The following is a 57,529-nucleotide window of genomic DNA, read 5'->3' on the forward strand; positions in this document are numbered from 1 at the left end:
AAAACTATCGAGATTTCGGTTAAAAAGAAAGAAAGTTCTTGTTTTTTGATTTAGTTCTCGAATTTTAAAATATTGAAATTTAGTTCATTAAAAATTTCTCAATTTTTATTCCTAAAAACCCTTGCAAAATCCAACTTCTGTTGTATTTTTGCACTCACAATAAAGCAGTGGGTTTGGTAGTTCAGTTGGTTAGAATACATGCCTGTCACGCATGGGGTCGCGGGTTCGAGTCCCGTCCAGACCGCTTAAATTTAAAATGCCTTTCTTAACGGAAAGGCATTTTTTGTTTTTAGGGTTTTACCGCAAAGGCGCTAAGATTTACGCAAAGTTCGCAAAGGTTTTTTTGGCCACAGATTACTCAGATTACTCAGATTTTGAAAATCCTTTTAATCCTTTAATCTGTGGCTAAATTTTAAGTTTATAAAGCTTTGCTCCCGATAGCTATCGGGATTGCGCTTTTACCTTGCGTCTTTGCGGTTAAATTTCTTTCTTATCTTTATAATAAGAAATCGCAATAATGGAACAATCAACTTTTAAAGTAGACAAATACTATATCAAGAAAGTAGATGCCGATAAAAAAAGCATTTATTGTCATCATGATATAATGGGAGAATTGTTCGTTCCAAGGCATAAACACGATAAAGCACAGATGTTATATGCAGAAGGCGATGTAGTTTTTGTAACAACCGAAACGAAATCTTATTTTCTCCCTGCAAGACATTTTATTTGGATTCCTGCTGGATTAGAACACAGTATCGAGCCAAAGTCGGAACATGTGATGATGCGAAATCTCTATTTTCCAGTCGAAAAAGATGAAGACGACTTTTATAAAGTAGAAGGAATTTATCCTGTCAATAATTTATTGTTGCAAATGATGCTTTTCACGAATCGATGGAACGGACATCTTAAAAAAGGAACTCCAAACTTTACCATTGCTAAAGCGATAAAAGCGATTTTACCTCAAATATGTACCAATAATTTACCTTTAGAATTACCACAGCCTAAAGATAAGCGACTCGGTAAAATTCTGCGTTATATTGAAAACAATCTCGGAGAAACGATTCTGTTTGCCGATGTTGCTCATGAATTTGGTTACAGCGAACGCTCTTTGTATCGCTTGTTTCAAAAAGATCTCAAAATGTCTTTCATTCAATATTATACCATTCGCAGAATTTTAAAAGCGATTGAACTTTTATTAGAAAGAAAACTTTCTGTAAAAGAGGTAGCTCTGGAAGTTGGTTATAATAGCGTTCCGACCTTTAGTAACACCTTTTTTAAGATTTTAGGTCAAAGACCTTCCGATTACTTAAATGGTGAAGAGATTTTGGAGCGAAAGTAAAATTTTATTTCACGCAGATTTTAATAGATGTAAGCCAATTTTGCTGATTCTCTTTATTTCATACGTAAAAAAATTCTCTCGCAGATTCCGCAGATTTGAGAGATTTTTTAAATGCTTTATAATCTGAACAATCTGCCAAATCTGCGAGAACAAAAAATAAAATCTGCGTACATCTGCTTAAATCATTTATAAATCTGCGTGAAACATCTCAAACTAAATTAATATTCTAATAAATTGTTTTTCAATATTTTAATATAACGTTTTCGGGAAATACAGTTTTAACATTTGTCCGAAATGAATACGTTATTGACTTTTTAGAATTATCAGTCAACGGAAAAATGAAGGAACTTTGCAGCATAAATTATTATCATGTTCCTTAAAACAACAAATTCTACAGACGATTGTTTTTCCAGAATCCTGCTGTTACTCTTAATTGTATTAGCATTCAATGGCTTACAAGCGCAGCAAGTTCATTCGGTTTCATTAAAAGAAGCTTTGAAACTGGCAAAAGAAAACAACAAAAAAATCCTTAGATCTCAATTGGAGATCACGCTCTCGGAGCAAAACATCAAAGAAAGTAAAGAACTCCGCTTGCCGGAAATTGAATTAAACGGCGAATATTCCAGAATTACGAATATAACGGAATTTAAAGGAAGCGGTTTCTTAAATGGAAAAGAAGTTACAAAGGCAATTCCTGAAATTTACCAAGTGAATTCGACTTTTAAAATGCCAATTTATGCGGGCAATAAAATCAATAATGCCATTAAAATTGCCAATCAGGAAAGCGAAATTGCTAAAATAAAAACCGAAAAGACTGAAAATGATATCGAGCTCGAAGTAGTAGCTAACTATCTGTCGATTTATAAAATGATGGAACTTCAGAAGATTTTTGAAGAAAACATCAAAGAAGAAAAAAACCGATTGAAAGAAGTACAATCGCTTCAAAAACACGGAACGGTTACAAAAAATGAAGTTATTAGAGCCGAATTACAGCTTTCGGATCGTGAATTAAATGCGCTTACAAATTCCAAAAACATAAAAATTGCGCTTCACGATCTGAAAACTTTAATTCAGATTCCGGAAAATGAAGAAATCGCGATTGATACAACAGCCGCTTTGGAGGAAATGAACGGTTTAGATCCGTATGATTTTTATATGACTAAAGCTTTGCAAAATGAAGAAATGCGAATGGCAAGTCAGGAATTAAACATCAAAAAAACAGAATTGCAATTGGTAAAAGGAAATTATCTGCCAACGGTAAACTTCTTCGGAAATTATGGATTTTATTACCCAAACTACAAATTTTTTCCGCCAAATCCGTATTTGTACACTTTAGGACAAGTGGGAATCGAAGCACATTTTGATATTTCGGCTTTGTACAAAAACAAAACCAAAGTAGAACAGGCAAACAAAAAAATCGAATGGCAGCAAATGCAGACGGAAATTATAAAAGATGAAATTCAGGATAAGCTTTATAAAGAACATACACAGTATCAGGAAATCCTTGAAAAATTTGTAGTTGTTGATAAAGCTTTGGATTTAGCCAATGAAAATTACCGAATCGTAAAACTGAAATACTTAAACCAACTGGTTTTAATTACCGAAATGGTCGATGCTGATAATGCTTTGCTTCAGGCGAAATACAATAAAATTTCTACCCGATTGGATGCGGTTTTAAAACATTACGAATTGCTTCATACGGCTGGAATTATGCCTAACGAGATTTGATTTTTTAGAAGAAAGAGGCAAGAAGCAAGAGAATAAATAGAAAATATAGGGTTTCAGTTCCGAAGGAACGATCCATATTGTAGCGCAGGATTTTAATCCTGGGAAGAAATAGAAAGAATAGAATAAAGAATATAGATTTTAAGTTCCGATGGAACGATTCATATTGTAGCGCCGGATTTCAATCCGGGGGAAAATAATTAAAGATATAAAGTTTATGGTTAAGATAAAAAATGAAACTAGAAGAAACAGAACGTTTCATATATTAATAACAGTTATTGCATGTGCGCTTGTGGTAAGCGGGGTTATTTTGGGAATTTGGTTTTATGTATTCAACAGAAACCACGAAGAAACCAATGACGCTCAGGTGGAACAATATGTAACTCCAATTATGTCGAGAATTACAGGTTATGTGCAGGAAGTTCGTTTTAATGAAAATCAGTTTGTGCATAAAGGCGATACTTTGGTTGTAATTGACAATCGGGAATATAAATCAAAATTGAATGTGGCTCTTGCCGATGTTCAAAATGCACAGCAAAATAGCGTTGTGGCGCAAAGAAATGCGGTTACAACGGCAAGTGCAACGGCAATTAACGAATCTCAATTAGAGGGTGCAAAATCCAATCTTTGGAAAACAAAACTGGAATACGAAAGGTACAAAGCTTTGGTAAAAGAAGAAGCGGCAACTTCTCAGCAATTGGAAAAAGTTCGCGCCGATTACGAAGCAGCGCAGGCGCATTTTGAGGAAATGAAAAACAGAATTCACTCCGCGACTTTAAGTACTTCTGTTGCAGAAGCAAATGTGCCGACAACGCAAACGAATATTGCATCAAAACAAGCCGTGGCTGATAATGCTGCATTGTTTCTTTCGTACACGATAATTACGGCGCCTTACGACGGTTGGGTTGGAAAACGAACTTTACAGCCGGGACAATTGGTAAAAGAAGGACAATCATTGCTTTCAATCGTAAGCAAAGAAAAATGGATTACAGCCAATTTTAAAGAAACACAATTGCAGTATTTAACCGTTGGTCAGGATGTTGAAATAAAAGCCGATGCCGTGAGCGACAAAACATTTATCGGTACAATTGCATCTTTATCACCTGCGAGCGGGGCAAGATTTTCATTGCTTCCTCCGGATAATGCAACGGGAAATTTCGTAAAAATCGAACAAAGAATTCCAGTTAGAATTCAGTTAAAAGGCAACGACAAACAAACCGATTTTTTAAGAGCGGGAATGAATATCACTGTGATTGCAGCACACTAAAATGGAAGATAAAAGTATTTTTAAATCCTGGGTTCCAAAATGGGCAATCATCATTATTTTGTTTGTCTGCCTTTTGCATTCCATGATTTTATTGGGAGTTTATACTTCAAACGTAACCTATGCGGCAAGTTTTCTGGACATTGAGCCCGAAGATTTGCAGTTTGCGATGTGTGTTACGTACGGAACTTTGCTGGCAACGATTTTGATCGAAAGCCGATTTTCAAGTTTTTTTCCTGCAAAAAATTACCTGATGGCGGTTTATTCTTTAATCGGGATTACGATTGTTTCATCGGCGTATATTACCAATTTTTATCTTTTTTTAATGCTCAGAATTGCCGAGGGAATTTTGATGGCGCTTCCGGTAATTACAATCAGACAATTGTTGATCGAGCAGTTTAATTCTAAAAATGCCATTATAATTGGTTTCTCCTTTTATTACGGTTCGCTGTTGTTGTCAACGCCTTTTATTATGAACATTGCAGTCTGGTTTCTGGATCATTACGATTGGAAATACATGCTGTATGTTTCGGGCGGATTGCAGGTTTTGAATGTCTTTTTAATCTTAGTTACTTTTCGTGGGCACCGAATCACAAAGAAAATTCCGTTGTATCAAATCGACTGGATGAGTTATTTTTTGGTTTTAACTGCCATTCTTTGCGGTGCTTACTTTTTTGTTTATGCCGAGAAAAAATATTGGTTCGATTCTTCTGAAATGGTTTTAATGTTAATGATTGCTTTGATTACGGGCGGATTATTCATCTTTAAAGAACTTTTGGTAAAAAGACCAACTTTTGACTTTGAAGTTTTTAAATACGCCAATCTCCGAATTGGGTTTTTATTGTTTTTCCTTTTCTATATCAGCAGAGCAACGCTGAGCCTTTGTCATTCGGCGATGTTTTCCATTTGGAATTGGGATCCGTCGCGCGTTGCAGGCGTGCAATACATAAACGGATTGGGAAATGTAATCGGGCTTATTTTAGCTGCTTATTTTCTGATGAAATCTGTTTCGACGAAAATCATTTTTATAATTGGTTTTTCGCTAATTGCGTTGTTTCATTTTTGGTTTACGTTTCTTTTCGTGCCCGATGTGGCTTTATCGGATATTATCATTCCGTATGTTTTACAAGGTATTGGCGTCGGGTTTTTATTCGTTCCGTTAATCCTGTTTACCACATCTTCGGTTCCGGCAAAAATGGCGGTTTCTTCTGGAATTGTCGGTGTTTCGGGGCGTTTTTGGGGAAGTACAATTGGCTTTTGTGTGATGCAAAATGCAGCTGTATTTTTAAATAAAAAACATTTTTTAAAACTAAGTCAGTTTGTAACGGGCGAAAATCCCGAAGCACAGCAAACAATTTCTGCAACCGCACAAAGTTTTATGGCAAAAGGATATTCGGCAGATAATGCAAATACTTTAGCCTTGAAGAAAGTTTTCGGAACTGTTGCCAAGCAAGCCACGTTATTAGCCGATATGGAGATTTATACGATTGTAGGTTATGGTTTAGTGGCTTTGATTATTCTGATTGCGTGTAATCAGCATTTAAGACAAACGATGACTTTGGTTAAAAGTAAAATTTGGATCGGCTAAAATGCAAATTCCAATTTTTAAATTCCAAATTCCAAAGTGGAGTGAATTTAATCTCGCAAAGTCGCAGAGGCGCAAAGTTTTTTGTTTCAGGTTTAAAGTTTCAGGTTTTAGGTTTTTTGCACAAAGTTTGTCATTTCGACGAAGGAGAAATCTTCGCAAGTAACTCCGCAACGAAAGTCCAATCTTTGTAGAGCTGCTCGTGGAGATTTCTCCTTTGTCGAAATGACAAACAGTATGATGTAGATTGCTTAAAATAAAAATCTTTGCGCCTCTGCGACTTCGCGAGATTCAAAAAAAACTCTTAGCGAATCTCCGTGAAAAACCTCTGCGAATCTCTGTGAAATAACCCTTTATTACCCTATCTTGCAACCGTTAAAAAAACAAAAAATATAAAATGAAACAGCAATGTGTAATTTTTGATATGGATGGCGTGATTTCGCACACCAATCCGCATCATGTGAAGGCTTTTGAGGCGTTTTTCGATAAATATAAAGTTCCTTATACCAATGAAGAATTTGAAGAACATATGTACGGAAAACATAACAGTTATATCATGACGCATTTCTTCAAACGTCCAATTGCGGGAGAAGAACTTTTAAAACTCGAAGACGAAAAAGAAGGAATGTTTCGTGAAATTTATAAAGATAAAGTCGATACGATTCCGCATTATTTGGATTTTTTAAGCGAATTAAAATCTCGCGGATTTAAAACAGCCGTTGCGACATCGGCGCCGCGTGCGAATCTTGATTTGATTGCAAACGCCTTAAAAATCACAGACAAAATGGATTCGATGATGTCCAGCGAAGACGTTACGTTTCATAAACCAAATCCCGAAGTATATCTAAAATCGGCAGAGCGTGTTGGCGTTTCTCCGTCTGATTGTGTGGTTTTCGAAGATTCTTTTTCGGGCGTTACAGCGGGATTAAATGCCGGAATGAAAGTCGTGGGCGTTTTGAGTACACATACAAAAGAACAACTTCCGGTATGTGATTTTTATATTAATGATTACAGCGAAATTAATGTGGATAAGATAATTGAGTTGTTAAATTCCAATTCTTAGAAAATCTTAATTCCAAAACTATACTGAAGACCTTTGTCAAAGTTTTAAACTTTGACAAAGGTTTTTTGTTAAGAGTAACCTCAATCTTGTCATTTCGAGGAACGAGAAATCTTCGCAAGTAACTCCGTAAAGGGTAACCGCAAAGTATTGTCATTTCGAGGAACGAGAAATCGCACTCGTGAATCTACAAAGAGAATCGCCAATCTTTGCGGAGTTTCTAGTGCGATTTCTCGTTTCTCGAAATGACAAACTAGACGGATAAAAGAAACATTCAATACTTCTCCTCCAAAAAAGCAATCCAGCCTTTTTCAAATTCTTCAGTTGATATATTTAATGTTTTCTCAATATTACCAAAAGAAGCAATCAGTTTTGGCAGTATATCATTTCCCCATTTTTGGGTAAGATATTCGACTATCGTGTATCCAATATTGTAAATCTGATTACTGTGATTAAGTTCTTCTAAAGTTAGGTTTTTGCTTTTGGCATATTTTACGCTTAAGGAATTTACTTCTCCAGCTTCAAAAATACTGATCGATTCCCAAAGCCAGCGCGGATATTCGACTGCAAACTTTTTATCAAATTGCTTATCAAACTCGGTACGGTCTTGTGTGATAATCGTTTGTTTTGCTTTGTCGATTAATATATTTAACTGAACACAATGCGTAAATTCATGCAGAGCCGTTTTTAGCGGATCGTCTGGAAAAATTGAATTGAACCAGTTTGTCCAGACAAAATGAAATTCATTTGGACCGCGACTTGTGCCGTTTGCATTTTCTAAACCAGTAGCGACATTAAACTTGTATTGTGAGCCGTAAACAAAAACCTTTATCAGGCCGTGTTTTACATCTTTTAAATTCGTTCTTATTTCAGTATAATTGCTTTCAAGATGTTCGCTTAGTTTTTCAGCCTCGCTTTTATAAATTCCATCGTAGGAAATAATAAAATGTTCCGATTCCAGAGTTTGAGCCTTGTGTTTAACGGTAAAGGTTCGAGTTGTTCTTGCAACGTAAAAAACGCCAATAATAATCCCTAAAAGAATAATTAATAATTTGTATTTCCTCATGTGTTCTAAATGTTTTTTGAGATTTAAAAACAAGCAAAATATTGAGAATTAGGTTTTTGGTATTTTAAAAATAAGAATATTTAAAGACTAAATACAAAAAGATTTAAAGAAATTTCTGAATTGTTAAGCTTTGGCAGTTTTAATCTTGCAATCCCAATAGCTATCTGGAGCGAAGTTGCAAAGTTTTTTTAGCCACAGATTATTATAATTAAAAGGATTTTTTCTGTGTTTTGACCACAAATGCATTGTCATTTCGAAGAGAATAACAAACGAATCGTATTTACTTTACTGAATAAGAAAGTTAAATAAATTGCCTCCAGTTTAAACTGGAGGTTTTATGTTGGAAAAAAGAAAGGCTTTAGCCGAAAATTATGCAATGTCTAAGGCAATTGCAATTATTAATCCTGTAATTAAAAGAAAAACAGATGCGCTTAATAAAAGCCATAGAATTTTTGGCAGGAGTTTAATTCTTAATTCTTTAATGATTAAAATAGAATTGACTAAAGAAAAAACGACAAGCAAACAGCATAGAAATAAACAACCAGTACTTCCGTACGCATATATCAAAGTGCCTCTAAAATTTTCAAGATAATGTTTTGTCAAACAGCTTAAAAAGAATAAAGAAGGAATTGCAACAGCAAATTTTTGTGTTTCGTCAAGATTCCTAAATTTTTTCAATGTAGATTTTGGTTGATTTTTTGTTTTGAAAAGGAAAGTCTTTCGCCGAAATTTACCTGTTTTTAATCTTCAAAAACACTTCATTTCTAAACCAATTTTCATCTTCTGGAGTTTCAAAAATTCGTTTTGGGAAAAATACACTTTGTCCTTTTGAGAGATATAAAATATAAAGATCATTTAGTTCTAAAACTTTTATGAAATTCGTTACTGCAATTGTACTTTCAGTTGTTTCATCAAAGCGAGAAATAATTTTGTCGTTGAAAATTTCATGTTCTCTTTCTGAAAGAATGATCTTGTTTTCTTTTGAGTTTGCAAATCTCCAATATTGAAAAAATGTAATTAGCGGAAATAGAAAGCCAAATACAATCATAAAAATATCAGAAGAATCTTTGTTATCCTTAAATAGAATTGCAATAGCTAATAACAACATAATAGAATATAGCCACCATCGTTTTTTTAATAGAATTCTAATAATAAATGAAAGGTATTCTTTTTTAGTAAAGTGAAATTTTTTGGTTTTGATCATTGGTAGCTTTTTGGATTTGCTGTAAAAGTAAAAATAGATTTTGTATATGAAAAAAATAATTAGAGTTGAAGGCGCATTTGCCTACATAAGATAAATGTTCTTGATGATTTTTGCAATATTTTAAATTATAAAATTATGAGTACAAATAAACTTTCAGAAGAAGTTGAAAACAGAATAAAAGATTTTTTTGTTAATAGAATTGACCCAAAAGATTTGGCAAAAACTATACGAGAAGTAAATTACGCTCTTTCGCTATGTTCAATGCGAGGTTGTGAAACTCTGGAATCTGAATTAAATAACCTCGATGATAATTTTTATTGGTTGAATAAATTAGCAGAAGTTCTTGATCCTTATTTAGACGTTGAGTGAAGGAAGGTTTTAGGTTTAGTTTGTCATTCCGAGGAACGAGGAATCGCACAAGAAATTCCGCAAAGAAAAGCGTCAATCTTTGTCGATCAACGCGTGCGATTCCTCGTTCCTCGGAATGACAAAAAAACAAAAGGATTTGAAAATTTTAAACAAGAGATTTATGAGTGAAGGTAAATGTGCATTTAGATTTTCCTTCCTTCTCGCATATATTCACTTATATAATTTATAACTTTAGTTGAAAGATCGATGAAATCTTTGATGTGAATTTTAAATTGTAAGCCAAATTCATAAATTTCGTTTTCGTTTAATTTATTTATATGTTGGTTAAGAATTAAAGCATCTTTATTTTTATGGGCGATTGTGTTGTTTCTTATTTCTCGAAGTAACCTTTCATTGGTTGTTTTAAAAGAAGAAAAATTTTTATGCATTGATTTGAATTCGTCAATAAATTCAAGCATGTTATTTCTTTTTAATTCTGCTAAACAATTACTACCAATGAGCACGCCAATATTATCTAAGTAGTCGAGTAATACTATAGAAATTACTCTTGCATATAATTTTTTCTCTTGTAATCTTTCTGCAAATTGAAACTTTTCTAACAATAAAGTTAAGTCAATTAGGACAATGTCAGAAAAAATGCAGAGATTTAAAAAACTATCATGCTTAGAGTAATTATGCTTTTTAAAATCTGTCAAAACCTTACTAATTTGATCAATGCTTTCTTGAGATCCTGAAATATTTTGATCAATTTCAAGTTTTAATTTTTTACGTAAGCTTTTTACTTTCTGTTTAGTTTTCCAAGTTTTAAAAAAATTAAAGAGCTTCATGTATAATTTGTTTTGTACTAATTCTTTATTCTGCATCAAATTCAAAACTATATTGATCTTTAATTGCTCTTAGTTTTGCCATCTTTGCGTTTGTAAATTCTTTTTCAGCTCTGAAATAATCATGAACATCTTTTTCAGTTGGATTAATTAGAAGTTTTCTCTTTAATTCAATCATTCTTGCTTGGGATGTTTTTTGAATATCATGCGCATTCCAATGCTTTTTATAATTTCCAAAAAGTATATTATCTACTGTTTCAAAAAACCAAATTTCAAATTCTACACTTAACCAAGAAGCAAATTTTATCGCAAGCTTTCTGTGCATGTAAGTCACGTCTTCTTTTATATGAAAAATATGGTCAATATTGTAATCTGGAGTTTCTTCTTGAGAATTTAATTGGTTTAAAAGTATCTGAACAAAATTTTCTGTCTCTTTTAATTTTAAAAAAACTTCTGTTTTTTTATTAAAAATCAAAGCCATTTCAGATGCGTTGACAACAATATCTTTATCATGGCTGCTAATGTAAAAATTGATTGGGTTTTCATTGAACAACTCAATTATTGGCTTCATAGTAGAAAAAGTTAAGGTGAAACCAAATATAAGGATCTTGTTTAATGTTTAAAATTGAAGTTATTAACATTAAAATACATAAGATGACTCTTGAAAAAGATATTTGAAAATGAGAATATCTCCAAAACAAAAAAGCTTCTGATTTCTCAGAAGCTTTTTTAGTGCGGATAATAGGACTCGAACCTACACGCCTTGCGGCACCAGATCCTAAGTCTGGCATGTCTACCAATTTCACCATATCCGCGTAATTGTGGGTGCAAAGATAAGCATACTTTCGAATATTCAAAGAAAAATTTCAAAAAAAATATTAATTCTCTTTTTTGTACTTTTGGTTTTCTATAAAAATTATTTAAATGGAAAATATTAAGTCCTACGTTCAACAACATAAAGATCGGTTTATCAATGAATTGATCGAATTATTAAAGATTCCGTCGGTAAGTGCCGACACTGCATATTCACAAGATGTTATTGATACAGCAGAGGCTGTAAAAGAAAGTTTATCAAAAGCAGGCTGCGATTTAGTTGAAGTTTGCGATACTCCGGGTTATCCAATTATTTATGGAGAAAAAATAATCGACCCAAATCTTCCAACAGTTTTAGTTTACGGACACTACGATGTTCAACCGCCAGATCCATTAGAATTATGGACTTCACCACCTTTTGAACCGGTTATAAAAACTACAGATATTCACCCAGAAGGCGCAATTTTCGCACGTGGAGCGTGTGACGATAAAGGCCAAATGTACATGCACGTAAAAGCGCTTGAATATATGGTGCAAACTAATAATTTGCCTTGTAACGTAAAATTCATGATCGAAGGTGAAGAAGAAGTTGGTTCGGCAAGTTTGGCTTGGTTTGTAGAGCGTAATCAGGAAAAACTGAAAAACGACGTTATTTTGATTTCAGATACCGGAATGATTTCTAACCAACAACCATCGATCACGACAGGTTTAAGGGGTTTGAGTTATGTTGAGGTTGAAGTTACAGGTCCAAACCGCGATTTGCATTCTGGTTTATACGGTGGAGCAGTGGCGAACCCAATTAATATTTTGGCAAAAATGATCGCTTCTCTTCACGATGAAGACAATCATATTACGATTCCGGGATTCTATGATAAAGTTCAGGAATTATCTGCAGAAGAAAGAGCTGAAATGGCAAAAGCGCCTTTTAGTTTAGAAAAATATAAAAATGCTTTAAACATCGCAGATGTTTACGGCGAGAAAGGTTATGTAACCAACGAACGCAACTCAATCCGTCCGACATTAGACGTAAACGGAATCTGGGGCGGTTATACTGGCGAAGGTGCTAAAACGGTTATTGCGAGTAAAGCTTTTGCTAAAATCTCGATGCGTTTGGTTCCAAATCAGGATTGGGTTGAAATTACAGAACTTTTTACAAAACATTTCACAAGTATTGCTCCGGCGGGAGTTACGGTAAAAGTAACGCCTCACCACGGTGGTCAAGGTTACGTTACGCCAATTGACAGCATCGGTTATCAGGCGGCAAATAAAGCGTATACAGAAACATTTGGAGTTCCGGCAATTCCGGTTCGTTCTGGTGGAAGTATTCCAATTGTAGCTTTGTTTGAGAAAGAATTAAAAAGCAAAACGATTTTGATGGGATTTGGTTTGGATTCTGATGCAATTCATTCGCCAAATGAGCATTTCGGAATCTTTAATTACTTGAAGGGAATTGAGACTATTCCGTTGTTTTACAAGTATTTTGTGGAATTGAGTAAATAAGGTGTTTTTGCCGCGAAGGCGCTAAGACACTAAGTTTTTTAAGATATAGAATCCGTTCAGAAATGAGCGGATTTTTTTTTGGTGCAAAGAAAGATTTTCAATTGCCTCCAGCTTTAGCTGGAGGTTTTTAAAAGAGATTAGCATTAGCTTTAACCGAACTATTAGGGATTTTGTTTTAATTAAATACAATACAAATTTGGCTAAAGCCTTTTCTCTTGAGTTCCTTCTACACCTCCAGCTAAAGCTAGAGGTAATTAAAAAAAATATCCTTAAAGCTTTGTTTTTGTGTGACTTAAAATAAATTTTTCCTAAATAAATTTGCATATTAAAATTTTGACTCTACATTTGTAGAGCAAAATCTATAAATGTAGAACCATAAAGGATTGTTTAAACCCTAAGAGAAAAAAAAACTTAGAAACTTAGAAACTTAGCAACTCAGAATCTTAGAACCTTAAAAATATGCAGCTATCAAACTCAGAAGAACAATTAATGGAACATCTTTGGAAGCTTGAAAAGGCTTTTATGAAAGATTTACTTGAAGCGTATCCAAAACCAAAACCGGCAACAACAACTGTTGCAACGCTTTTAAAACGAATGATCGACAAAAAATTTGTTGCTTACAATGAATTTGGAAATTCGAGAGAATATTATCCTTTGGTAAAAAAAACGGATTATTTCTCAAAACACGTAAAAGGGCTTATTAGCAATTTCTTTAATAATTCAGCTTCGCAGTTTGCTTCTTTTTTTACGACCGAAACCAATTTGTCGGCTTCAGAATTAGAAGATCTTAGAAAAATAATCGACTCGGAAATTCAAAAAAAGAAAAAATGACAGACTTTCTAATAAAATCCACAATTAGCTTAAGCGTTCTTTTGGCTGTATACCATTTGCTCTTGCAAAATGAAAAAATGTTTCGCTTCAACAGGTATTTTTTATTAGTCAGTTTATTGTTTTCAATATTGGTTCCTTTCATGTCTTTTGAAATTCAACAAGATATTCCTATTGTGTACAATAATGCAATTCCGTTTTCGACTAATACAGGCCATCTTCCAATTCAAACAGAATTGATAGATATAAACAAAGATCAACAAACCAATTACTGGCTTTCTCTATTATGGATAATTTATGGCTTAATTACTTTAATACTAAGTTATCGGTTTGTTCAAAATATTTATAAAATCACATCTAAGGCTAAAGTATCTAAAATCATTGTGTATCAAAACATAAGAATGGTTTTACTCTCAGAGAAAACATTGCCTTATTCTTTTTGGAATTCCATTTACATGAATCAAAATGATTTTGAAAATGGACTAATAGAACAAGAATTGTTTACGCATGAAATTGCCCATGTAAAGCAAAAACATACTCTTGATGTGATTTTTATAGAAGTTTTGAAAACGTTATTTTGGTTCAATCCTATCTTTATTTTTTATAAAAAAGCCATTCAGCTTAATCATGAGTTTTTGGCAGATGAAAATGTAATAGCAGCGCATCATGATGTTTATTTATATCAGAACCTTTTGCTCAACAAATTCAACATTTCCAAACCCATTTATTTGACTAGTAATTTAAATTTTTTATCAACAAAAAAACGACTTATTATGATGACAAAAATCACTTCAAAAACAAAATCCCTAATGATGCAGTCTTTAGCTGTTTTAGGTCTTTTAGTAATCTTTTTGATATTAGCTTTCAAACCATTGCCATTAAGTGGTAAAAAAACTATAGTAATTGATGCCGGACATGGAGGAGAAGATATTGGAGCGCAGATTGGTGCCGGGCAAGAAAAGAAAATTGTAGAAAATATTGCAAATAAAATAAAGCTATTGAATAGTAAAGATGAAATTGAAATTATTTTGCTTAGAAAAGATGACAGCTTTATTGAATTAAGTGAAAGAGTATCGAAAATAAACAAAATAAACCCAAGTTTGGTCATTTCTTTGCATGTAAATAGTTCAGAAAATCTGAATGAAAATGGGGTAAATGCATATGTTTCAAAACAAAATGGTTTTTATGAAGAATCAAAGGAAAAGGCTGAAAATTTAGTTGATAAAATTTCAAATGAAAAGTTTGCCAAAGGTGAGGTTAAAGATGCGAATTACTTTGTGCTCAAAAACTCAAAATGTCCTGCATTATTAGTAGAAATTGGCTATTTGACAAATGAAAATGATAGAAATTATCTAATTAGCGAAAATGGACAAAATGAAATTGCAAATAAAATCATAGAATTCATAAAAATATAAATGTTTGTCAAGAAGCCTATAGCGCTGTCCCTTTAAGTCTAAAAAATAAAAAAATCCGCTTTCAGAAAAATCTGGAAGCGGAAAAATAAACTAAAAAAAATTCTAAAAATAAAAAAGTGAGATCTGGATTAAAATAAATCCGGATTGTATCCAAAATAAGGTACTCCTTGTTCGTTAAAAATAACGCCGTACTCTTCTAATTCCTTTAATATTGGTTCGTAAACTTCTTTTTTTATCGGAAGCTGAACGCCCGGAGTTGTAATTTTTCCGTTTAAAATCAGCAAAGTTGCCATCGCAACCGGAAGTCCGACTGTTTTTGCCATCGCCGTATAAGTTTGATCGTCGCCAATGCAAACCATTTTTGAATCGATTTGTTTTTTATCGCCGTTTAATTCATAACCGAATTTATGATACATCACGATCATATCTTTATCATCTGGTTCAAGCGCCCAGCTGTCGGTTAAGATTTTTTCTAAAATTTGAGCCGGAGTAGCATTTGGCAGGTTTACTTTTTTGTTTGGGTTGAATAAATCCAATTCTAAAAGTTTATCCCACATAATATCGTCCTGATCAATTTTAAGGATAAAACGTGTCTTGATTTCAACAGAATCTGTTGGGTGATAAGGAAGAAACGAATTCATGAATTGACGATAGCTCATGTTTTCAGAATCTTCGATAACATAACTATCATCTGTCATTCCCAGTTGCACGAACATATTCCACGCTTTCGAAAAACCAACTCTTCTAATTGTTCCTCTATATAAGGTCAGTACATCATCAAGTCCGTAAATTGATCTGTATTTAAGCGAATCACGGTTAGAATACGCTTCAAATTTTCCGTAACCTTCGACTTCAAGAAATTCTGTCCGGCGAAATAATGCGCTGTACGGAATATATTTATAAGTGCCTTCCTGAATAAATTTTGCTGCTCCGCCTTGTCCGGCCAAAACCACATTTCGAGGCGCCCAGGTAAATTTATAATTCCATAAATTATTATCAGATTCGGGAGCGACTAAACCGCCGCAAAACGATTCAAACAAAAGCATTTTACCACCTTTTGAAGTGATTTCGTCAATAACTTTCATGGCGCTCATATGGTCTATTCCTGGATCAAGACCAATTTCGTTCATGAAAATCAGGTTGCTCTTCTTGGCTTCTTCATCAAGAGCCTGCATCGCATCACTTATATAAGATGCGGTTACAAGATGTTTTTTAAACTGCAGACAGTCTTTTGCAATTTCGATATGTAAATGTGCCGGAAGCATTGAAATCACAATCGAAGCTTTTTCAATAGCAGCACGTCTTTCTTCTGTATTAAAAATATCTAAAGCAATAGGAGTTGCGTTTGGATGTTTTTGTGTTTTTTTCTCGGCTAAAGCCAAAGACAAATCGGCAACAACAAGATGCAGGTTTTCGGTTTCTGATTTTGCAAGTAAGTAACGAATCAGCGAAGATGCTGATCTGCCTGCTCCAATTATTAAAACGCTTCTCATAACTCTAATATTTAACACAAACATATTAAAATGTTATAAATATAACAAATATAATTTCAAAAATGATAATTATTTAATTCGTAAATCGAACAAAAAAGTCATTTTAAGAGCTGAAATATTTTAAAAACTAAAATGAATATTGAATAGGATGAAGTATTTTTGTTTGAAATTAAAAATCTGGAAAATATGAAAAGAAGAATAGTTTTAACTGGAGCCTTTATAGGAATGTTAGCCATTATTTTTGGTGCTTTTGGAGCGCATTTATTAAAGAAATATCTGGCTGTCGAAGAGTTAAACACTTTTGAAGTTGGGGTTCGTTACCAAATGTACCACGCTCTTTTTTTACTTTTTCTTTCAACCAGAAAAGACATCGCCGAAAAAACATTAAAAACAATCTATAATTTAGTTGTTGCCGGTGTTGTTCTCTTTAGCGGATCTATTTATTTATTAGCTACTAAAAGTCTTACAGTTTTTGATTCTAAAATTATCGTATTCGCAACACCTTTGGGCGGATTTTTATTAATTATTGGCTGGGCGGTATTATTTCTTACTATTTTGAGGAAAAAATCATAAAATCCAGAAAAAAAAATTCTGTGTAAAAATTAATCTTTAATTTTGTCTCATAATTAACATATAACGTTACTTATGTGAATTTTTATTGCTTTTTATCTCCTTTGATAAAAAATATAACAATTTGCAAACTTGGACTTTACGTTTAAGAATAAGTAAAATTATATTTTGTTGCACCAAAAAATAACATACAACACAACATTAAATTTATGGACAATAACACACTTTTCGCGCAATCGATTTCGTTAAAAGAATTAGGAATAGAAAATGCAACGGTTCGTTACCAGTTATCAGCAGATGAACTGCATGCAATAACTGTGCAGTCAGGACAAGGTGTTGAGGCCTCTACAGGTGCTTTGGCAATTAATACAGGTGAATTTACAGGACGTTCTCCACAAGATCGTTTTATTGTAAAAGACAGCATTACAGAAGATAAAGTATGGTGGGGGAATGTAAATATTCCGTTTTCACCAGAAGCTTTTGAGAAATTATATAATAAGGTAACTAAGTTTTTATCAGACAAAGAGGTTTTTGTTCGTGATGCATACGTGTGTTCAGATCCAAATTATAGACTAAACGTTCGCGTTGTAACCGAAACAGCCTGGTCAAATTTGTTCTGTTACAATATGTTCTTAAGACCAGAAGAGTCTGAATTGGCAAACTTTACTCCAGAATGGACTGTAGTTTGTGCTCCAAGTTTCATGGCAGATCCTGCTGTAGATGGAACACGTCAGTCTAACTTTGCTATTTTAGATTTTACTAAAAAAGTAGCCTTAATTGGCGGAACTGGTTATACAGGAGAAATGAAAAAAGGAATTTTCTCTGCCTTAAACTTCATTTTACCGGTTTTCGAAAATACATTACCAATGCATTGCAGTGCCAATGTTGGTAAAGACGGAGATACAGCCATTTTCTTCGGATTATCCGGAACAGGAAAAACTACTTTATCTGCAGATCCGGAACGTAAATTAATCGGAGACGATGAACACGGATGGACTGGCGAAAATACTGTTTTCAACTTCGAAGGCGGATGTTACGCTAAAGTAATCAACTTAACAGAAGAAAATGAACCGGACATTTACAGAGCAATCAAAAAAGGTGCGCTTTTAGAAAATGTGGTTTTCAAAGCGGGAACTAAAGAGGTGGATTATGATGATGTTTCAATCACTCAAAATACTCGTGTAAGTTACCCAATAACACATATTGACAATATTCAGCCGGGTTCTATTGGTCATAACCCAAAAAATATATTTTTCCTTACAGCAGATTCTTTCGGAATTCTGCCTCCAATTTCAAGATTAACTCCGGGACAGGCTGCGTATCATTTTATTTCTGGATATACAGCAAAAGTGGCAGGAACAGAAGCTGGAGTTACAGAACCACAACCTAATTTCTCTGCTTGTTTTGGAGCGCCTTTTATGCCTTTACATCCAACAAAATATGCTGAAATGTTAAGCAAAAAAATGAAAGATGCTGATGTAAAAGTTTGGTTAATCAACACTGGTTGGACTGGCGGTGCATACGGAACAGGAAGCCGTATGAAACTAAAATATACTCGTGCGATGATTACAGCTGCATTAAACGGAGAACTGGATAATGTAGAATACAAAAATCACACAGTATTTGGAATTGCAAAACCACAATCTTGTCCTAACGTTCCAGAGGAAATTTTAAATCCTAGAAATACTTGGGAAGACAAAGATTTATACGATAAAAAAGCGCTGGAATTAGCTCAGAAATTCAAAGCTAATTTTGCCAAATTTGAAGAGTTTGCAAATGCTGAAATCTTAGCAGGCGCACCGATTACAGAATAAGAGGAATTATTTAATTCAAATTAAAAAAGCTGTTCAGTTATGAACAGCTTTTTTTTAGTATGCAGTGTTCAGATTTTTAGTGTTCAGTCATGGTACGGTTGCAATGTCACTCTGAGCGAAGTCGAAGAGCTTTTAAGTTTCGGGGCTTCGACTTCGCTCAGCCTGACAAAATTTATCGTCATTTTAAAAACTGATCACTAAAAAACTGACTACTGACCACTTTATTTCTTCCCTTCATCAATACGTTTCTGGATCAAATCCCATGCATAATAATGAAACGTCATTCCGTTGCTCATGGCTATGAAAAGTCCGTTTTTGTATTTTGGACCTAAGTTTACGCTTGTAACATCGGCACCGTCGCATTCAATTGTTGACGTTGGAACTTCTGCCAATAAAGTATGCTTGTTTGGATTTCCTTTTGCGCCTTCTCTCGGATAAACCATAAAAGAATTTGCCTGCTGATTTGAAACTAAAATATATCCTGTAGAATCTGTTTTTTTGTAAATCGCGATTCCTTCGTGATCTGCTTTAAAGTCTTTTTGACCAAAGAAAGCCAATTCTTTATTATCATTTAAAGCCGGATCAGCTTTGTATTTTCTAATTCCAACTTGTTCGTCGCAATAATAAACAAAACCTAATTCGTTATCAACAGCAATCGCTTCAATTTCTTTTTTACCGCTGTAAGTTCCGAATTTGCGAACCACTTTTGCAGCAGCAAATTTTCCGTTTCCGGAAAGTTCATATTGCCATAAATAACTTCCTGTCGGACCCGTTTTTCTTCCCACAATAGCAAAAATCTTCTGATCGCTTGGACGTGTGTATAAAGAAATTCCCATCGGATCTCTTTCTGCATCACCTTCAAAAACCGGAATTCCGCCATTATCAATTGGTTCTAAATCAGGTAAACTGAAAATTCTAATTTTGTTCGTTTCACGTTCTGTCGTAACGGCAATATCTACTTTTTTTCCGTCTATGATTAGCCCGTAAGCAATATCAACATTATTTGGACGTTGTAAAACAATTGATTTTTTAAGGATTTTTCCATTCAAATCAAAAGCATACAAACCGCCGTCAGTATCTTTATCCGTTCCCACAATAATACTTTTTGTTGCATCTGTTGGGTTAATCCATATTGAAGGATCATCTGTATCGTGAGGTAAAGCTTCGGTAACCGTTGTTGGTTTTACCGCATTTGGTTGAATTGGCGCTAATTTATCGTCTTTACAAGCTGTAAATGAAAGGCTTAAAAATAAAAAAGCAAGTATAGATTTGTTTTTCATTAGGTGTTTTATTTTAAATGAAATTAGACAGAACGGCAAAGTCCTGTCTAATTTAAGAAATTTATAAATGGATTATTACAAGTCTAATTTCAACCCAAAATTGTAACGAGCCTGGTAATATTCTACTTGTTTTGTATGTGTTTCAATTCCTTGATAGTAACGTAATGGCTGATTTGTTAAGTTATTAGCTTCGGCAAAAAGACGAAGTTTTGGCGTAATCTTGAAAGCAGCATTTGCATCTAAGAAAAACTGTTTATCATAATAACTGTCTTTATAAGACTCTGAACCTAATTCATCTAAATAATCAGATGTAAAGTTGGTTGAAATTCTTGCAGAAAAACGTTTGTTTTCCCAAGATAAAGATCCATTCAACATATGCGGAGTAGTTCCCGGAAGGCTGATATCCTTTCTTTCGTTTCCATCCTCATCGGAAATTCCTTTTGCTTTAGATTTTGTGTACGTATAGTTTAAATAAACGGCAAAACCTTTTAAGAATTTTCCAGGAAGGAAATCTAACTGACGTTGAAAAGCAACTTCAAATCCGTAAACATCAACGGTATCGCCATTTCGTGATTGTAAAAATGACCAGTTTTCACCAACCGGAATTGGGTTTGTCTGATTAGGGAAATCATTTGCAAATTTTACACTGTCGTATTCATTATCACTGTAATTGTAAATGAAATCATTTAATCTTTTGTAGAAAACGCCTCCGGAAATTAAACCAACCGATTTGAAATAATTCTCAGCCATGAAATCATAATTGTAGGAGTATGTTGCGTCAAGATCTGGATTTCCGGCTGTAATTTCTTTATCAGAAGCGATATTGTTTACATAAGGGGCTAATGCATAATAGTTTGGTCTTGCTAAAGCCGTAGTTGCAGCGGCTCTTAAAACTAAATCCTTAGTAGCATTATATTGAAATGAAATGCTCGGCATTAAATTAGTGTAAGAGTTTGTCGTGTTGATTTTACTCTCTAATTCTTCTTCATCTAAAACTCTGTTTCCTGTATAATCAATATGAGTATTCTCTAAACGGAAACCTAAAACCATCGAAAGTTTATCGTTAAAATCCTGATCCCATCTTACATAGGCGGCATAAATACTTTCTTTTGCATTATAGTTTACCGCTAAAAATTCTGAAGGATCTGATTCTTTATCAAATAAAGCTGGATTGTTCAGGTCAAGATTTCCTAAGAAATTAGCCGAAGCAAAAGTTCCCGGTATATATTTAGTTCCCGGATTGAAATTTTTACCATCAAAAGTAGTTGTCGAAATTTCAGATAATAAACCCATTCCGTCATTAATTGGTTCGTAAGTAAAGAAAGTATTATTTCTTTCTTTTTCTTTCAAACGAAGTCTAAGACCAGTTCTTAATCTTCCTTTTTGAGCTGGAATAATAGTAAAAGGAAAACGAATATTAACTTTTGCTCCAAATTCGCTCTCGCTTGTTTCGTCTGTATTTTCAGAAACCGAATCAAATTCAAATTGATCTAAAGCTTCTCCAGTTGTTGTAACCAATGGAAATTTTAAATCAGAAAAATTTTCAGTCATTTCTAAACCTGTCTGGCGGTATTCGATATAACGTTCTCCCGGACGATATTCTCTGGCTTTTGCATAATTTGCAGACCAGTCTAAATCTAATTTTGAGTTGATTAAATGCTCTCCGCGAATAGAATAATTTTGTACACGCTGATCTTCTAATCTTCTGCTTTTGTTACGACTGTTGTCAAGTCCGCCTTTAGTTTCACGTTTTACACGACCTTCAAATCCTGTAATTTGTTCACCATTGTAAATTGGTTCGATATCATCATAAGTCGTTCTAAAACGGTTTTCTCTGTCATCTCTCCAGTTGTAAATGGCATTGGCAAAAATGGTGTTGTTTTCGTCAAATTTATAATCTAAAGCAATCGATCCGCTGCGGCGAATACGCTGTACGTTATATTTTCTAATTTCTGAAGCTTGTAAATATTCATTTCCAAAATCATCTTTTACCCATTCGTTTTCTACGTTATCAGATCCGTAATCAACATTATTATAAGAACCGCTAAAAACAGCTCCTAATTTATTATCGAAAAAACGATTTCCGTATACAAAACCTGCCGTGTAACTTGCGTGTTCGCGAATTGGTAAATAACCTCCCGCAAGTGTTGCAGAAATTCTTTCCCCGTTTGGAGTTGCTCTTGTAATTAAGTTTACAGAACCTCCAATAGCGTCGGCATCCATATCTGAAGTCAACGTTTTGTTTACTTCAATTGTAGAAATCATATCAGAAGGAATTAAATCCATTTGCACGTTTCTGTTATCTCCTTCTGCAGAAGGAATTCTGTCTCCATTTAAAGTCACAGAATTTAAAGACGGAGCTAAACCTCTAATAATAATATTACGAGCTTCACCCTGATCATTTTGCATTGTAATACCGGGAACACGTTTTAAAGCGTCTCCAACATTGGCATCTGGAAAACGGCCCATTTGGTCTGACGAAATTACGTTTCCGATGTTTTTATTGTTTTTTTGCTGATTCAGCGCTTTTGCCTGACCTTTTAAGATATCTCCAACAACAACTTCATTCAACTCCGTTCCAGAAGTTTTAAGAGCAAAATCCAAAACATTGTTTTTGCCTTGTTCAACAGTAATTTCATGAGTTATAGAAGTATATCCAATATATTTTACTTCAACTTTATAAGTCCCTGCATTAATATTTAATAATTCAAAACGGCCGTTGTAGTCAGAAATCGTGTATTTGTTTTCTCCAATAATCTGGACCATAGCTCCCGGCAGCGGAAGTTTGTCGTCCGCATCCAGCACTTTTCCGGAAATTATCGCTTTTTGCGCATAACCCGAAACGGCTAAAAATAAGAACATTAGTAATAAATTGATTTTTTTCATTGTGTGTTTAGTTTGATTCTTTGCGAAACTAGACTCTTAGTATTACTAAAACCCTTTAAAAAAATTAACATAGTGTTATGATTAGTCAGTTATTCCTTATTCTTATTAATGTTTAACTAACATTTATGTCTCAAATAATTGATTTGCAGCTAAAAACAAATCGATATTTTGAACGTAATTGAAAATTTGGCGTTAAATTTGCCCTATCAATCACAATCAAAAATCATCAATCATGTTAAAACAATTTTTTATCCTTTGTTCCGGTGCCGACCGAGATTTATTAGAAGGATGTTCAGAAGGCGAACAAACCAAATATGTTGGTATTGGCGCCACCGTATTCTTTACCGCTGTAATGGCGTTTTTAGCCAGTGCCTATGCGCTTTTCACCGTTTTCGACTCTATTTATCCGGCTTTAATTTTTGGGTTTGTATGGAGTTTATTGATTTTTAATTTAGACCGATTTATCGTTTCTACAATTAAAAAGAGAGACCGCTTTATGGATGAATTTCTGCAGGCGACTCCGCGTATTATGCTGGCGATTATTATTGCTATTGTAATTTCGAAACCTTTGGAAATTAAAATCTTCGAAAAAGAAATCAATACCGTTTTATTGAAAGAAAAAAACGAAATGGAATTAGCCAATAAAAAGCAAATTGGAACGTATTTCAAAACAGATTTAGATAAAAATAAAGCTGAGATTGCGGCTTTAAAAGCTGATATTGTAAAGAAAGAAAAAGAAGTAAACGCTCTTTATTCGACTTACATTACAGAAGCTGAAGGAACTGCCGGAACTAAGAAATTAGGAAAAGGCCCGGTTTATAAAGAAAAACGCGAAAAACACGATGCATCTTTAAAAGAATTTGAAACGCTGAAAAAGACAAACGAAGCTAAAATTGCCGAAAAAGAAAAAGCAGGCAAACAACTTCAAACCGATTTAGATAAAAAAGTTTCGCAGACTCAGCCTATCATCGAAGGTTTCGACGGATTAATGGCGCGTATCAATGCGTTAAATAAATTACCGTGGCTTCCGTCATTTTTTATAATGCTGTTGTTTTTGGCAATCGAAACGTCTCCAATTATTGCAAAATTATTAGCGCCAAAAGGAGAATTCGACTTTAAACAAGAAGAAGCCGAAACAGCGATGAAAGCTACTTTGGAACAAAATAAATACCAACGTGAATTATTAATGAAAACAAGTGCAGAAATGCATGACAGAGTATACGCTGATATTGCCGAAGATAAAGGGCTGTACGATTTACAGCGAAAAAACGCAAAAGAGTTATTAGAATTACAATCGCATAACTTTTTAGACAAACAAAAGGCTACGCTTTAGTCTAAAGTTGGAAAGTCGAAAGTCTTAAAGTCATATAAAAAAGTAAAAAGCCAGAAATAGAATTTTCTATTTCTGGCTTTTATTATTTAGAAGGAAAGAGACTTTATGACTTTCGACTTTCCAACTTTAAGACTAATTACATGTAACTTAAAATCTCTTTTTTATAAGCATCATATTCTCCCTGCATGATTAAACCATTGTCAAGAAGTTTTTTGTAGTTCTGTAATTTATCAAAAAGTTCTTCTTTAGATAATTCGCTTAATTTACGATCTCCGGTTGAAGGCTGTGCTGGCTGAATTGGTTCAAAAGTTTCAGTATATACTGGCGCTGCTGGTAAAATTTCAGCAAAGTTTGTTACTTCTTCCGTTTCAACTTCTTCAACTTCGTCAGTTTCCTCTTCAAAAACAGGTTCAGCAACTTCCTGAACTGGCGTTCCTGCAGAAACTGGATTTTTTAATAAATCCAATTGTTCTTTAGCGTAAGTATAAATTTTTCTAGCCTGAATTTTCGGAATATAATCAATAGAAACAGCTAAATCTGTTTTTGTACCAAATGAAAATTCAGAACCTAAGATATTTTCTTTTACAAAAGTACTTGCAATATCATCCCAAGTATAATCTGTAAAATCCATAGAAAGACCTAAATTTTTAGGTTTACAGATAATGATACGTTTGTTTGTTAATACAATACTATCAGGAAAAACAGTAATTGCAGGCTTTTTTTGCACTGCGATGTATCCAACTTCTTCGCCTTTCATTAACAAATCGTTGAGTTTTGAAGTGATTTTTTCAATCGCTTTTGGATCTTGTTCTTCGTTTAGAAATTTTTTAAATTGTTCTTTCATGGTTGTATAAGTTGCTAAGTTATATAGTAACTAAGTTGCTAAGTTTTTTTTCTTACCATGCAAATGTAATGCCTAATTTTCTAATTCGATAATTTCATTCTGAATTTTCTTTGTCAAACTTTTGAAAACCAATTCATACGAATGATCTATCAATTCTTTAACGAATTTATCCTGAAGATTTCCGTTTAATGCAACCGTATTCCAATGCACTTTACTCATATGAAATCCCGGTTTTATCTGATCATATTCAGCTCTGAGTTCCTGCGCGCGGTCTGGATCACATTTTAAATTGACCGAAGCTTCATTTTTTTCCCATTGAGATAAAGAAGATAAAGCAAACATTTTACCGCCTACTTTAAAAACCAAAGTATCTTCATCAAAAGGAAAATGCTCGCTTGCGCCTTTTTTTGAAAGACAATATTCGTAAAACATTTCTAAATTCATATCATTTATTATTTACCAATTTCACCTAAATGTGTGTATTTAAAACCCTTTTCATATTTTAATCCGTAACCAAAAACACGATCCATTGCCGAATGTGAAAATAAAATAATTCCGGCTAATTGAAGGCTTTCAATACTTAAATAATATCCTAAAGCATAAATTAAAAGCGCAATTCCTTTATGGTGAAAAAGGTTATAGAAAAATGCGCCCATTTTATTTCCAAAAACATATCCAATCATAGATAAATCCGGAGCCAATATTAAAACTAAAAACCACCACCAATCGTAATTTAAATGGTTAAAAAGAAATATTCCTAGAATAAATAAAGCCGTTTCTTCGAGTTTAATAATTGTGTTCATCATACTATTTTTTCCATCATTTTTTCAGGATGATTCAGTTTTGTAAATCCAAATTTCTCGTATAAAAAGTGAGCGTCACTTGTCGCCAATCTCCAAATCTTGACATCTTTAAGTTGCGGTTCATTCATCATCGTTTCAATTAAAATCGACGAATATCCTTTTCCGCGATGTTCTTCGGTTATAAAAACATCCATTAAATATGCAAAAACAACATAATCGGTAATCACGCGCGCAAAGCCAATTTGCTTGTCATTTAAATAAATTCCAAAACAAATCGAAGCATCAATTGTTGTCTGCACTTCTTCAATAGTTCGTCCCGCTGCCCAATAAATATCTTTTAAAAAGTTTTGTATAAACGGAACGTCGAGTTTGGTTTTATCTGTTGAAACAGTTATCATTTTAATTTTAGATTTTAGAGTTCAGATTTTAGATTTTTTTTGCCACGACCCGAGCGATAGCGAACAGGCGAAGCAATTTCACGAATTTTCTCTAATTTCTTTTTTTTATCTGCCACAGATTAAAAAGATTTACACAGATTAATCATTTTTAATCCTTTAATCTGTGGCAAAAAAAGCAGGATTAATTCGTGAAAATTTGTGAAATTCGTGGCAACCTTTAAATTTTATATAATATTGGTTTGCTAGGACTTGCATCGTTTTCAAACGAAGCGATTTGCAAGTTTAGTATGTAATTTCCATCTTCAATTTCGTCTGGAACATAAATCATTTCGGTAATTGTCGCATTCAATCTTGCATCATTATTTAGATTATGCGTGTCTTTTACATTCCAAAACGCTTTATGTGCTAATAATTTACCTTCGTCATGCTCTTTATCAACACTTGGTAAATCGATCAATAAATGCTGAATTTCGCTTTCGCGGATGAAAATCGCAGCTTCTTCAGACAAATATGGCGGATTTGTATTCGAATATTTTCTTGATTTTTTATCTTTTTGATTTGGTATTGTCCTAATAATTAAAGCCTCGTTTGTCACGCTGAGCGAAGTCGAAGCGCTCAACGCTTTTTGAACTTGCTCTTTAGTTATTACAAAATCATCACCAATTTTTTCCGGCTCAACCGTAATCAATTTAGCAAAAAAGAAAAACTGTTTAAGCGATTGATTAATGCTGAAAAAATCATTTGTAATATGTCCCAAGCACTCCGTATGTGTTCCATGCCCATGCGGATTGAAGAAGATATTATTGAAATTCGTAGAAGATTTTCCTTCCGAAACTTTCCCAACCCAATCGCCAAAAACTACAGGTTCAATAACCGGTTTTTCGATATACCAGGCAATCGGGTTTTCGTCTGTATTGGTTAATGGAATAGAGATATCAATAGGTTTTGATAAGTCGATTTCGAAGTCGTTGATTTTGGCTAACACAAGTTTAGGTTTTATGCCGCAAAGATGCTAAGTCACAAAGTTTAATTGATTTGCGCCTTTGTGCCTTCGTGGCTAATTTTAGTCTTCCAAATTTAAATAAAACAGATCACTTGCAATTCCATCCGTTAAAAATTTTCCTTTTGGAGTTGGTTTTAAGATGTTATTTTCAATAGAAAGTAAATCGTCGTTTAAAAATTTCTGAGATTGTTTTTTTAGATAATTCAAGTATTCCAAACCAAATTCATTCTCAATTCTTTCTAAAGAAACGCCCCAAATTGTTCGTAATCCTGTCATTATATATTCATTGTAACGATCTGAAATAGTCAGGATTTCAGTTTCAATTGGAAGTTCATTATTCTGAATTGATTTTAAATACAAGGAATTATTAGCAATATTCCAACCTCTTTTTATTCCGTCATAACTATGAGCAGAAGGCCCGATTCCGATGTATTTTTTGCCTAACCAATAAGCCGAATTGTTTTTGGAGAAATAATTCTCTTTTCCAAAATTGGATAATTCGTAATGAATAAAGCCATTTTTTTGAAGTGTTTCAACCAAAATCATAAAATGGTTTGAAGCTGCTTCGTCTTGAGGTTCCGCAATTTTTCCGGTTTGAATTAATTTGCTCAAAGCTGTTTTTGGTTCAACCGTTAAAGCATAACTCGAAATATGCGGAATACCAAAACTCAAAGCCGTTTCGATATTCTGTTTCCACATTTCATCGCTCATTCCCGGAATTCCGTAAATCAAGTCGAGCGAAATATTATCAAAATATTTGGTTGCTTCTTCCAGACATTTTTTGGCTTCCGCCGAGTTGTGGGCGCGATTCATCATCTTCAAATCTTCTTCATAAAAAGACTGAATCCCAATACTTAATCTATTTATCGGACTTTTCGATAATTCCAAAATTCGCTCAGCAGATAAATCATCCGGATTTGCTTCAAGAGTAATTTCCGGATTTTCTGAAACTTTATAGTTTTTATAAACTTCTGAAATTAAAAAGTTGATTTCATCATTTGATAATACAGAAGGCGTTCCGCCGCCAAAATAAATGGTTTCAATTTCGTTGTCACTACGAGCGGAGTCGAGAAGCTCAAACTCGTTTTTGCGCATAGCAATTTCTTTGGCCAAAGCCAAAACCATTTCGTCTTTCTTTTTCATCGAAGTCGAAAAATGAAAGTCGCAATAATGGCAAGCCTGCTTGCAAAAAGGAATATGGATGTAGATACCGCTCATTTTTTAGTGTTCAGTCTCAGCTTACAGTCTCAGTCTCAGTTTGGCTGTAAACTGTGACTGCGACTATAAACTATTTTCGAATTTTATCCTCGTTCTGTTTTACAAAAGCATCCCAGCCAGTATAAGTTTTTCCAGCCACAATTTTCCCAGAATTAAAGAAATGACAAACCGCTGCTGCTAAACCATCTGTCGAATCGAGGTTTTTAGGTAATTCTTTTAAACCTAAAAGTTGTTGCAGCATTTTGGCAACTTGTTCTTTACTGGCATTTCCGTTTCCGGTAATTGCCATTTTTATCTTTTTTGGTTCGTATTCCGTAATCGGGATATCTCTTGAAAGTCCCGCGGCCATGGCAACGCCTTGTGCGCGGCCCAACTTCAACATCGACTGCACGTTTTTACCAAAGAAAGGTGCTTCAATCGCGATTTCATCTGGATGATGCGTTTCAATTAATTCAATGGTTCTTTCAAAAATGATTTTTAGTTTTTGGTAATGATTGTCGTATTTGGACAATTGCAATTCGTTTAACTGCAAAAATTCCATTTTTTTGTTGATGACCCTGATCAATCCAAAACCCATAATTGTGGTTCCGGGGTCAATTCCTAATATGATGCGTTCTTTTGTCATTATTTGTTGGGTTACACAAAGCCTCGCCAAGAATTCGCAGAGACTCACAAAGTTTTTATATCTCTGCGTGTCTTTGTGAATTCTTTGTGAATCTTTGTGAAATAGCATTTTCGCAATACTTTTGCTTACTTTTGCGGCATGATTTCAATTCCTCACAAAGCTAAACAATTCCTAGTTCTTCTGGTCAAACTTTTGATTGTAGGCGGTGCATTTTATTTTATTTACGATCAGCTGGCAAATAACGACAAACTCGACTGGCAGAAGTTCATTACTTTGTTTCGAAAAAATCAATCCGTTTTAGGAATTTCATTCATATTGCTTTTGAGTGTTTTGAATCGCTATTTTGAGATTTTAAAATGGCAGAACCTTGCCAAAGTAATTCATGAAATCTCAGGTTACGAAGCCACGAAACAGGTTTTAGCTGCGTTGACAGCGGGAATTTTTACACCAAACGGAGTAGGAGAGTACGCCGGAAAAGCATTGTATTATCCAAAAAGTGAAGCTAAAAAAGTAGTTTTCCTAAACTTAATCTGCAACGGAATCCAAATGATTCTGACTGTTATTTTCGGAATATTTGGATTAATGTATTTCAATTCACAATACAATGTTATTACATCAAAAACCGTAGCCATTTTGTTTGGCGGATTTATGGTGATTTTGATTGTTTTGTTTTCTCTGAAAAAACTTAAAATCAAAGGATATTCTATTGAAAAACTAATTCATAAAATCAATGAAATTCCAAAATCTGTTCACCAAAAAAATATTCTTTTAGGAGTTTTAAGATATTTAGTTTTCTCACATCAATATTACTTTTTATTTCTGGCTTTTGATGTTGATTTGCCTTATCTAACTTTAATGGCAGCAGTTACATCAGTCTATTTTTTAGCTTCTTCTTTGCCAACCTTTCAGTTTTTAGATTTTGCAGTAAAAGGAAGCGTAGCCATTTATTTCTTCGGAATTCTGGGCGTAAACGAATGGATTGTAGTTTTTATAAGCACCTTAATGTGGTTTTTAAACGTCGTTTTACCAGTTATTTTAGGAAGTTATTTTGTGCTGAATTTTAAAACCAAAAGCGCAGCATGATTTTTGGTTTATTCGAAATATTGACCATATATATAATAAGTATCGGCTCGCTTATTCAGGGATTTTTCAAAGTAAAAAACTATCAAAATAAAGGTTTAAAACCAAAGACGAGTTTTACAATTATAGTTCCGTTTCGAAACGAAGCCGAAAATCTTCCCAACCTTTTAAATAGTTTTTCAAACTTAAATTATCCCACAGATTTATTTGAAGTAATTTTAGTTGATGATAGCTCTAAAGAGAAATTCCAAATTTTAAATTCCAAATTCCAAATTTCGATATTTGATAATATTAGGAATTCAAATTCTCCTAAAAAAGATGCCATTACAACTGCAATGCGACATGTAAAAACCAATTGGGTAATAACGACAGATGCTGATTGTATTGTTCCTAAAAATTGGCTTTTGACTTTTGATAATTATATTCAGGAAAATAAAGTTTCGATGCTTGCCGGTGCGGTTTCCTATGAATGTGAGAATTCATTTCTGCATCATTTTCAACAATTAGATTTAACCAGTTTACAAGGCGCAACAATTGGCAGTTTTGGTTTGGGAAAAGGTTTTATGTGCAACGGAGCAAATTTTGCCTACACAAAATCATTGTTTGAAAGCTTAAATGGTTTTGATGGAAATGATAAATTTGCCAGCGGAGATGATGTTTTTTTGCTACAAAAAGCAATCGAAAAATTCCCAAATGAAGTTCATTATTTAAAAGCCCAAGAAGCAATTGTAATTACAAAACCAACAGAAAACTGGAAATCTTTATTTTACCAAAGAGTTCGCTGGGCAGCAAAAACAAGTTCCTATAAAAGTGCGTTTGGAAAGTTTTTAGGAATAATTGTTTTCTTTGGAAACCTAAGTTTTGTGATCGCGTTTTTCTTATTTCTTTTAAGAATTTGGCATTATCCATTCTTCGTTTTATTTGCTTTTTTAAAGTTCACAACCGACTTTATTCTGCTCTATAAAACCAATCAGTTTTTGACCAAAACCAGAATTAAAAGCCTTTTATTAAGTAGTTTATTGTATCCTTTTTTCAGCTCAACAGTAGCTTTGTATAGTTTATTTGGTTCGTACGAATGGAAAGACCGACGCTTTGTAAAATAGGTTAAAAACCATATAAGTTATATAAGAGATTTAAGTAAAACTTCACATCAAGTTTAAATGACCTTAAATCACTTATATGGTGAAAAAAAACTATTCTTTAGCTTTAATAATTACAGGAAGAGTAAACTGTGTTTTTACAGGAAGACCACGTTTGATAGCCGGGTTTACTTTAGGGAAATCAACTAAACGCGCATGAAGAATACTGTCAATTCTAATAGTGTCATAAGCAACAGAATCTTTTCGGAATTCAGGTTCGAATTTCATTTTTGAATTAGGAAAAACAGTCACTTTTACTTGTATAGTATCAAGATCAGGATATAAAATAGATAAACTGTCAACGTTTAGTTTTTCCTGAATAAGCTGAGACATTACATCAAAAAAGCACTTTTGACGCAGTTTTTTATCATTAATTGTCTCGCATTCAGCAACAGTTGGATATTCATCAACCTCTTTCCAGTTTATAGATCTTAATTCCTTTTGAAGTAATTCTTTTTCAGAAGGAACCTTCTTCTCAAAATATTGACAAGAATTAAAAAATAGTAAAAAAATAAAAAATGAAAACTGCTTCAAGGCTTTGATGTTGAATTGGATAAATTAAACTGAAGTATAAAAATACAATTATTTTTTTTGAGATTCTTTGTATTCTAAATAATCTTCATACCTTTCTGAAAGCCAATGTTCTTTGTTTTGTGCAGCAACTTCCTTTTGATCGGGATATAATTTTGCAAGGCGGTCAGAAAAGGTCGCAATTTGAACCGTATAATTGTAAAATTCGGTTTTTGTTAAAAGAACATCGGGATCATTTTTGCGAGTAAAAAATTCAAAGAAAAGAGTATCAAATTCTTTCATGGAAAAGTTTAATATCTTCTTCTTGTTGCTTTTATAAATACTGTCCTGTAGTAATTGATCGTCGATGGAAAGTTTTTTAGTTTGCGCGCATGTAGTATTGATTGAAAAAATCAATGACAACAAAAGGATGAATTGCAAATAAGGGCGCATTTTAATTTTTATAAGAGTTTGTAAGGGCAAAATTACAAAAATATATGGATTTACTATTGTTTACATTAGGTTTTATATGCATGGTTGTGGGTATTTTAGGTAGTTTTTTACCTGTTTTGCCTGGTCTTACAAGCTGCTGGGTTGGATTATTGCTGTTGTATTTAACAAAAGCAGTCGAAAATAATTACTGGCTTTTAGGAATCACACTTGTACTTACTATAATTATTACAGTTTTAGATTATATAATTCCGGCAAAAGAAACCAAAAAGTTTGGCGGAAGTTCTTACGGCGTGTGGGGAACAAACATTGGATTAATTGTTGGAATCCTGGCTCCAATACCTTTTGGAGTTATAATTGGGCCATTTGTTGGAGCATTAGTTGGCGAATTAATTTACGACTCAACAAATCATAAACGAGCCTTTAAGGCTGCAACAGGATCACTTTTAGGTTTCCTTGCATCAAGTTTTATAAATTTCTTATTCAGCATCATATATTTCGGAATTTTTCTACATACCACATGGGAATATCGAAACATATTGTTTTAATTATGTAACATATAATTAGCTTTTTTCTTATTTTTCGTTTTTTTTAAGAAAAATTGGAATTTTTTTAAGAAGATATTTCAGTTTGTTTTGATTACGAAAGGGTTATATTTACTGGTATACAGCGTTTTTTCTGTTAAAGGCATAACAATCTAACGTGTAAATTCTTCACTTATTTTTTGGATATGTTAAAATATTTTATATTTTTATCCTGATAAACGATAAAAAGCCCCACTTTATCGATTATTTTGAATGAGTATAAATTATTATCTAATAAGTTATGAGTATGACCCCAAACCTACAAATTGAGCTTAGACGTTTTATTTCTTCTAACGTTGTTTCAAAACTAAATAAATTTTATTTTGAAAATGATGCACTCCTGATAAAGGGAATTGATGTTTCGATTGGTACAGTTTTAATGGGTCTCTACAATAAGGCTGAAGAATCAGGATTTTATAAAGAAGTTGTCTCACTAATTGAAGATAATTCCGGATTTTACCAGGAAGTCGATTTTACCTCAGGAAGAATTTTATCAGTTGACGACTGTTATCGTTTAGAAGGAAATTCACTGCTAAAAGAAATCTTCGCCAATAAAAAAGGCAGAATTTCTGAAATGATTTCAAACGAAGTCGGCATCAAAAGCGAAACGGCCCGCGAAATACTTAACTTCTCTGCACTACTAGTAGTCTCTTATCTTAAAAATAATATCCAATTACTAGACAGTTTAAAATTACTGTTAGAAGAACAAAAAAGAGACATTTTAAACAGCATTCAGCCAGGAATCAAAATCATCTTAGGATTTTCATGTTACGAATCTGTTGAAGACAAAAATCAAAACATCGGAAGATCAATCTTTACACTTTTCGGACATAACTTTTTTAGTTTCTGAATAAAAAAAATCCCATTTTACAAAGTAAAACAGGATTCAAATGTATTTGATGTTTAATTTGAAAGTTTAGTTTCTTACGAATTTTTCAAATTAATAACTTCTTGATCTGTCAAAAAGCGCCAGTTTCCTCTAGGAAGATTCTTCTTAGTTAAGCCAGCAAAAGCAACGCGGTCAATACGCAAAACATCATAATCAAAGTGTTCGAAAATAGCACGAACCACTTTTACATTAGATGATTTTAGTTTAAGGCCAACTTCACTTTTTGCTTCTTTTTCAATATAGCTGACTTCTTCAACAAACACACGATGTCCGTCAAGAACTAAGCCTTTACTGATTTTTTCTAAATCCTCAAATTTTAAGTTCTTATCTAAAGAAACCTGATAAATTTTAGACGATTTCTGATTTGGTAACGTAAACTTACGAATCATATCAGTATCGTTAGTAAACAATAACAAACCAGTTGTATTCTTGTCCATTCTTCCTACTGCAGCAATTTTTGCATTGGTAGAACCACGTACAAGTTCCAGAACGTTACGGTATTCCTGACCTTCATCAAGAGCAGTTGTAAAGTTTTTAGGCTTGTTTAGTAAGATATATTCTTTCTTTTCAGGAGTTAAAACAACGCCGTCAAAATTTACAACATCATTTAATTTTACTAAATAACCCATTTCAGTAACTGGAACGCCATTTACTTTCACGTTTCCAGACTGAATATATATATCAGCATCACGACGAGAACAAACCCCAGAATTTGAGATATACTTATTCAAACGAATTTCGTCAGAAGCCTTTTGTCTCTTTGCCGGCTGATTTTGTTTTCTAATTTTTTCAGCTGCTGCTTCCTGCGCTGCCTTAACTTCAGGTTTCACTTTTTTAGGCCCTTGCGCACGCTTAGCCATAGGAGGTTTTGGCTTGCTTGAGTTTGATCTTGAGCTATTTGGTCTCGATCCGCCTCTTTTATTATTGCCTTCCTTATTGTTCATAAATTCTGTAATTTGTGCAAAGATAGTTTTTTCCTGCTAATAAATCTTAAGTTCAATGTTCTTAGATTGATAGCATTCAATTTTAAGATGATTTGAAGCATCACAATTGGCTTTTTTTAGACATTAGTTCCCGCTTTCCGTTTCAATCTTTTATGGCGAACCCCGCCATAAAAGGATTTCCACTTCAATCGGGGCTAGAATTCAAACAATAGGCTTCTTTTAAACATTTGGTTATTGCGCAAAGCAACACAAAGAAAAATCGGCAAGAAATAAAATAACCAGCGAAAACCCTTTCAACCCGTAAAATCAGCGGGCCAATCTAAAATGTAGAAATCAATTGACGTCCGTGCCACAAAACGCTCGGATTAATCAAAACAATGCAGAAAACTCCCGAAACAATCAAAAATTTCAATACGTTATGCAGTAATAAAAATTGCTCTTTAGAATTCGATCTCCATAAATAAAGCAGAAAAAAAAGTAAAACTAGAAAGCATACATAAAAGTAAATATCCATATAACCAACATCATAAATATTCACCAAGATATAAACCGGAATTACCGTTAAAAATGTCAAAACCGTAATAATTTGTTTTGAAACCTTTTCGTTATACGTAATTGGAATAGTGTGATAATCATTGGCCAAATCCCCTTTCAAGTTCTCTAAATCCTTTATCATTTCCCGAATCAAAAGCAATAAAAACAAAAACATGGCGTGTGCCGAAATTACTGCAAAATGACTTCTGTGATTCTCAATTTCTTCAAAAGAAATAGAATTATAGAAATACAATAAAATCGCAAAAAATGGAATTACAGCCATAAATGCAGCAGTCAAATTCCCAACTATTGGATATTTCTTTATTTTATGAGAGTAAAACCAAATCAGGAAAATATAAGCCGAAAAGAATAAAAAAGCGCGCCAGGAAACAATTGAAGCCATTAAAACCGCCAGAAAATTCAGGCTGAAATAAACCGTCAGTTTTGTTTTCTGACTTACTAATCGATCCAGCATAGATTTGTTAGGTCGATTGATTAAATCTTTTTGACTGTCGTAAAAATTATTGATAATATAACCCGAAGCAATCGTAACTGCCGAAGCAAATACAATTAAAAATAAATAAAAGTCCAGCAAGATGTCCAGCGCTCTTTTTTCTGGAGCCAGAATAAAAATTGCTGATAAATATTGTGCTAAAACAATAATAGGAATGTTGTAGCCGCGTACCACAGAAAACAAACTAACAATTTTCATTACTAAAAGTTTGTGCTGTCTGCTTAACATAAATTATTGTGGTGTTGGATTAGATTAAGGGAAGTTAAAGGATATTTTTGAAACCTGAAATTTAGAGTTTGTTTTTTAACAATTCTTTAGAGCCAAAACCTAGTTTTCGAATGCAGGCCAAGGCTTCTTTTTGTGTCATATCAATTTCTTTAATGTCTTTTTTTTCTACAAAACAAACAGAACCGCTCCACGGATTTGGTGCATCCGGAATAAAAACAGTAAAGTTGTTTTCATTTATTTGTTCTATCAAAAAGGCAAATTGCCAGCCGGCATCTGTAGGAACTAAAACAACTTTTAAATCCTGTTTCGATTCAAGTCCCATAATATTTTCATTCATGCTTTTCATAAATGAATATCCGGGAACAAAACTTAAAACGCCATTTTCTAATTTATGAATCAGCTTTTTGGCACCGGCAGTTCTGGCCAGTAAACCCGCTGAAAAACAAATAAGAATTAAGATTATGGTTCCAACAAGTTCCTGAAGTGCAATTCCTAAAACGTGTACTCTTGGCAGAAAATTTACAAGCGGAAGTGTGACTTTTTGAATGATGCCATATCCTTTTTCAAGAATAATGAGCAGTACAACTAAAGGTGCTAAAAACAGAATTCCTCCTAAAAAAGTTGCTTTAATTATTTTTAAAATGCTTTTCATAATAAATAACTTTTTAGGATGAATACTTATGAAAATCGACTCAAATAATTTCGGCTTTTAAGAGTTAAAACTGATAAACTACTTCTAGCTTATAATCTTTTAATGAGGCTTTTGCGCGTTCAAGATCTTCAGTGAAGCCAAGAATATAGCCGCCGCCTCCAGAACCGCAAAGTTTTAGGTAATAATCGTTTGTATCAATTCCATTCTGCCAAATTCCGTGAAATTGTTCCGGAATCATTGGTTTGAAATTGTTTAAAACAACTTTTGAAAGCTTCTTAGTGTTGGTAAACAAAGACTTCATGTCGCCATGTAAAAAGTTTTCTACACAAGCGTCAGTGTATTTTACGAACTGGTTTTTAAGCATAGCACGGAAACCTTTATCTTTTAGGTTTTCCATAAAAATATTAACCATTGGAGCTGTTTCTCCAACAATTCCAGAGTCTAATAAAAATACAGCACCTTTTCCGTCAAAACTTTGAGTCGGAATTCCGGTTGCTTCGATATTATCTTTAGAATTAATTAAAATCGGGATACTCAAATAGCTGTTTAACGGATCTAAACCTGAACTTTTTCCGTGGAAAAAGCTCTCCATTTGAGAAAATATATTTTTTAACTGTAATAGTTTTTCGCGAGTTAAATTCTCTAAAACTGTGATTTTGTTTGTAGCATATTTATCATAAATCGCCGCTACAAGCGCACCGCTGCTTCCAACGCCGTATCCTTGCGGAATACTTGAATCGAAATACATTCCGGTTTCGACATCATTTTTAAGAGTCGCTAAATCGAAAGTAACCAATTCTGGCTGTTGTGTTTGCAAAACTTCAAGATAAGCTGCAAAACTTTGTAAACTTTTATTTGATGCAATTGCTTCTGCTGAAGGTTCTTCAGACTTCTTCAACGCACCGTTGTAAAAATTATAAGGAATAGAAAGTCCTTTAGAGTCGCGGATGATTCCGTATTCTCCAAAGAGTAATATTTTTGAGTAAAATAATGGTCCTTTCATGATTTATTTTATGTCTTTTTTTATTTTATTTGGGTCTTGTCTGGTGTCGAAAAATGTAATTATTTCAACTCTTTTCGTATTGAATTTATAATAGATCGTTGTTTGTTTTGATAAAATACATTTACGATATTTGTTATTTAATTCCGATTTAGGAAAAATCTCAGGTTCTATTTGTATTAGATAAATTACCTTGTCCAGATTTGATATAAATTTATCCTTTACTTTTTTTGACCATTTAATTTCTAGGTACTCAAATAATTCAAATAAACTTTTTTCAGCATTTTTTGAAAAGATTATCGTTCTTTTCATTAACGAAATTTTTTCATCATTTCTTCATATTCAACAAATTCACCACGTTCAATCTGTCTTTCCCCTTCTTTAATTTCTTCTTTTTGTTCATCAGTTAAATCATCCCACCAATCTTTTTTCTTTTTGGTTAACAATTTTTTGACCGCCAAAATGATTGAAAGGTCATTTGTACCTTCCAGAATATTTATCACTTCACGTTTTTCTAATTGAATGCCCATAACCTAAAATTTAACTAAAGATACGCAAAATTATAATGCAATTGATCCGCTCCCAATTTTGTCGCAAATATACTGACGATTCTGACAAAACACAACTAATTTGTCCTGAATAAATTGTAATACTTTTTCGCTAACGTTTTCGGGATAAAGAACATGCACATTTGCACCGGCATCAAGCGTAAAACAAACCGGAATCTGGGTTTCTTGTCTAAATTTCCAGATCGCATTTATGATTTCCAGTGTGTTTGGTTTCATTAAAATAAAATACGGCATCGATGTCATCATCATGGCGTGTAAAGTCAATGCTTCACTTTCTACAACTTTAATAAATTCGTCTAAATTTCCGTTTTCAAAAATGGTAATTAATTTATCCAGATTTTCGTGTGCCTGAGCAAAACGTCTTTCAGCATAAGGATGATTGTGCATTAAATCATGTCCAACGGTGCTAGAAACTTGTTTTTCGCCTTTATCAACCAATAAAATTGTGTCCTGATAATTTTTGAAATTCTCGTGAATTGTATACGGAAATTCAACTCCAAATAAATCAGTACTTCCTTCAATATTTGCCTGATTTCCCCAAACAACAACATTTCCTTTTACACTTCGGCAGGCACTTCCTGAACCTAAACGTGCTAAAAATGAAGCTTTTTGATAAAAGTATTCATCTGTCATTTCCGGATTCAGCAATTTCTCTAAACTCATAAAATTCATTGCCAAAGCAGCCATTCCAGAAGCCGAAGATGCAATTCCTGAACTATGCGGAAATGTATTTTGTGTATCAATTGTAAAATGATAGTCTTTTAAAAATGGCAGATAAACTTCAACTCGTTCTAAAAACTTCTGAATTTTAGGCTTGAAATCTTCTTTCGGTTTTCCTTCAAAAAGTAAATCAAAAGAAAAACCATCTGTCACGCTGAGCGGAGTCGAAGCGTCTCTTTTTTCAAACCCTAATTTCGTAATTGTTTTACAATTATTCAAAGTAAAACTTACCGAAGGATTAGCCGGAATTTGATTGTCTTTTTTTCCCCAATATTTAACTAACGCAATATTGCTGGGAGTGCTCCATTCAAAGTTTCCGTTTTCGATTGTTGAAGTATATGGATTTGGAATAAAATCAGCTGCTGTAAACATGAAATATAAATTTTGGCAAAGATAGTTTTTTACTAATATAAGTAATACTAGTAATACCAGTAATATTGATACCAGTCGTTAAAAGGATCTTACTAAAATGAACTTATATAACTTATATGGTTTCCAAATATCTTTTGATTATTTTTGGATACAAAATTTGATAAAATGAATAAGACCGTAAAAATTATTATAGCTTTAATTATTTGTTTAGCAGTAGGATATTCTGCAAGTATGGTAACAAGACCGAGTGTAGAAAGCTGGTATCCAACAATTGCGAAACCAGTTTTTAATCCGCCAAATTGGATTTTTATGCCGGTTTGGACTACGCTTTATATTTTTATGGCAATTGCCGCGGCACTTGTTTGGGATAAAATAAAAGAGCAAACCGAAAAAGTGAAAACAGCGCTTCTGTTCTTTTTGATTCAATTAACGCTCAATGCGATTTGGTCTTATTTATTCTTCGGATTAAAAAATCCGCTTTTGGCTTTAATTGAAATTGTTCTTTTATGGCTGATGATTTATGAAACGTATTTAAAATTCACCAAAATCAATAAAATCTCAGGTTATTTGTTAATTCCGTATTTAGCGTGGGTTGCATTTGCGACGATTTTGAATGCTAGTATTTGGTGGTTGAATAAGTAAAATTTTGTTTTAGGTTCAAGGTTTCAATTTCTTAAATTCTTCATTTTTGGCATACAAAAAATCCATTGTAGCCAAAACATTAGGATGTTCTAAAAGGGTTTTCGATTTTGGATCGGCATCACAAAACTCAAGAAAAAGTTCTTTTTGATCAGCATCAAGTTTTAAATTTTTAGTAAAGAAATCTGAAGGACAATATGCAGTGGCATGTTTTTTAAAACGATCGTCCAATTCATGTTTTTCTTTTAAATATGAACCTCTTAAAGGTATATTCATTTTTGCAGCATATCTTATTCTGCCATCATTTACACCAGTATAACGAGTAAGATCGTTTGCAGTTTTGTTATTGTTTATCTCATTTACTTTTTCGGCATCAAACTCTACTTTTTGGAATTTTATTGCTGTAATTACAACTTCATTAAGCTCTTCGGCTTTAATAATCATATTAACTACAAGATTATTATTCTTTAAATTTTCCGATGTAAGTTTCAACCGTGTAAAGAAATAATCTTTAGAGAAAAAAAGTAAACTATCTTGTTCTTTTGCCAGAATAGAGAATTCTCCCAGCTCATTTGTTCGTGTACTGGTTTTAGCTGTTTTATTTATAACTTCAACTTTATTAAGAGGAGTTTTATTAGCAAGAACTTTTCCGTGAATTGTCTTAATGAAAACTTGTGAAATCTGTAAATTCTTGTTAATAATATCGTTCGATCTTTTTAGTAAAAACTTCAAATTCGCCGTTATTAAATAAAACGGGACCATGTCCAAAACAAAGTATTTTTGGTTTTAACGAAGCCAGTTTCTGAATAGATTTTCTATTCGTTTCCTGATCTTTTGTAAATAAACCTGGCGGTTCATTAATCCCAACTTTTGTGGTTAATAGATTCATATTTGTCATAACATCCCCAACAATTAAAACGCCGTCTTTTTCCCTAAAAAAAGATAAATGTCCGCTGGAATGACCTGGAGTTTCAATAACAATAAATCCGCCAATTTGATCGCCTTCTTTTAATGTTCCAGAAACAGGATGTCCTTTTCCTGCCCAAAATAGTTTTTGAAATCTCGAAATAATATGATTAGGATTTGGATATTCGAAAATCACATTGCCGTTTTCCGCAGCTGTTTTTTCAGGTTCACTGCACAAAAGTGGAATATTCAAAGTTTCACAGATTATTTTGCTGCTTCCCTGATGATCGGCGTGCGCGTGGGTCAGTGCGTGTTTTGTTATTGATTTGTTCTTTAAAGCTTTTAGAATTGTTCCGCTTGAACTGCGGATTCCGGCATCGATTAAAACATCTTCAATTACATAACAATTAATAGCGTTTCTTGGAAACGAAGGAATTTGATAAACGTCTTTGGCAATAGATTTCATTTTCTTGAATTTTATATTGACAAAGATTTGAATTCAGTTACTCAATTCACTTGATAAATGTTAAGAAATGCTTTGACGAATTCGGCTTAAAGATTCAGGCGTTATCCCAAGAAATGAAGCAATATAAATTAAAGGTGTTCGCTGAATTATTTTGGCTGGAGCCGATTCCAGAAAAGTGAGGTATTTCTCTTTTGCCGGAATCATCTGCAATTTCAAAACACGATCTGCCATACATAGGTAATTTTGTTCAGCAAGAATTCTTCCAATACGTTCCCAATTCGGAATTTCCGAATATAAATACTGCATCTTTTCAAAACTAATAGAAAGGATTTCGCAGTCTTCTATACATTGAATATTTTCAAAAGAAACCGATTGATTTATAAAACTGGAATAAGAAGCAATAAAACCTTCATCATAGCTTAAATAAGTGGTGATTTCTTTTCCATCTTTTAGGTAATAAACACGTGCCAGACCTTTAACAATAAAAAAGATTTTATTGCTGATTTTTCCCATTTCGGAAAGAAATTCTTTGGCATTAAATTTTTCATATTCAAAACAAGAATCGATCTTTTCGATTTCATTTTCAGAAAACGAAGCGATTGATAGTATTTGTTTTTGTAATGAAGAATTCATGATTTACAGAATTTCAATTAATTCCGAAGCATTATTAATAACTAGTTTTGCACCGCTGTTTTTCAATTCTTCTTCGGTTCTGTAACCCCAAGCTACACCAACTGGAAACATATTTGCATTTACAGCCGTCTGCATGTCAATATCAGAATCGCCTACAAAAAGAATTTCTTCTGGTTTTAAATTCCAGTTTTTGCTTATTTCAACAGCTTCAAACGGATTTGGTTTTTTGAGCGCTTCGGTACTTAAACCAACGGCAGTATCAAAATAATCAGGAAATATTTCTGATGCTATTTTTTTAGTCAGTTCATCGGCTTTGTTGGAAAAAACAGCCAGTTTGATATTTTGTGAAGTCAAATTATCTAATAACTCCAGAATTCCTTCATATGGTTTTGTTTTTACAGTACACATTTCACGATATTCGTTAACCATGCATTCAAAACAAATTTCAATCTGTTCGTCTGAATTGTTTGTTGCAGGAAGTGCTTTGCTGACTAGATTTCGCAAACCGCTTCCAATAAAATATTGATACGTATCGTAAGTATGAGTTGGATAATTTAAACTTTTAAGAACAATGTTCATTGCATCTGAAATATCGTGTAATGAATCAACTAATGTTCCGTCTAAATCAAAAATAATTCCTTTAAATTTCATTCTATTTATATATTATTTGCTAAAATAAACCCGCTTGTCCAGGCATTTTGAAAATTAAAACCTCCGGTTATGGCATCGATATTTACAATTTCACCAGCAAAATAAAGGTTTTCATGAATTTTACTTTGCATCGTTTTGAAGTTGATTTCCTTTAAATCAATTCCTCCCGCGGTTACAAATTCTTCTTTAAAAGTACTTTTTCCGTTTACCTGAAATTTTGCTTTTGTTAATTGAGAAGCTAGATTCTGAAGTTGGGTTTTAGATAAATCTGCCCATTTGGTTTCAACTTCAATTTCAGAAGCCAAAACCAGACTTTCCCATAAACGATTCGGGAAGTCAAAAGGAGATTTTTTCGAAACTGCTTTTTTAGCATGTTCTTGTTTTAAGTCTTTCAGGATTTTTTCAGCATCTTCGGTATCAACATCATTTAACCAATTAACAAAAATGGTAAACTGATAATTTTTATCATGTAAAATACGCGCCCCCCAAGCCGAAAGTTTCAATATGGCCGGACCGCTCATTCCCCAATGTGTAATTAACAAAGGTCCTGTCGATTCTAGTTTGGTGTCTTTTACGATTACGGTAACTTGTGCTGCAACGCCGGGTAATTCTTTAATTCTGGAATCTTTGATGTTGAAGGTAAACAGGGAAGGAACGGGGCTCACAATCGCGTGTCCGTGTTCCTGAAGCATTTCCCAGATTTTTGGATTGCTTCCGGTTGCCATTACTAATTTTTCGGTAGCGAAATTGTCGCTTTGAGTATCAATTTTCCAGTGATTTTCTTTTTTAAAGATCGACTGAACGCTTTGCCCTGTAAGTACTTTTATGCCTAATTTTTCGGTTGCTTTTAAAAAACAGTCAATTATAGTTTGGGATGAATTAGAAACGGGAAACATTCTTCCGTCGTCTTCGATTTTTAATTCTACGCCATGTTTTTCGAACCATTCAATTGTGTCTCCAGAACAAAACTGATGAAACGGACCACGAAGTTCTTTTTCGCCTCGTGGATAAAATTTAACCAATTCGTTGGGTTCAAAACAAGCGTGTGTAACGTTACAGCGTCCGCCACCGGAAACGCGGACTTTAGAAAGGACTTCTTTTCCTCTTTCTAAAATGGCGATTTTTAGTTTCGGATTTTTCTCTGCAATATTAATTGCTGTAAAAAAACCTGCAGCGCCTCCACCAACGATGATTATGTCGAAATTTTTGATCATATTTTTTAGTTTGCCACGAATTTCACGAATTGGCACTAATTTTTTTTCTTTGCCACAGATTAAAATGATTTACACAGATTTTTTGCTCGGAATTCACAACTTTAAGCATAAATTAATTCGTGAAAATTCGTGAAATTCGTGGCGAAAGAAAAAATCCTTTTAATCCTAATAATCTGTGGCTAAAAATTTTATACTTTATATTTTGTCTGGATTATCAGAGATAATTCCATCGACTTTATAACTTTTTACTTTTTGAATATCTTCTTTACTATTTACTGTCCATGGTAAAACTAAGAAGCCTTTTTCTTGTATTTTGCTTACGTTTTCTGGATTTAATAAATGAAAATCAGGATTAATTGCTTTTGCTTTGATCTTTTCGGCGAAAGCCAGAGCGGTATCCAGGTTTTCTTCTGTTAAAACTCCAATCGCAATTTTTGAATTTAAAGTTGAAGTTTCCTCTAACATATTCCAATCGAAACTTGAAATTATAAAATGATTGTAATTCCAGTTTTTCTCTGAAATATATTCTTCTATAAGAGATACAACTTTACTGGGAGTTCCTAAGCCTTTTAATTCGATATTGATTAAGCATCTTTTGTCGACCAAATCAAAAACCTCATTTAAAGTTGGAATTTGATACTTTTCATCAATTAAAAATGATTTTAATTCAGCTAAAGAAAAACTGTTTACCAAACCTTTTCCATTAGTGGTTCTGTCTATTGTTTCGTCGTGAATTACTATAATATGTTCGTCAGAGCTAAGATGAACGTCAAGTTCAATTCCGTCTGAATTTAAGTCTAATGCTTTTTGAAAAGCTGGTAAAGTATTTTCAGGTTCGTAGGCTTTGGCGCCTCGATGTGCAATCTTGAGCATGTGTTGTTTGTTTAACAGCAAAGGTCGCAAAGTTTTACGCAAAGGTCGCAAGGATTATAAAAAAAGTTAGCCACAGATTAAAGGATTAAAAGGATTTTTTCTTTCGCCACGAATTGCACGAATTTTCACAAATTTAAATATGATAAATTAATTCGTGGAAATTCGTGGAATTTGTGGCAGACAAATCTGTGTTAATCTTAATAATCTGTGGCTAAAAACTTTGCAGTTAAATCAGTTCCAGTAAAACAATATCAAATTCACTGTCAACAATTACTTTACCGTCAATGACTTCAACATTTTGATTCGAGTAAGTATCTTTTAATTTGGTTCCGTTTGGGAAGACGTCGCCAACAGGAAGCTCTTTTCTGCCTTTTGGCAAATCTACTCCCATAACCACTTTATCTGTAAAAGAGCCTTTTGTAAAAATTCGAGAAAAAGTATAAGGATACGGATTAATCAGTTGGTGAACGCCTGCTCCAACGGCAGGATGTTTTCTTCTAAACTGCCCTAATTTCTGCCAATGTAAAAGTGTTTTCTGCGTTTCAGAATTGTTCTGGATATCGTCCCAATTCATATTCGAACGTAAAGTTGCATCGCCATTTGTACCTTCAACAACTAAAGAACGATTCGATTCATCACCATAATAAACCTGTGACATCCCGGGAGAAAGCAATAGTTTAGTTCCGGCTTCAATACCTTTTACTCGATTGGCATCAAAAGGCTGTCCGTCATCGTGTGAAGATATATAGTTTAAAACCGAATATCCTTTTAAATCATTATTCAAAGCATTCGAATATTTCGAAAATAAACCTTCATAATCATTTTGAGCAGCATTCCACTTAAATTCAAAATTTATCATGCTGTTAAAACCATTTTGAAAATAATTTACTTTTCTATCTCCAAAATCATAATCCTGTCCGCCGCTTATTCCGTAACCGTAAACCTCCGCAATTGTGTAAAACGGATTTTGATCTAAAACTTCCAGCGGATGATGTTTTTTCCAGGTTTGAAATGCATAATCACATTCTTTCTTGAAATCGGCCCAAACGCCTTCTTCGGTATGTTTTACGGTATCAGCGCGATAACCGTCAATTCCTAATTCTGTGATATAATCGGTAAGCCATTTTATGATATAATATTTCGGACTTCTTGGATATCCTGTTCTTTTGAAGAATTCATCCAATGAAGCAATTTCTTTTTCGTAACGACCTTCTTTTTTCCATTTTTCGGTTAAAAAAGGAGGCAGTTCTACGTTTTGAGTACTTTCGGTTTTTACGTCTGGAAGATTTTCTACCAAAGTACACATTGTAGTATTTTCAAATGATTTATAATCGCAGACAACGCCGGTTCTAACCCAGTCAGAAGGCCAAACTGGATCTTCGGGAGTTACTGGTCCGGTATGATTAATTACGCCGTCAAGAATTATTCTGATGCCTTTTTCGTGTGCTTTTTTTACCAGTTTTGCCAAATCTTCTTTGGTTCCAAAGTTTGGATCGAGAGCCGTCCAGTCTTTTGCCCAATAACCGTGAAATCCATAACTAAGCCCAGTTCCTTCGTCAACGCCATCGTGAATTTGTTCTACAATCGGCGTAAGCCAAATAGCATTTATTCCTAATTTTTCAAAATATCCTAATTCGATTTTTTTGGTAATTCCGATGATGTCGCCTCCTTCAAATCCGCGTAATTTTCCCGGAGTTTTGGTTCGGTTGAAGTTGATATCGTTTGAAGGATTTCCGTTGTAAAAACGATCTGTAAGTAAAAAATAAACATTTGCCCCTTCCCAAACGAAAGGTGTTTTCGAAGTATTGTCTTTATTCATTGAAACTGATTTTGAGCCAGAACAACTCATTATTAAGTATACTAAAGATAAAAAAAGGAAAGTGTATTTTTTCATTATTTTAGAATATTTTAGGATGCATTGTGTTGAAAAAAAAATAGCCACAGATTAAAGGATTTAAAAGGATTTTTTTTCGTTTGCCACGAATTGCACAAATTTCCACGAATTATTATATACAAAATAAATTAGTGAAAATTCGGGAAATTCGTGGCGAATAAAATCTGTGTTAATCGTATTAATCTGTGGCTAAAATCCTTTGCGTAGACGCACTGCTGTGCGCCTCTACGTTATATGCTTTGTGTGTAATATTATTCCAATTCTAAAACCAAAGCTGATTTTGGCTCCAATGTAATTTCAGTAGCTAAATCGAATGTTTTTCCTGAAATAACATCTTTTCCTGATTTAAAGTTTTTGATGTTTTCTTTAAAACGATTTGTTTTTACAACTTGTTCTTTTACATTGTTATTGAAAACTACCATTACCGTTTTAGCATCTGTATATCTAAAGTATACATACGTATTGTTTTCTGGAATGTAATGAGTCATTTTTCCGAAGTGAACCGCTTCATTTGATTTTCTCCAAGTGAATAATTTTGAAGTAAAATCAAAGTAAGCTGCTTGTTCTGCTGTTCTTCCTTCTTTTGTAAAAGCATTGTTTTTGTCGCCAGCCCATCCGCCTGGGAAATCCTGACGAATATCGGCATCGCCGCCTTTACCTTTATCACCGCCCATTCCAATTTCTGAACCGTAATACACTTGCGGGATTCCGCGAACTGTAGCCAATAAAGTCATTGCCAGTTTGTATTTTGGTAAATCATATTTGAACTTATCGTTCATACGATCTGTATCATGATTTTCGGCAAAAACTAAAATATTATTTGTGTTTGGATATAAAAAATCCATTGCAAAGTTGTTGTAGAATTTGATCAATCCGCTGTCCCAGTTTGGCGTATCTTCACTAAAAGCAGAAGTAATTTGACTTTGAAGGGTAAAATCCATTACACTTGGAAGATTCGAATTGTAGTTTTCGATAGCACCAATTTTACTATCTTTTTGCCAATACGCTAAATTCGCCTGATTGTGCATCCAGATTTCTCCAACGATATTAAAATTAGGATATTCATTTGTAATTGATTTTGCCCAATTTGCCATCGCAGTTTGGTCAGAGTAATTATAAGTATCAACTCTAAAGCCATCAAGATTAGCAAATTCGATCCACCAGATTGCGTTTTGAGTTAAGTATTTTGCTACTAGAGGATTTCTTAAATTTAAATCCGGCATCGAAGGTACAAACCAGCCGTCAACACAAACTTCCTGATCTATTTTTGAAGCGTGAATATCTGTAATTACTTCACGACGGTGATGGGTTTGTGTGAAAGTTTCGAATTGATTGAACCATGTTTTGGTTGGAATATCTTTCATCATCCAGTGTGTAATTCCCCAGTGATTGGTTACATAATCCATAACTAGTTTCATGTCTTTTTTATGCATTTCTGCAGATAAACGAGCGTAATCGTCGTTTGTTCCGTAACGCGGATCTATTTTGTAAACGTCCGATTGTCCGTACGTATGATACGAATGCTGTTTGTCGTTGTCTTCGCATAAAGGTGTGCTCCAGATTGTGGTTGCGCCAAGAGACGAAATATAATCTAAGTTTTTGATAATCCCTTCAATATCGCCGCCGTGACGTCCGCTTGGATCCTGACGGTTTCCTTTTTCAGTTAAAGAAGCGTCACTGTCGTTTTTAGGATTTCCGTTAGCAAAACGATCCGGCATGATTAAGTAAATCAAATCTGATGCATCGTAACTTTTTCTGTCTGCTGAATTTGCTCTTCTTTCTTTAAGCGAATATTTCTGTGTAAAAGCGACTTTATTTTTGGTTTTGAAAGAGAAAACTAATTCAGAAGCTTTTAGGTTTTGAGTATCAATTGTAACGAAAAGGTAATTTGGATTTTCTGTTTTTTCTACATTTTTAATCACAACATTATTTGAAACCGAAGCTTCATATTGTGCAATGTTTTTTCCGTAGAACATAATCTGGAGTTCCGGATTTTTCATTCCGGCGTACCAAAATGGCGGTTCTACTTTCTGGATTTGCGCTTTCGCGGAAGCAGAAAATAGTAGAACAAATAGAATTATTTTATAAATCGAATGGTTATTTTTTAGGTTATTCATAGTTTTTCTTTTTAGTTCGATTTCCTGCAAGGTTTTGAAAACCTTGTAGGTATGAATTGAGTAAAGTAAAGCTTTTAGAAGACCTACAAGGTTTTAAAAACCTTGCAGGACGACTATAAAAGATTAAAAAAAAGACAAGCAATTTTGGGGAGAATTACTTGTCTTTTTAGGGTGTTATTTGGTTTCAATAACGCTTATTGCATATCCTCCGCCTGAAGCAGATAACTGCGATAATTTTGATTTGCTTGTTACAGCAATTTTCTTAATTGTATAAGCTTGCGGATTAGTTTTGTAATGCGCATCTTTTGCATCAGCATAAATTGTTGCTGTGTATTTTTTTCCTTTTTCAAGGAAGCTGAAATCAATGTTTGATGTACGCGGAGTTTCTCCGTTTACGTTTCCAATAAACCAGTTGTTTGTTCCTTTTGCTTTACGTGCAACAGTAATAAAATCTCCCGGCTCAGCTTCAATATATTTACTTTCTGACCAATCTACAGCCACATCTTTAATGAACTGGAATGCATCTGGAAAACGGTTGTAGTTTTCCGGTGTATCTGCCGCCATTTGTAACGGACTGTACATAGTTACGTATAAAGCTAATTGGTTCGCCAATGTACTATTTACATGCGATTTGTTGTCAGGATTCATTTTGCTGATATCCATTTCGAAGATTCCCGGAGTGTAATCCATTGGACCACCAATTAAACGTGTAAAAGGCAATACTGTAACGTGATTTGGTTTTGAACCTCCAAAAGCTTGGTATTCTGTTCCTCTTGCTGCTTCATTTCCAATTAAGTTAGGATACGTTCTGCAAATTCCTGTTGGGCGAACTGCTTCGTGAGCATTCACCATAATTTTATAATCAGCTGCTTTTTCGATTGCATATTGATAATGGTTTACAATCCATTGATCGTAATGATTTTCACCGCGAGGTAAAATATCTCCAACGTAACCGCTTTTTACAGCATCATATCCGTTGTCTTTCATGAATTGGTAAGCTTTGTCCATATGGCGCTCGTAATTACGAACAGAACCTGAAGTTTCGTGGTGCATGATGATTTTAATTCCTTTAGATTTTGCATATTCGTGCAAACCTTTTACATCAAAATCCGGATAAGGCGTTACGAAATCAAAAACATAATCTTTTGAATGTCCAAACCAGTCTTCCCAGCCTTCGTTCCAACCTTCAACTAAAACAGCATCGAAACCATTTGCAGCAGCAAAATCAATGTATTTTTTTACGTTAGCATTGTTTGCACCGTGCGTTCCGCTTGGTTTTGCTTTTGAGAAATCAGAAACTCCTAATTGAACTGTTGGAAAATCGTTTGTGTATGACCAAGAGCTTTTTCCTGTAATCATTTCCCACCAAACACCAACATATTTTACTGGTTTAATCCAAGAAGTATCATCAATTTTTGATGGATCATTCAAGTTTAATGTCATTTTTGAAGACAAGATTTCAGTCGCATTATCACTTACCATAATCGTTCTCCAAGGCGAATGACTTGGTGCCTGCATATAACCTTTATCTCCTTTTGCATCTGGCGTTAACCAAGATTCGAAAACCATGTTTTTATCATCTAAATTCAAGTGCATACAAGAATAGTTGATCAAAGCTGCTTCGTGTAAATTGATGTAGATTCCGTCATTAGTTTTTAACATCAAAGAAGTTTGAACTCCTGTTGGTGAAAAAGATTTTTGAGAAACGTTTGCTGTATATGCTTTTTCAGATAAACCTCTAATTTCAGATAATTTCGATTTTGTATAATCATATTCCTGAGTATCATAATCTCCCGGAATCCAGAAAGCAGTATGATCTCCAGTCATGGCAAATTGTGATCTTTCTTCTTTAATTACAAAATAAGTAAGATTCTTTTGTGCCGGAAATTCATATCTAAATCCTAAACCGTCATCAAATAAACGGAAACGAATTACGATTTGTCTGTCTGTTCCTTTTTGGTTTAAAGTTACAGCCAGTTCATTATAATGATTTCTGATGTTATCTACTTCTCCCCAAACCGGTTTCCAGGTTTCATCAAAAGTCGAAGTTTTAGTATCAACAACTGTAAAGTCATTCAATAAAGATTTTTTATCATCTTTAAGTTCAAGACCTAGTTTACTGGTTTTTACAACTTCTTTGTTTTTGTATTTTAAATTGTAAGTTGGAGTTCCGTCGTTTTGAAGAGAAAATTCCATTACGAACTTGCCTTCGGGTGATTTTAATTGCTGCGCTTTTGCAACGGAGCTAAACGCAAACAAAATTAAACTTGCGAAAAATAAGTTTTTCATGTTTTTTAGTTTTAATTGTATTGTAATTTAATTTATTTGTACAAATTTACTTGCAATCACAGGATTTCCGTTAACTACAATTGTTAAATCTTGATCACCGTCTACAGTAAATGTTGTTTCGTTGTGATTTACAGCTACTTTTAAAATTTGGTTTCTGAAATTGATTTTAAAAGAATAACCTTTCCATTCTTTCGGGATTTTTGGAGAGAAATGCAATTGATCATTTTTCACACGCATTCCGCCAAAACCTTCTACAATACTCATCCATGTTCCAGCCATTGATGTAATGTGACAGCCTTCTTCCACTTCTTTATTATAATCGTCCAAATCCAGACGAGAAGTTCTTAAGTAGAAAGTATAAGCCATATCCATTTTGTCTAAAACAGCAGCCTGAATTGAGTGTACGCAAGGCGAAAGTGAACTTTCATGAACGGTAAATGATTCATAAAATTCGAAATTACGTTGTAATTCTTCTCTTGAAAAATGATCTTCGAAGAAATAGAAACATTGTAAAACATCGGCTTGTTTGATATAAGGCGAACGTAAAACGCGATCCCAAGACCATTTTTGGTTAATCGGACGTTGTGAACGATCTAAATCTTTTACCGGAACTAAATCTTTGTCTAAGAAACCGTCTTGCTGCAAATAAATTCCTAACTCTTGCGAAGTTGGGAAATACATATCATTAGCCACTTTTTTCCATTCGTGAATTTCATTCGAAGAAAGGTTTACTTTTTCTAAAACACGTTTGTGATCTGCCGGATATTCTAAAGCGACTTTATTGATTTGATCTGCAGCAAAATCAATGCACCATTTTGCAATATAATTGGTGTAGAAATTATTGTTGATGTTATTCTCGTATTCGTTTGGTCCTGTAACTCCAAGAATTACATATTGATTTTTCTCTTTTGAGAAAGAAGCTCTTTGGTGCCAGAAACGTGCAATACCAATTAAAACTTCTAAACCTTTTTCAGGAATATAAGAGTAATCACCTGTATAACGGTAATAGTTGTAAATCGCAAAAGCAATCGCACCATTTCTGTGGATTTCTTCGTGTGTGATTTCCCATTCGTTGTGGCATTCTTCACCGTTCATGGTAACCATCGGGTACAACGCTGCGCCATTTTTGAAACCTAAATTGTCTTTAGCATTTTCAATCGCTTTATCCAATTGATTGTAACGATAAGTCAATAAGTTTCTCGCAACCTGCTGATCTTTTGTTGCCATGTAAAACGGAATGCAATAAGCCTCAGTATCCCAATACGTTGATCCGCCGTATTTTTCTCCGGTGAAACCTTTTGGGCCAATGTTTAAGCGGCTGTCTTTTCCTGAATACGTTTGATTTAATTGGAAGATGTTGAAACGAATTCCCTGTTGTGCTTTTACATCGCCTTCAATTGTAATATCTGACATTTCCCAGATTTTCGCCCAAGCTTCAATTTGATTTTGAAGCAAAGCATCGTATCCTGAATTTACTGCCGATTTAATTACTTTCTCTGCTGCAGCCAAAGTATTTTCATGGTTTAAAGAAACCGTATATCCACCAATTTTTTGAATTGATGAGGTTTGTCCTTTTGCAATAATAGTTCCGTAAGTGTACTGAACTTTATCTGTTGTTGAATCGATTGTGGATGGCGAAACATGAATATCTTCTCCATTTGCCAAAATCGTATTGTGCATGAAAGTCGTAACTTTAAAATGCGTTTTAAACGTTTGAGCAGTTACAAAAGCTTCGTTTGTTCCTTTTTTTACTTCAAGCGGTTCCCAGAATTTTTCTTCCCAGTTCGCATCTTCGTTCGTTACACCTGCATCAACGTAAGGTTTGTAAACGATTTTTGCATCTTTGTTTAAAGGTGTAATATCGTATTTAATGATTCCTGCTTCGTCTAAATCTAAAGAAAGAAAACGACGAACGTTAACTGCGATTTCAGTTCCGTTTTTTAGAACTGCTTCAAAAGAACGATTGTACCATCCTTCTTTCATGTTCAATTCTCTGCGGAAGTTTCTAACTTCAGCACAATTATTTAAATCAAGATTTTCTTCGTTGATTTCAATGTCAATTCCTATCCAGTTTGGAGCATTAAGTACTTTGGCAAAATATTTCGGGTAACCGTTTTTCCACCAGCCCACTTTTGTTTTGTCCGGATAATAAATTCCAGCGATGTAACTTCCCTGAAAAGTTTCTGCTGAATATGTTTCTTCAAAATTGGCGCGTTGTCCCATAGCACCGTTCCCGATACTAAAAAGACTTTCAGACGATTTTACTCTCTCGGCATCAAATCCTTCTTCTATAATTGACCAATTGTCTGGTTTTATATAATCTTGGTTCATTTGTTTTTAAAGTGTTTTTCGTGATTGATTGATTTATGATTGATTTTACTTTGTGATTAATGATTCGATAAAGTTTTCATCTATTACAGTGAAATCTTTAAAAATGAAATCAGCCTCATGCAAAATTGTTTCCTCACCAATTCCCACACTTACCATTTCTGCAATATTTGCTGCCTGAATTCCGGCAACAGAATCTTCAAATACAATTGAATTTTTTGGATCAATATTTAATAATTGAGCCGCTTTTAAGAAAACTTCAGGATCTGGTTTTGCATTGGTAACGTCATTTCCGTCCACAATAACATCGAAGTAAGAGATGATCCCTGTTTTTTCTAAAATTGGTCTTGCATTTTTACTGGCTGAACCTAATGCAATTCCTTGGTTTTTATCTTTTAATAGTTGCAGCGTTTTAAAAACACCAGGAAGAATCTCGTTTTCATCCATGTCAACTAAATAAGATAAGTAATCTTCGTTTTTTTGAATTAACCATTTGTCTTTGTCTTCCTGAGAAGCCTGAACATTTCCTAATCCAAGTATAATATCCAACGAACGAACTCGGCTTACGCCTTTTAAAAGTTCATTGTCTTCATGCGTAAAATTTATGTTTAGAGATTGTGCAATTTTTTGCCAGGCTAAAAAGTGGTATTTAGCGGTATCAACGATCACTCCATCAAGATCGAAGATGAAAGCTTTTTTATTATTCATGAATTTCAATTTTAGTTCTGCTATTTACTCTAAGTGTAAGTAATCCGGCAAATATCATCGATACACCTCCAATTATTAAGGCGTAAATAGGTTCGTTATGAAAGAATTGTTTAATTACAAATCCTAAGATTGTAGCGGCTACAATTTGTGGTATGACGACAAAAAAGTTGAAAACTCCCATGTAATAACCCATTTTTGCAGCAGGCAAAGCTCCAGAAAGCATAGCGTAAGGCATTGATAAAATACTTGCCCATGCAATACCAACTCCTAACATTGGCAGGATCAGCATTTGTTTATCACCAATAAAATAAATCGAAATTAAACCAACACCTCCAGCGCATAAGGCCAATAAATGTGTTGCTCTAACGCCTACTTTTTTTGCAATAACCGGTAATAAGAAAGCTACGGCCGCAGCGACTCCGTTATAAACCGTAAATAAAACAGAAACCCAGTCAGCAGCATCATTATATACTTTAGAAGTGGTGTCTGTTGTACCAAATATATGCTGTGTAACGGCTTGTGTGGTGTAAATCCACATGGAGAAAAGCGCGAACCAAGAAAAAAATTGAACCCAGGCTAATTTTTGCATTGTTCTTGGCATATTCAATAAATCGGTCATGATTATGGTAAATCCATTCTGAACTTTTTTAGTTCGTAATTGAGATGCAATTACAAATAAAACGCCCATGAAAATCAGTCCGATGAATAAAATATATAATTCTTTTGCCAGGTTATTTTCAAAAATTAGAAATGAAATTAATCCTCCAATAGCAGAAAAGACTAATCCTAAAAACAATTGTTTTTTAATTGTAACACCTAATTCTGTTTCTGAATTTAGAGCATCCTTATCTAAATCTTTTTTGCTGTTAGCTTCAAATGCATGAAGTTCCTCTGGAGTATATTCGGTTGTTTTAAAAACAGTCCATAAAACAGAAAGGAGGAAAACAATTCCGCCAATGTAGAAAGACCATTTTACGGCATCCGGAATAATTCCTTTTGGAGCAACGTTGCTTACATCAAAGACATTTGTGAAAAGATAAGGCAAAACTGAACCAACAACGGCTCCGGTACCAATAAAGAAACTCTGCATTACAAAACCTAATGCACGCTGATGGTCTGGTAAATTATCGCCAACAAAAGCGCGAAATGGTTCCATTGAAACGTTTATCGAAGCATCCATGATCCATAAAGTTCCTGCCGCAATCCACAAAGTAGGAGAGTTTGGCATAACAAATAATGCGATCGAAGACAAAATAGCTCCAATTAAAAAATAGGGGCGGCGTCTGCCTAAACGAGTCCAGGTTCTGTCACTGAAATAACCAATAACGGGCTGAATAATTAAACCAGAAACAGGTGCAGCAATCCACAAAATTGGGATTTCATCTATTTTAGCACCAAGGGTTTCAAAAATTCTTGAAGTATTTGCGTTTTGCAGTGCAAAACCAAACTGTATTCCTAAGAAACCGAAACTCATATTCCAAATTTCCCAGAAACTTAATTTACGCTTTTCCATTATCGTAATTTGTGAAAAATTATACGATAAGCGCTTTGCTTATCAAAACTTACTGTTTTTTCGAAGTAAAAGTAAAAGCTTTGACGGCCGTAAAAGTATAAAATATTTTTAGATATATGCTAACAAAAAAGCCATAAATATTTTTTATGGCTTTAGAAAGTATTGATTTTAAGAATTTTAGTCAGTAGATTCTCTTTTTATTAAATGTGTTTCTATAACTTCTGTTGTGTAGTTTTCGTTTTCTTCTTCGTCGTCATCGTGTTCAGCTTCGAGTCTTTCAATAAGCATTTTAGCTGCTTTATTTCCCATTTTTTCTCCGCTTTGACTTACGGTTGTAATGCTTGGAGTAGAGTATTTTGAAATGATTCCGTCAGTAAAAGCAATTACGGCTAAATCTTCAGGAACTTTTAATCCCATTTTTGATGCCGTTTTAATAATTGTTACGGCAAAAAGCTCATTAACAGCAAAAACAGCATCGAAAGCACGATCATGCAAAAGCTGACTGATGGTAATTTCGCAGGTATCGACGTCTTCGATTTTTATGATTAAATCTTCGTTGAAAGGGATTCCATTGTCTAAAAGTGCTTTTTCGTAACCGTCTGTTCTCAATTTTCCGACACTTACATAATCGACTGTAGTTACTAAAGCTATCTTTTTTCTGCCATTGTCAATCAAGCTCTGAACGGCTTCATAAGCGGCTGCTTTGTCGTCAATAATAACCTTATCGCATAAAATATCGTTGGTCACGCGGTCGAACATTACAACCGGCATTCCCTGATTGATAACTTCGGTAATGTGGTGAAAATCACCTTTAAATTGGGTTTCTTTAGAAAGAGACATGATAAAACCATCGATACTTCCGTTGGCCAACATTTCCATATTCAGGACTTCTTTATCAAAAGAATCATCAGATAAACAAATCACAACGCTGTATCCATTTTCGTTCGCAACCTGCTCAATTCCGTTGATTACGGTAGAGAAAAAATAATGTACAATTTCCGGAATGATAATACCAATACTTTTGGTTTTTCGATTTTTTAAACTAAGGGCAATATTGTTCGGTTTATAGTTGTAAAACTTTGCAAAAGCCTGCACTTTTAAGCGCGTTTCTTCTCCAATTTCAAGGCTGTTTCTGAGTGATTTTGAGACAGTTGAAATAGAGACATCGAGTTCCTTTGCAATCTGTTTTAAGGTTATTTTGCGTTTCATGGCGTGAATTGAAAAAAATCTAATTAATAATAAAGGTATCTGAAATTTTTATAATTGGCAATTTTTGACTTAAAAGATTACAAAAAATAGAAAGTTTTCAACACTACCACGTTTTCGTAAACCAATTAAAAATGCCTCTCGTCGACCGTGTTAATAAATTCCTAATTTTGAAATTCGAAGTAAAATTAAAAACTTAACTAACAATCACAAACTCAAACTAATTTAAACAAAAAGTATGAAAACAATTTACAAAAAGTTGTTATTTTTATTCCTATTGTTGCCGTTTACAGTGTTAGCTCAAAACACTCTAAGCGGGACTGTTGTCGATAAAGCAACAGGTCAGCCAATACCAGGAGTAAATGTAAATGTACAAGGTGCTCCAAGCGGTGCATCAACAGGATTTGATGGTAATTACCAGCTGTCAAATGTTAAAAGCGGAAACAAAATTGTAGTTTCTTTTATTGGTTACAAAACGCAAACGATTGAGTATGCCGGACAAAAAACTATAAACGTTTCTTTAGAAGAAGATACGAACCAACTTAAAGAAGTTGTAGTACAAGTAGGTTACGGAACTGTTAAGAAAAAAGACGCAACAGGTTCTGTATCTCAAATTTCTGCTAAAGAATTTAACAAAGGTATTAACGT

The 57,529-nt window shown here is 33.7% G+C and carries 55 protein-coding genes and 2 tRNA genes (1 of these 57 only partly in view); 20 read left to right on the plus strand and 37 right to left on the minus strand.

Annotated elements, in window-relative coordinates; genetic code table 11:
- Positions 1-170: 170 nt before the first annotated feature.
- From FLAPXU55_RS07975 to FLAPXU55_RS08000, 6 genes are all read left to right on the plus strand, one after another.
- Positions 171-244: transfer RNA gene (locus FLAPXU55_RS07975), tRNA-Asp, on the plus strand.
- Between the two features lie 273 nt (positions 245-517).
- Positions 518-1,339, plus strand: a complete 822-nt coding sequence (locus FLAPXU55_RS07980) for a helix-turn-helix transcriptional regulator (protein ID WP_180857230.1) — start codon at positions 518-520, stop codon at positions 1,337-1,339.
- Between the two features lie 369 nt (positions 1,340-1,708).
- Positions 1,709-3,067, plus strand: coding sequence for a TolC family protein (locus FLAPXU55_RS07985; protein ID WP_180857231.1), 1,359 nt, complete (start codon positions 1,709-1,711; stop codon positions 3,065-3,067).
- Between the two features lie 214 nt (positions 3,068-3,281).
- Positions 3,282-4,331 (plus strand): HlyD family secretion protein, encoded by a 1,050-nt coding sequence (locus FLAPXU55_RS07990; protein WP_180857232.1) that lies wholly within the window; start codon positions 3,282-3,284, stop codon positions 4,329-4,331.
- A gap of 1 nt (position 4,332) precedes the next feature.
- Entirely contained in the window at positions 4,333-5,916 is a 1,584-nt protein-coding gene (locus tag FLAPXU55_RS07995; RefSeq protein WP_180857233.1) for an MFS transporter, read from the plus strand.
- Between the two features lie 394 nt (positions 5,917-6,310).
- Positions 6,311-6,976, plus strand: a complete 666-nt coding sequence (locus FLAPXU55_RS08000; RefSeq protein WP_180857234.1) for an HAD family hydrolase — start codon at positions 6,311-6,313, stop codon at positions 6,974-6,976.
- A 271-nt stretch (positions 6,977-7,247) separates the two neighbouring features.
- Here FLAPXU55_RS08000 and FLAPXU55_RS08005 read toward each other — a convergent pair whose 3' ends face one another.
- Positions 7,248-8,039: a DUF6055 domain-containing protein gene (locus tag FLAPXU55_RS08005; protein WP_180857235.1), complete on the minus strand. Its 792-nt coding sequence runs from the start codon at positions 8,037-8,039 to the stop codon at positions 7,248-7,250.
- A 337-nt stretch (positions 8,040-8,376) separates the two neighbouring features.
- Between FLAPXU55_RS08005 and FLAPXU55_RS08010 the strand changes: the two genes are divergently transcribed.
- A complete protein-coding gene (locus FLAPXU55_RS08010) occupies positions 8,377-8,631 on the plus strand; it encodes a hypothetical protein (protein ID WP_180857236.1) in 255 nt (84 codons plus the stop codon).
- A gap of 138 nt (positions 8,632-8,769) precedes the next feature.
- Here FLAPXU55_RS08010 and FLAPXU55_RS08015 read toward each other — a convergent pair whose 3' ends face one another.
- Positions 8,770-9,243 carry a YcxB family protein gene (locus FLAPXU55_RS08015; protein WP_180857237.1) on the minus strand — a complete coding sequence of 158 codons (474 nt, stop codon included), beginning with the start codon at positions 9,241-9,243 and terminating at the stop codon, positions 8,770-8,772.
- A gap of 135 nt (positions 9,244-9,378) precedes the next feature.
- Between FLAPXU55_RS08015 and FLAPXU55_RS08020 the strand changes: the two genes are divergently transcribed.
- The gene (locus FLAPXU55_RS08020; protein WP_180857238.1) at positions 9,379-9,612 is read left to right on the plus strand and encodes a hypothetical protein; all 234 of its coding nucleotides are present in this window, start codon (positions 9,379-9,381) and stop codon (positions 9,610-9,612) included.
- A gap of 182 nt (positions 9,613-9,794) precedes the next feature.
- On the opposite strand, the gene FLAPXU55_RS08025 is transcribed toward FLAPXU55_RS08020, so the two are convergent.
- The 3 genes from FLAPXU55_RS08025 to FLAPXU55_RS08035 form a co-directional block, all read right to left on the minus strand.
- A complete protein-coding gene (locus tag FLAPXU55_RS08025; RefSeq protein WP_180857239.1) occupies positions 9,795-10,439 on the minus strand; it encodes a hypothetical protein in 645 nt (214 codons plus the stop codon).
- Positions 10,440-10,464: 25 nt separating this feature from the next.
- On the minus strand, positions 10,465-11,007 hold the full coding sequence (locus FLAPXU55_RS08030) for a KilA-N domain-containing protein (protein WP_180857240.1): 543 nt from the start codon (positions 11,005-11,007) through the stop codon (positions 10,465-10,467).
- 162 nt (positions 11,008-11,169) lie between these two features.
- Positions 11,170-11,251: transfer RNA gene (locus FLAPXU55_RS08035), tRNA-Leu, on the minus strand.
- A gap of 109 nt (positions 11,252-11,360) precedes the next feature.
- Between FLAPXU55_RS08035 and FLAPXU55_RS08040 the strand changes: the two genes are divergently transcribed.
- The 3 genes from FLAPXU55_RS08040 (at position 11,361) to FLAPXU55_RS08050 (ending at position 14,992) form a co-directional block, all read left to right on the plus strand.
- Positions 11,361-12,749, plus strand: a complete 1,389-nt coding sequence (locus FLAPXU55_RS08040; RefSeq protein ID WP_180857241.1) for a dipeptidase — start codon at positions 11,361-11,363, stop codon at positions 12,747-12,749.
- Between the two features lie 459 nt (positions 12,750-13,208).
- The gene (locus tag FLAPXU55_RS08045) at positions 13,209-13,580 is read left to right on the plus strand and encodes a BlaI/MecI/CopY family transcriptional regulator (protein ID WP_056207485.1); all 372 of its coding nucleotides are present in this window, start codon (positions 13,209-13,211) and stop codon (positions 13,578-13,580) included.
- On the plus strand, positions 13,577-14,992 hold the full coding sequence (locus tag FLAPXU55_RS08050; RefSeq protein WP_180857242.1) for an N-acetylmuramoyl-L-alanine amidase: 1,416 nt from the start codon (positions 13,577-13,579) through the stop codon (positions 14,990-14,992). Before FLAPXU55_RS08045 ends, FLAPXU55_RS08050 begins: the two co-directional genes overlap by 4 nt.
- A gap of 128 nt (positions 14,993-15,120) precedes the next feature.
- Here the strand turns inward: FLAPXU55_RS08050 and FLAPXU55_RS08055 are convergent, their stop codons facing one another.
- Entirely contained in the window at positions 15,121-16,485 is a 1,365-nt protein-coding gene (locus FLAPXU55_RS08055) for a saccharopine dehydrogenase family protein (protein WP_180857243.1), read from the minus strand.
- 186 nt (positions 16,486-16,671) lie between these two features.
- On the opposite strand from FLAPXU55_RS08055, the gene FLAPXU55_RS08060 reads away from it, so the two are divergent.
- Positions 16,672-17,058: a DUF423 domain-containing protein gene (locus FLAPXU55_RS08060; protein WP_053469957.1), complete on the plus strand. Its 387-nt coding sequence runs from the start codon at positions 16,672-16,674 to the stop codon at positions 17,056-17,058.
- Positions 17,059-17,264: 206 nt separating this feature from the next.
- Entirely contained in the window at positions 17,265-18,869 is a 1,605-nt protein-coding gene (gene pckA, locus FLAPXU55_RS08065; RefSeq protein ID WP_180857244.1) for a phosphoenolpyruvate carboxykinase (ATP), read from the plus strand.
- A 221-nt stretch (positions 18,870-19,090) separates the two neighbouring features.
- On the opposite strand, the gene FLAPXU55_RS08070 is transcribed toward pckA, so the two are convergent.
- Positions 19,091-20,149, minus strand: a complete 1,059-nt coding sequence (locus tag FLAPXU55_RS08070; protein WP_180857245.1) for a phytase — start codon at positions 20,147-20,149, stop codon at positions 19,091-19,093.
- Positions 20,150-20,224: 75 nt separating this feature from the next.
- Positions 20,225-23,035 carry a TonB-dependent receptor gene (locus FLAPXU55_RS08075; RefSeq protein WP_180857246.1) on the minus strand — a complete coding sequence of 937 codons (2,811 nt, stop codon included), beginning with the start codon at positions 23,033-23,035 and terminating at the stop codon, positions 20,225-20,227.
- Between the two features lie 232 nt (positions 23,036-23,267).
- On the opposite strand from FLAPXU55_RS08075, the gene FLAPXU55_RS08080 reads away from it, so the two are divergent.
- Positions 23,268-24,368 (plus strand): DUF4407 domain-containing protein, encoded by a 1,101-nt coding sequence (locus tag FLAPXU55_RS08080; RefSeq protein WP_180857247.1) that lies wholly within the window; start codon positions 23,268-23,270, stop codon positions 24,366-24,368.
- A 136-nt stretch (positions 24,369-24,504) separates the two neighbouring features.
- Here FLAPXU55_RS08080 and FLAPXU55_RS08085 read toward each other — a convergent pair whose 3' ends face one another.
- The 7 genes from FLAPXU55_RS08085 to ruvC all read right to left on the minus strand — a co-directional run bounded on the left by FLAPXU55_RS08085 (position 24,505) and on the right by ruvC (position 29,259).
- The gene (locus FLAPXU55_RS08085; protein ID WP_180857248.1) at positions 24,505-25,212 is read right to left on the minus strand and encodes a PH domain-containing protein; all 708 of its coding nucleotides are present in this window, start codon (positions 25,210-25,212) and stop codon (positions 24,505-24,507) included.
- A gap of 72 nt (positions 25,213-25,284) precedes the next feature.
- Positions 25,285-25,656 (minus strand): MmcQ/YjbR family DNA-binding protein, encoded by a 372-nt coding sequence (locus FLAPXU55_RS08090; protein WP_180857249.1) that lies wholly within the window; start codon positions 25,654-25,656, stop codon positions 25,285-25,287.
- An 8-nt stretch (positions 25,657-25,664) separates the two neighbouring features.
- The gene (locus FLAPXU55_RS08095; RefSeq protein WP_180857322.1) at positions 25,665-26,015 is read right to left on the minus strand and encodes a DUF4260 domain-containing protein; all 351 of its coding nucleotides are present in this window, start codon (positions 26,013-26,015) and stop codon (positions 25,665-25,667) included.
- Entirely contained in the window at positions 26,015-26,413 is a 399-nt protein-coding gene (locus tag FLAPXU55_RS08100) for a GNAT family N-acetyltransferase (RefSeq protein ID WP_053469965.1), read from the minus strand. Before FLAPXU55_RS08100 ends, FLAPXU55_RS08095 begins: the two co-directional genes overlap by 1 nt.
- Positions 26,414-26,630: 217 nt before the next feature.
- Positions 26,631-27,398: a cyclase family protein gene (locus FLAPXU55_RS08105; RefSeq protein WP_180857250.1), complete on the minus strand. Its 768-nt coding sequence runs from the start codon at positions 27,396-27,398 to the stop codon at positions 26,631-26,633.
- 78 nt (positions 27,399-27,476) lie between these two features.
- Positions 27,477-28,634 carry a radical SAM family heme chaperone HemW gene (gene hemW / locus FLAPXU55_RS08110; RefSeq protein ID WP_180857251.1) on the minus strand — a complete coding sequence of 386 codons (1,158 nt, stop codon included), beginning with the start codon at positions 28,632-28,634 and terminating at the stop codon, positions 27,477-27,479.
- Between the two features lie 70 nt (positions 28,635-28,704).
- Positions 28,705-29,259, minus strand: coding sequence for a crossover junction endodeoxyribonuclease RuvC (ruvC, locus tag FLAPXU55_RS08115; protein WP_180857252.1), 555 nt, complete (start codon positions 29,257-29,259; stop codon positions 28,705-28,707).
- A gap of 138 nt (positions 29,260-29,397) precedes the next feature.
- Here ruvC and FLAPXU55_RS08120 point away from each other — a divergent pair, with 138 nt between their 5' ends.
- Both FLAPXU55_RS08120 and FLAPXU55_RS08125 read left to right on the plus strand, forming a co-directional pair.
- On the plus strand, positions 29,398-30,342 hold the full coding sequence (locus FLAPXU55_RS08120) for a lysylphosphatidylglycerol synthase transmembrane domain-containing protein (RefSeq protein WP_180857253.1): 945 nt from the start codon (positions 29,398-29,400) through the stop codon (positions 30,340-30,342).
- Entirely contained in the window at positions 30,339-31,442 is a 1,104-nt protein-coding gene (locus tag FLAPXU55_RS08125; protein ID WP_180857254.1) for a glycosyltransferase family 2 protein, read from the plus strand. Before FLAPXU55_RS08120 ends, FLAPXU55_RS08125 begins: the two co-directional genes overlap by 4 nt.
- A 90-nt stretch (positions 31,443-31,532) precedes the next feature.
- On the opposite strand, the gene FLAPXU55_RS08130 is transcribed toward FLAPXU55_RS08125, so the two are convergent.
- Both FLAPXU55_RS08130 and FLAPXU55_RS08135 read right to left on the minus strand, forming a co-directional pair.
- On the minus strand, positions 31,533-32,012 hold the full coding sequence (locus FLAPXU55_RS08130; protein WP_180857255.1) for a hypothetical protein: 480 nt from the start codon (positions 32,010-32,012) through the stop codon (positions 31,533-31,535).
- Between the two features lie 48 nt (positions 32,013-32,060).
- Positions 32,061-32,291 carry a hypothetical protein gene (locus tag FLAPXU55_RS08135; RefSeq protein WP_053469973.1) on the minus strand — a complete coding sequence of 77 codons (231 nt, stop codon included), beginning with the start codon at positions 32,289-32,291 and terminating at the stop codon, positions 32,061-32,063.
- A 194-nt stretch (positions 32,292-32,485) separates the two neighbouring features.
- Between FLAPXU55_RS08135 and FLAPXU55_RS08140 the strand changes: the two genes are divergently transcribed.
- The gene (locus FLAPXU55_RS08140) at positions 32,486-32,986 is read left to right on the plus strand and encodes a DUF456 domain-containing protein (RefSeq protein ID WP_180857256.1); all 501 of its coding nucleotides are present in this window, start codon (positions 32,486-32,488) and stop codon (positions 32,984-32,986) included.
- A gap of 283 nt (positions 32,987-33,269) precedes the next feature.
- Complete coding sequence (locus tag FLAPXU55_RS08145) at positions 33,270-33,872, plus strand: DUF937 domain-containing protein (RefSeq protein WP_053469975.1); 603 nt, start codon at positions 33,270-33,272, stop codon at positions 33,870-33,872.
- Between the two features lie 74 nt (positions 33,873-33,946).
- On the opposite strand, the gene FLAPXU55_RS08150 is transcribed toward FLAPXU55_RS08145, so the two are convergent.
- The 7 genes from FLAPXU55_RS08150 to FLAPXU55_RS08180 all read right to left on the minus strand — a co-directional run bounded on the left by FLAPXU55_RS08150 (position 33,947) and on the right by FLAPXU55_RS08180 (position 39,444).
- Positions 33,947-34,855, minus strand: coding sequence for a pseudouridine synthase (locus FLAPXU55_RS08150; RefSeq protein WP_053469976.1), 909 nt, complete (start codon positions 34,853-34,855; stop codon positions 33,947-33,949).
- A gap of 319 nt (positions 34,856-35,174) precedes the next feature.
- A complete protein-coding gene (locus FLAPXU55_RS08155; RefSeq protein WP_053469977.1) occupies positions 35,175-36,131 on the minus strand; it encodes a geranylgeranylglycerol-phosphate geranylgeranyltransferase in 957 nt (318 codons plus the stop codon).
- Between the two features lie 61 nt (positions 36,132-36,192).
- The gene (locus tag FLAPXU55_RS08160) at positions 36,193-36,783 is read right to left on the minus strand and encodes a DUF502 domain-containing protein (protein WP_180857257.1); all 591 of its coding nucleotides are present in this window, start codon (positions 36,781-36,783) and stop codon (positions 36,193-36,195) included.
- A 64-nt stretch (positions 36,784-36,847) separates the two neighbouring features.
- Complete coding sequence (locus FLAPXU55_RS08165) at positions 36,848-37,786, minus strand: mevalonate kinase family protein (RefSeq protein ID WP_180857258.1); 939 nt, start codon at positions 37,784-37,786, stop codon at positions 36,848-36,850.
- A gap of 3 nt (positions 37,787-37,789) precedes the next feature.
- A complete protein-coding gene (locus FLAPXU55_RS08170) occupies positions 37,790-38,095 on the minus strand; it encodes a type II toxin-antitoxin system RelE/ParE family toxin (protein WP_056207538.1) in 306 nt (101 codons plus the stop codon).
- On the minus strand, positions 38,095-38,313 hold the full coding sequence (locus FLAPXU55_RS08175) for a hypothetical protein (RefSeq protein ID WP_180857259.1): 219 nt from the start codon (positions 38,311-38,313) through the stop codon (positions 38,095-38,097). The genes FLAPXU55_RS08170 and FLAPXU55_RS08175 overlap by 1 nt, the downstream gene beginning before the upstream one ends.
- A 30-nt stretch (positions 38,314-38,343) precedes the next feature.
- Positions 38,344-39,444 (minus strand): diphosphomevalonate/mevalonate 3,5-bisphosphate decarboxylase family protein, encoded by a 1,101-nt coding sequence (locus FLAPXU55_RS08180; protein WP_180857260.1) that lies wholly within the window; start codon positions 39,442-39,444, stop codon positions 38,344-38,346.
- A 165-nt stretch (positions 39,445-39,609) separates the two neighbouring features.
- Between FLAPXU55_RS08180 and FLAPXU55_RS08185 the strand changes: the two genes are divergently transcribed.
- On the plus strand, positions 39,610-40,086 hold the full coding sequence (locus tag FLAPXU55_RS08185) for a TspO/MBR family protein (RefSeq protein ID WP_180857261.1): 477 nt from the start codon (positions 39,610-39,612) through the stop codon (positions 40,084-40,086).
- Between the two features lie 15 nt (positions 40,087-40,101).
- Here FLAPXU55_RS08185 and FLAPXU55_RS08190 read toward each other — a convergent pair whose 3' ends face one another.
- From FLAPXU55_RS08190 to FLAPXU55_RS08250, 13 genes are all read right to left on the minus strand, one after another.
- Positions 40,102-40,815, minus strand: a complete 714-nt coding sequence (locus FLAPXU55_RS08190) for a hypothetical protein (RefSeq protein WP_180857262.1) — start codon at positions 40,813-40,815, stop codon at positions 40,102-40,104.
- Complete coding sequence (locus FLAPXU55_RS08195; protein ID WP_180857263.1) at positions 40,778-41,455, minus strand: MBL fold metallo-hydrolase; 678 nt, start codon at positions 41,453-41,455, stop codon at positions 40,778-40,780. The genes FLAPXU55_RS08190 and FLAPXU55_RS08195 overlap by 38 nt, the downstream gene beginning before the upstream one ends.
- Positions 41,456-41,515: 60 nt before the next feature.
- Positions 41,516-42,088 carry a Crp/Fnr family transcriptional regulator gene (locus FLAPXU55_RS08200; protein WP_180857264.1) on the minus strand — a complete coding sequence of 191 codons (573 nt, stop codon included), beginning with the start codon at positions 42,086-42,088 and terminating at the stop codon, positions 41,516-41,518.
- Positions 42,089-42,091: 3 nt separating this feature from the next.
- The gene (locus FLAPXU55_RS08205) at positions 42,092-42,739 is read right to left on the minus strand and encodes an HAD family hydrolase (protein WP_180857265.1); all 648 of its coding nucleotides are present in this window, start codon (positions 42,737-42,739) and stop codon (positions 42,092-42,094) included.
- Positions 42,740-42,744: 5 nt separating this feature from the next.
- Positions 42,745-43,953 (minus strand): BaiN/RdsA family NAD(P)/FAD-dependent oxidoreductase, encoded by a 1,209-nt coding sequence (locus tag FLAPXU55_RS08210; protein ID WP_180857266.1) that lies wholly within the window; start codon positions 43,951-43,953, stop codon positions 42,745-42,747.
- Between the two features lie 195 nt (positions 43,954-44,148).
- Positions 44,149-44,826, minus strand: a complete 678-nt coding sequence (locus FLAPXU55_RS08215) for a glycerophosphodiester phosphodiesterase (protein WP_180857267.1) — start codon at positions 44,824-44,826, stop codon at positions 44,149-44,151.
- Positions 44,827-45,052: 226 nt separating this feature from the next.
- Positions 45,053-46,720, minus strand: a complete 1,668-nt coding sequence (locus FLAPXU55_RS08220) for an alpha-amylase family glycosyl hydrolase (RefSeq protein ID WP_180857268.1) — start codon at positions 46,718-46,720, stop codon at positions 45,053-45,055.
- A 251-nt stretch (positions 46,721-46,971) separates the two neighbouring features.
- On the minus strand, positions 46,972-48,837 hold the full coding sequence (locus FLAPXU55_RS08225) for a glycoside hydrolase family 13 protein (RefSeq protein WP_180857269.1): 1,866 nt from the start codon (positions 48,835-48,837) through the stop codon (positions 46,972-46,974).
- A 174-nt stretch (positions 48,838-49,011) separates the two neighbouring features.
- A complete protein-coding gene (locus FLAPXU55_RS08230) occupies positions 49,012-51,126 on the minus strand; it encodes a glycoside hydrolase family 97 protein (protein ID WP_180857270.1) in 2,115 nt (704 codons plus the stop codon).
- 27 nt (positions 51,127-51,153) lie between these two features.
- The gene (locus tag FLAPXU55_RS08235; RefSeq protein WP_180857271.1) at positions 51,154-53,457 is read right to left on the minus strand and encodes a glycoside hydrolase family 65 protein; all 2,304 of its coding nucleotides are present in this window, start codon (positions 53,455-53,457) and stop codon (positions 51,154-51,156) included.
- A gap of 45 nt (positions 53,458-53,502) precedes the next feature.
- The gene (gene pgmB, locus FLAPXU55_RS08240; RefSeq protein WP_180857272.1) at positions 53,503-54,162 is read right to left on the minus strand and encodes a beta-phosphoglucomutase; all 660 of its coding nucleotides are present in this window, start codon (positions 54,160-54,162) and stop codon (positions 53,503-53,505) included.
- Entirely contained in the window at positions 54,155-55,675 is a 1,521-nt protein-coding gene (locus FLAPXU55_RS08245) for an MFS transporter (RefSeq protein ID WP_180857273.1), read from the minus strand. Before FLAPXU55_RS08245 ends, pgmB begins: the two co-directional genes overlap by 8 nt.
- A 177-nt stretch (positions 55,676-55,852) precedes the next feature.
- Positions 55,853-56,884, minus strand: coding sequence for a LacI family DNA-binding transcriptional regulator (locus FLAPXU55_RS08250; protein WP_053469995.1), 1,032 nt, complete (start codon positions 56,882-56,884; stop codon positions 55,853-55,855).
- Positions 56,885-57,119: 235 nt separating this feature from the next.
- Between FLAPXU55_RS08250 and FLAPXU55_RS08255 the strand changes: the two genes are divergently transcribed.
- On the plus strand, positions 57,120-57,529 hold the 5' portion of the coding sequence (locus FLAPXU55_RS08255; RefSeq protein WP_180857274.1) for a SusC/RagA family TonB-linked outer membrane protein. Its footprint extends 2,566 nt past the window's final position; 410 of the gene's 2,976 nt are visible here — the first part of the coding sequence; it begins with the start codon at positions 57,120-57,122; its stop codon lies off the right edge, out of view.

The sequence above is a fragment of the Flavobacterium panici genome (genome assembly GCF_903819335.1).
Taxonomy (GTDB): Bacteria; Bacteroidota; Bacteroidia; order Flavobacteriales; family Flavobacteriaceae; genus Flavobacterium; species Flavobacterium panici.

What these genes read in the sequence shown, in the direction of transcription:
- FLAPXU55_RS07980 (WP_180857230.1), top strand. Translation starts at nt 518, where the DNA reads ATGGAACAATCAACTTTTAAAGTAGACAAATACTATATCAAGAAAGTA.
- FLAPXU55_RS07985 (WP_180857231.1), top strand. Translation starts at nt 1,709, where the DNA reads ATGTTCCTTAAAACAACAAATTCTACAGACGATTGTTTTTCCAGAATC.
- FLAPXU55_RS07990 (WP_180857232.1), top strand. Translation starts at nt 3,282, where the DNA reads ATGGTTAAGATAAAAAATGAAACTAGAAGAAACAGAACGTTTCATATA.
- FLAPXU55_RS07995 (WP_180857233.1), top strand. Translation starts at nt 4,333, where the DNA reads ATGGAAGATAAAAGTATTTTTAAATCCTGGGTTCCAAAATGGGCAATC.
- FLAPXU55_RS08000 (WP_180857234.1), top strand. Translation starts at nt 6,311, where the DNA reads ATGAAACAGCAATGTGTAATTTTTGATATGGATGGCGTGATTTCGCAC.
- FLAPXU55_RS08005 (WP_180857235.1), bottom strand. Translation starts at nt 8,039, where the DNA reads ATGAGGAAATACAAATTATTAATTATTCTTTTAGGGATTATTATTGGC.
- FLAPXU55_RS08010 (WP_180857236.1), top strand. Translation starts at nt 8,377, where the DNA reads ATGTTGGAAAAAAGAAAGGCTTTAGCCGAAAATTATGCAATGTCTAAG.
- FLAPXU55_RS08015 (WP_180857237.1), bottom strand. Translation starts at nt 9,243, where the DNA reads ATGATCAAAACCAAAAAATTTCACTTTACTAAAAAAGAATACCTTTCA.
- FLAPXU55_RS08020 (WP_180857238.1), top strand. Translation starts at nt 9,379, where the DNA reads ATGAGTACAAATAAACTTTCAGAAGAAGTTGAAAACAGAATAAAAGAT.
- FLAPXU55_RS08025 (WP_180857239.1), bottom strand. Translation starts at nt 10,439, where the DNA reads ATGAAGCTCTTTAATTTTTTTAAAACTTGGAAAACTAAACAGAAAGTA.
- FLAPXU55_RS08030 (WP_180857240.1), bottom strand. Translation starts at nt 11,007, where the DNA reads ATGAAGCCAATAATTGAGTTGTTCAATGAAAACCCAATCAATTTTTAC.
- FLAPXU55_RS08040 (WP_180857241.1), top strand. Translation starts at nt 11,361, where the DNA reads ATGGAAAATATTAAGTCCTACGTTCAACAACATAAAGATCGGTTTATC.
- FLAPXU55_RS08045 (WP_056207485.1), top strand. Translation starts at nt 13,209, where the DNA reads ATGCAGCTATCAAACTCAGAAGAACAATTAATGGAACATCTTTGGAAG.
- FLAPXU55_RS08050 (WP_180857242.1), top strand. Translation starts at nt 13,577, where the DNA reads ATGACAGACTTTCTAATAAAATCCACAATTAGCTTAAGCGTTCTTTTG.
- FLAPXU55_RS08055 (WP_180857243.1), bottom strand. Translation starts at nt 16,485, where the DNA reads ATGAGAAGCGTTTTAATAATTGGAGCAGGCAGATCAGCATCTTCGCTG.
- FLAPXU55_RS08060 (WP_053469957.1), top strand. Translation starts at nt 16,672, where the DNA reads ATGAAAAGAAGAATAGTTTTAACTGGAGCCTTTATAGGAATGTTAGCC.
- pckA (WP_180857244.1), top strand. Translation starts at nt 17,265, where the DNA reads ATGGACAATAACACACTTTTCGCGCAATCGATTTCGTTAAAAGAATTA.
- FLAPXU55_RS08070 (WP_180857245.1), bottom strand. Translation starts at nt 20,149, where the DNA reads ATGAAAAACAAATCTATACTTGCTTTTTTATTTTTAAGCCTTTCATTT.
- FLAPXU55_RS08075 (WP_180857246.1), bottom strand. Translation starts at nt 23,035, where the DNA reads ATGAAAAAAATCAATTTATTACTAATGTTCTTATTTTTAGCCGTTTCG.
- FLAPXU55_RS08080 (WP_180857247.1), top strand. Translation starts at nt 23,268, where the DNA reads ATGTTAAAACAATTTTTTATCCTTTGTTCCGGTGCCGACCGAGATTTA.
- FLAPXU55_RS08085 (WP_180857248.1), bottom strand. Translation starts at nt 25,212, where the DNA reads ATGAAAGAACAATTTAAAAAATTTCTAAACGAAGAACAAGATCCAAAA.
- FLAPXU55_RS08090 (WP_180857249.1), bottom strand. Translation starts at nt 25,656, where the DNA reads ATGAATTTAGAAATGTTTTACGAATATTGTCTTTCAAAAAAAGGCGCA.
- FLAPXU55_RS08095 (WP_180857322.1), bottom strand. Translation starts at nt 26,015, where the DNA reads ATGAACACAATTATTAAACTCGAAGAAACGGCTTTATTTATTCTAGGA.
- FLAPXU55_RS08100 (WP_053469965.1), bottom strand. Translation starts at nt 26,413, where the DNA reads ATGATAACTGTTTCAACAGATAAAACCAAACTCGACGTTCCGTTTATA.
- hemW (WP_180857251.1), bottom strand. Translation starts at nt 28,634, where the DNA reads ATGAGCGGTATCTACATCCATATTCCTTTTTGCAAGCAGGCTTGCCAT.
- ruvC (WP_180857252.1), bottom strand. Translation starts at nt 29,259, where the DNA reads ATGACAAAAGAACGCATCATATTAGGAATTGACCCCGGAACCACAATT.
- FLAPXU55_RS08120 (WP_180857253.1), top strand. Translation starts at nt 29,398, where the DNA reads ATGATTTCAATTCCTCACAAAGCTAAACAATTCCTAGTTCTTCTGGTC.
- FLAPXU55_RS08125 (WP_180857254.1), top strand. Translation starts at nt 30,339, where the DNA reads ATGATTTTTGGTTTATTCGAAATATTGACCATATATATAATAAGTATC.
- FLAPXU55_RS08135 (WP_053469973.1), bottom strand. Translation starts at nt 32,291, where the DNA reads ATGAAAGAATTTGATACTCTTTTCTTTGAATTTTTTACTCGCAAAAAT.
- FLAPXU55_RS08140 (WP_180857256.1), top strand. Translation starts at nt 32,486, where the DNA reads ATGGATTTACTATTGTTTACATTAGGTTTTATATGCATGGTTGTGGGT.
- FLAPXU55_RS08145 (WP_053469975.1), top strand. Translation starts at nt 33,270, where the DNA reads ATGACCCCAAACCTACAAATTGAGCTTAGACGTTTTATTTCTTCTAAC.
- FLAPXU55_RS08150 (WP_053469976.1), bottom strand. Translation starts at nt 34,855, where the DNA reads ATGAACAATAAGGAAGGCAATAATAAAAGAGGCGGATCGAGACCAAAT.
- FLAPXU55_RS08155 (WP_053469977.1), bottom strand. Translation starts at nt 36,131, where the DNA reads ATGTTAAGCAGACAGCACAAACTTTTAGTAATGAAAATTGTTAGTTTG.
- FLAPXU55_RS08160 (WP_180857257.1), bottom strand. Translation starts at nt 36,783, where the DNA reads ATGAAAAGCATTTTAAAAATAATTAAAGCAACTTTTTTAGGAGGAATT.
- FLAPXU55_RS08165 (WP_180857258.1), bottom strand. Translation starts at nt 37,786, where the DNA reads ATGAAAGGACCATTATTTTACTCAAAAATATTACTCTTTGGAGAATAC.
- FLAPXU55_RS08170 (WP_056207538.1), bottom strand. Translation starts at nt 38,095, where the DNA reads ATGAAAAGAACGATAATCTTTTCAAAAAATGCTGAAAAAAGTTTATTT.
- FLAPXU55_RS08175 (WP_180857259.1), bottom strand. Translation starts at nt 38,313, where the DNA reads ATGGGCATTCAATTAGAAAAACGTGAAGTGATAAATATTCTGGAAGGT.
- FLAPXU55_RS08180 (WP_180857260.1), bottom strand. Translation starts at nt 39,444, where the DNA reads ATGTTTACAGCAGCTGATTTTATTCCAAATCCATATACTTCAACAATC.
- FLAPXU55_RS08185 (WP_180857261.1), top strand. Translation starts at nt 39,610, where the DNA reads ATGAATAAGACCGTAAAAATTATTATAGCTTTAATTATTTGTTTAGCA.
- FLAPXU55_RS08195 (WP_180857263.1), bottom strand. Translation starts at nt 41,455, where the DNA reads ATGAAATCTATTGCCAAAGACGTTTATCAAATTCCTTCGTTTCCAAGA.
- FLAPXU55_RS08200 (WP_180857264.1), bottom strand. Translation starts at nt 42,088, where the DNA reads ATGAATTCTTCATTACAAAAACAAATACTATCAATCGCTTCGTTTTCT.
- FLAPXU55_RS08205 (WP_180857265.1), bottom strand. Translation starts at nt 42,739, where the DNA reads ATGAAATTTAAAGGAATTATTTTTGATTTAGACGGAACATTAGTTGAT.
- FLAPXU55_RS08210 (WP_180857266.1), bottom strand. Translation starts at nt 43,953, where the DNA reads ATGATCAAAAATTTCGACATAATCATCGTTGGTGGAGGCGCTGCAGGT.
- FLAPXU55_RS08215 (WP_180857267.1), bottom strand. Translation starts at nt 44,826, where the DNA reads ATGCTCAAGATTGCACATCGAGGCGCCAAAGCCTACGAACCTGAAAAT.
- FLAPXU55_RS08220 (WP_180857268.1), bottom strand. Translation starts at nt 46,720, where the DNA reads ATGAAAAAATACACTTTCCTTTTTTTATCTTTAGTATACTTAATAATG.
- FLAPXU55_RS08225 (WP_180857269.1), bottom strand. Translation starts at nt 48,837, where the DNA reads ATGAATAACCTAAAAAATAACCATTCGATTTATAAAATAATTCTATTT.
- FLAPXU55_RS08230 (WP_180857270.1), bottom strand. Translation starts at nt 51,126, where the DNA reads ATGAAAAACTTATTTTTCGCAAGTTTAATTTTGTTTGCGTTTAGCTCC.
- FLAPXU55_RS08235 (WP_180857271.1), bottom strand. Translation starts at nt 53,457, where the DNA reads ATGAACCAAGATTATATAAAACCAGACAATTGGTCAATTATAGAAGAA.
- pgmB (WP_180857272.1), bottom strand. Translation starts at nt 54,162, where the DNA reads ATGAATAATAAAAAAGCTTTCATCTTCGATCTTGATGGAGTGATCGTT.
- FLAPXU55_RS08245 (WP_180857273.1), bottom strand. Translation starts at nt 55,675, where the DNA reads ATGGAAAAGCGTAAATTAAGTTTCTGGGAAATTTGGAATATGAGTTTC.
- FLAPXU55_RS08250 (WP_053469995.1), bottom strand. Translation starts at nt 56,884, where the DNA reads ATGAAACGCAAAATAACCTTAAAACAGATTGCAAAGGAACTCGATGTC.